At 59.8% G+C, this 56,585-nt stretch carries 55 protein-coding genes and 3 pseudogenes (1 of these 58 running past the window's edge); 37 read left to right on the top strand and 21 right to left on the bottom strand.

Going from position 1 to position 56,585, the window contains the following annotated elements; translation table 11 throughout:
• Positions 1-73: 73 nt before the first annotated feature.
• The 7 genes and pseudogenes from AC0QTX_RS18520 to AC0QTX_RS18550 all read left to right on the top strand — a co-directional run.
• A pseudogene (locus AC0QTX_RS18520) lies at positions 74-318 on the top strand (DDE-type integrase/transposase/recombinase); the annotation flags it as partial.
• A 563-nt stretch (positions 319-881) separates the two neighbouring features.
• Positions 882-1,757 (top strand): annotated as a pseudogene (locus AC0QTX_RS18525) (AraC family transcriptional regulator); the annotation flags it as partial.
• 186 nt (positions 1,758-1,943) lie between these two features.
• Positions 1,944-3,020, top strand: a complete 1,077-nt coding sequence (locus tag AC0QTX_RS18530; RefSeq protein WP_474605292.1) for an ABC transporter substrate-binding protein — start codon at positions 1,944-1,946, stop codon at positions 3,018-3,020.
• Between the two features lie 80 nt (positions 3,021-3,100).
• Positions 3,101-3,925: an ATP-binding cassette domain-containing protein gene (locus AC0QTX_RS18535; protein ID WP_474605293.1), complete on the top strand. Its 825-nt coding sequence runs from the start codon at positions 3,101-3,103 to the stop codon at positions 3,923-3,925.
• A gap of 35 nt (positions 3,926-3,960) precedes the next feature.
• The gene (locus AC0QTX_RS18540; protein ID WP_474605348.1) at positions 3,961-5,181 is read left to right on the top strand and encodes a sugar ABC transporter permease; all 1,221 of its coding nucleotides are present in this window, start codon (positions 3,961-3,963) and stop codon (positions 5,179-5,181) included.
• A gap of 26 nt (positions 5,182-5,207) precedes the next feature.
• A complete protein-coding gene (locus AC0QTX_RS18545) occupies positions 5,208-5,936 on the top strand; it encodes an SDR family oxidoreductase (protein WP_474605294.1) in 729 nt (242 codons plus the stop codon).
• Positions 5,937-6,001: 65 nt separating this feature from the next.
• On the top strand, positions 6,002-7,609 hold the full coding sequence (locus tag AC0QTX_RS18550; protein WP_474605295.1) for an FGGY-family carbohydrate kinase: 1,608 nt from the start codon (positions 6,002-6,004) through the stop codon (positions 7,607-7,609).
• A gap of 321 nt (positions 7,610-7,930) precedes the next feature.
• Here the strand turns inward: AC0QTX_RS18550 and AC0QTX_RS18555 are convergent, their stop codons facing one another.
• The 5 genes from AC0QTX_RS18555 to AC0QTX_RS18575 all read right to left on the bottom strand — a co-directional run bounded on the left by AC0QTX_RS18555 (position 7,931) and on the right by AC0QTX_RS18575 (position 13,325).
• On the bottom strand, positions 7,931-8,674 hold the full coding sequence (locus tag AC0QTX_RS18555) for a glycerophosphodiester phosphodiesterase family protein (RefSeq protein ID WP_474605296.1): 744 nt from the start codon (positions 8,672-8,674) through the stop codon (positions 7,931-7,933).
• 9 nt (positions 8,675-8,683) lie between these two features.
• The gene (locus AC0QTX_RS18560) at positions 8,684-9,604 is read right to left on the bottom strand and encodes an ABC transporter permease subunit (RefSeq protein ID WP_474605297.1); all 921 of its coding nucleotides are present in this window, start codon (positions 9,602-9,604) and stop codon (positions 8,684-8,686) included.
• A gap of 2 nt (positions 9,605-9,606) precedes the next feature.
• The gene (locus tag AC0QTX_RS18565; RefSeq protein ID WP_474605298.1) at positions 9,607-10,518 is read right to left on the bottom strand and encodes an ABC transporter permease subunit; all 912 of its coding nucleotides are present in this window, start codon (positions 10,516-10,518) and stop codon (positions 9,607-9,609) included.
• A 69-nt stretch (positions 10,519-10,587) separates the two neighbouring features.
• A complete protein-coding gene (locus tag AC0QTX_RS18570) occupies positions 10,588-11,910 on the bottom strand; it encodes an extracellular solute-binding protein (RefSeq protein ID WP_474605299.1) in 1,323 nt (440 codons plus the stop codon).
• 35 nt (positions 11,911-11,945) lie between these two features.
• Positions 11,946-13,325 carry a sn-glycerol-1-phosphate dehydrogenase gene (locus AC0QTX_RS18575; RefSeq protein WP_474605300.1) on the bottom strand — a complete coding sequence of 460 codons (1,380 nt, stop codon included), beginning with the start codon at positions 13,323-13,325 and terminating at the stop codon, positions 11,946-11,948.
• A gap of 270 nt (positions 13,326-13,595) precedes the next feature.
• Between AC0QTX_RS18575 and AC0QTX_RS18580 the strand changes: the two genes are divergently transcribed.
• From AC0QTX_RS18580 to AC0QTX_RS18595, 4 genes are all read left to right on the top strand, one after another.
• Complete coding sequence (locus AC0QTX_RS18580) at positions 13,596-14,597, top strand: sugar-binding transcriptional regulator (RefSeq protein ID WP_474605301.1); 1,002 nt, start codon at positions 13,596-13,598, stop codon at positions 14,595-14,597.
• Positions 14,598-15,169: 572 nt separating this feature from the next.
• Entirely contained in the window at positions 15,170-15,403 is a 234-nt protein-coding gene (locus tag AC0QTX_RS18585) for a hypothetical protein (RefSeq protein ID WP_474605302.1), read from the top strand.
• A 156-nt stretch (positions 15,404-15,559) separates the two neighbouring features.
• A complete protein-coding gene (locus AC0QTX_RS18590; RefSeq protein ID WP_474605303.1) occupies positions 15,560-15,781 on the top strand; it encodes a hypothetical protein in 222 nt (73 codons plus the stop codon).
• 95 nt (positions 15,782-15,876) lie between these two features.
• Positions 15,877-16,095, top strand: coding sequence for a hypothetical protein (locus tag AC0QTX_RS18595; protein WP_474605304.1), 219 nt, complete (start codon positions 15,877-15,879; stop codon positions 16,093-16,095).
• Between the two features lie 343 nt (positions 16,096-16,438).
• Here the strand turns inward: AC0QTX_RS18595 and AC0QTX_RS18600 are convergent, their stop codons facing one another.
• The 6 genes from AC0QTX_RS18600 to AC0QTX_RS18625 all read right to left on the bottom strand — a co-directional run bounded on the left by AC0QTX_RS18600 (position 16,439) and on the right by AC0QTX_RS18625 (position 20,501).
• Positions 16,439-17,365, bottom strand: a complete 927-nt coding sequence (locus AC0QTX_RS18600; protein WP_474605305.1) for an aminoglycoside phosphotransferase family protein — start codon at positions 17,363-17,365, stop codon at positions 16,439-16,441.
• Positions 17,366-17,387: 22 nt separating this feature from the next.
• Positions 17,388-17,675: a toxin-antitoxin system YwqK family antitoxin gene (locus AC0QTX_RS18605; RefSeq protein WP_474605306.1), complete on the bottom strand. Its 288-nt coding sequence runs from the start codon at positions 17,673-17,675 to the stop codon at positions 17,388-17,390.
• 105 nt (positions 17,676-17,780) lie between these two features.
• Positions 17,781-18,146 (bottom strand): nuclear transport factor 2 family protein, encoded by a 366-nt coding sequence (locus tag AC0QTX_RS18610; protein WP_474605307.1) that lies wholly within the window; start codon positions 18,144-18,146, stop codon positions 17,781-17,783.
• A gap of 79 nt (positions 18,147-18,225) precedes the next feature.
• Entirely contained in the window at positions 18,226-18,681 is a 456-nt protein-coding gene (locus tag AC0QTX_RS18615) for a nuclear transport factor 2 family protein (protein ID WP_474605308.1), read from the bottom strand.
• 185 nt (positions 18,682-18,866) lie between these two features.
• Positions 18,867-19,457 (bottom strand): LysE family translocator, encoded by a 591-nt coding sequence (locus AC0QTX_RS18620; protein WP_474605309.1) that lies wholly within the window; start codon positions 19,455-19,457, stop codon positions 18,867-18,869.
• A gap of 354 nt (positions 19,458-19,811) precedes the next feature.
• Positions 19,812-20,501: a glutathione S-transferase family protein gene (locus AC0QTX_RS18625; protein ID WP_474605310.1), complete on the bottom strand. Its 690-nt coding sequence runs from the start codon at positions 20,499-20,501 to the stop codon at positions 19,812-19,814.
• Positions 20,502-20,665: 164 nt separating this feature from the next.
• On the opposite strand from AC0QTX_RS18625, the gene AC0QTX_RS18630 reads away from it, so the two are divergent.
• On the top strand, positions 20,666-21,364 hold the full coding sequence (locus AC0QTX_RS18630) for an IS6 family transposase (protein ID WP_474605349.1): 699 nt from the start codon (positions 20,666-20,668) through the stop codon (positions 21,362-21,364).
• 314 nt (positions 21,365-21,678) lie between these two features.
• Here AC0QTX_RS18630 and AC0QTX_RS18635 read toward each other — a convergent pair whose 3' ends face one another.
• From AC0QTX_RS18635 to AC0QTX_RS18645, 3 genes are all read right to left on the bottom strand, one after another.
• Positions 21,679-22,863 (bottom strand): metallophosphoesterase, encoded by a 1,185-nt coding sequence (locus AC0QTX_RS18635; protein WP_474605311.1) that lies wholly within the window; start codon positions 22,861-22,863, stop codon positions 21,679-21,681.
• 687 nt (positions 22,864-23,550) lie between these two features.
• Positions 23,551-24,258, bottom strand: coding sequence for a DUF6064 family protein (locus tag AC0QTX_RS18640; RefSeq protein ID WP_474605312.1), 708 nt, complete (start codon positions 24,256-24,258; stop codon positions 23,551-23,553).
• Positions 24,258-25,190 carry an aldo/keto reductase gene (locus AC0QTX_RS18645; RefSeq protein ID WP_474605313.1) on the bottom strand — a complete coding sequence of 311 codons (933 nt, stop codon included), beginning with the start codon at positions 25,188-25,190 and terminating at the stop codon, positions 24,258-24,260. The genes AC0QTX_RS18640 and AC0QTX_RS18645 overlap by 1 nt, the downstream gene beginning before the upstream one ends.
• 219 nt (positions 25,191-25,409) lie before the next feature.
• Between AC0QTX_RS18645 and AC0QTX_RS18650 the strand changes: the two genes are divergently transcribed.
• From AC0QTX_RS18650 to AC0QTX_RS18660, 3 genes are all read left to right on the top strand, one after another.
• Entirely contained in the window at positions 25,410-25,982 is a 573-nt protein-coding gene (locus AC0QTX_RS18650) for a L,D-transpeptidase (RefSeq protein ID WP_474605314.1), read from the top strand.
• A 197-nt stretch (positions 25,983-26,179) separates the two neighbouring features.
• Positions 26,180-26,536 (top strand): lysozyme inhibitor LprI family protein, encoded by a 357-nt coding sequence (locus AC0QTX_RS18655; RefSeq protein WP_474605315.1) that lies wholly within the window; start codon positions 26,180-26,182, stop codon positions 26,534-26,536.
• A 102-nt stretch (positions 26,537-26,638) separates the two neighbouring features.
• Complete coding sequence (locus AC0QTX_RS18660; protein ID WP_474605316.1) at positions 26,639-26,863, top strand: hypothetical protein; 225 nt, start codon at positions 26,639-26,641, stop codon at positions 26,861-26,863.
• 188 nt (positions 26,864-27,051) lie between these two features.
• Here the strand turns inward: AC0QTX_RS18660 and AC0QTX_RS18665 are convergent, their stop codons facing one another.
• From AC0QTX_RS18665 to AC0QTX_RS18680, 4 genes are all read right to left on the bottom strand, one after another.
• Positions 27,052-27,450, bottom strand: a complete 399-nt coding sequence (locus AC0QTX_RS18665) for a M15 family metallopeptidase (protein ID WP_474605317.1) — start codon at positions 27,448-27,450, stop codon at positions 27,052-27,054.
• Between the two features lie 365 nt (positions 27,451-27,815).
• Positions 27,816-28,085 carry a hypothetical protein gene (locus tag AC0QTX_RS18670; RefSeq protein WP_474605318.1) on the bottom strand — a complete coding sequence of 90 codons (270 nt, stop codon included), beginning with the start codon at positions 28,083-28,085 and terminating at the stop codon, positions 27,816-27,818.
• Between the two features lie 227 nt (positions 28,086-28,312).
• Complete coding sequence (locus AC0QTX_RS18675) at positions 28,313-28,459, bottom strand: hypothetical protein (protein WP_474605319.1); 147 nt, start codon at positions 28,457-28,459, stop codon at positions 28,313-28,315.
• A gap of 132 nt (positions 28,460-28,591) precedes the next feature.
• Entirely contained in the window at positions 28,592-28,831 is a 240-nt protein-coding gene (locus AC0QTX_RS18680; RefSeq protein ID WP_474605320.1) for a hypothetical protein, read from the bottom strand.
• A gap of 176 nt (positions 28,832-29,007) precedes the next feature.
• On the opposite strand from AC0QTX_RS18680, the gene AC0QTX_RS18685 reads away from it, so the two are divergent.
• Both AC0QTX_RS18685 and AC0QTX_RS18690 read left to right on the top strand, forming a co-directional pair.
• Positions 29,008-29,766, top strand: coding sequence for a bestrophin-like domain (locus AC0QTX_RS18685; protein ID WP_474605321.1), 759 nt, complete (start codon positions 29,008-29,010; stop codon positions 29,764-29,766).
• 176 nt (positions 29,767-29,942) lie between these two features.
• Positions 29,943-31,178 carry an alpha/beta hydrolase gene (locus tag AC0QTX_RS18690; protein ID WP_474605322.1) on the top strand — a complete coding sequence of 412 codons (1,236 nt, stop codon included), beginning with the start codon at positions 29,943-29,945 and terminating at the stop codon, positions 31,176-31,178.
• A gap of 78 nt (positions 31,179-31,256) precedes the next feature.
• On the opposite strand, the gene AC0QTX_RS18695 is transcribed toward AC0QTX_RS18690, so the two are convergent.
• Positions 31,257-32,297 carry a hypothetical protein gene (locus AC0QTX_RS18695; RefSeq protein ID WP_474605323.1) on the bottom strand — a complete coding sequence of 347 codons (1,041 nt, stop codon included), beginning with the start codon at positions 32,295-32,297 and terminating at the stop codon, positions 31,257-31,259.
• 971 nt (positions 32,298-33,268) lie between these two features.
• Here AC0QTX_RS18695 and AC0QTX_RS18700 point away from each other — a divergent pair.
• The 5 genes and pseudogenes from AC0QTX_RS18700 to AC0QTX_RS18720 form a co-directional block, all read left to right on the top strand.
• Positions 33,269-33,406, top strand: a pseudogene (locus tag AC0QTX_RS18700) (IS6 family transposase); the annotation flags it as partial.
• A gap of 194 nt (positions 33,407-33,600) precedes the next feature.
• A complete protein-coding gene (locus AC0QTX_RS18705) occupies positions 33,601-34,131 on the top strand; it encodes a transposase (protein ID WP_474605324.1) in 531 nt (176 codons plus the stop codon).
• Positions 34,132-34,391: 260 nt separating this feature from the next.
• The gene (locus tag AC0QTX_RS18710; protein ID WP_474605325.1) at positions 34,392-35,552 is read left to right on the top strand and encodes an MFS transporter; all 1,161 of its coding nucleotides are present in this window, start codon (positions 34,392-34,394) and stop codon (positions 35,550-35,552) included.
• Between the two features lie 399 nt (positions 35,553-35,951).
• A complete protein-coding gene (locus tag AC0QTX_RS18715; protein ID WP_474605326.1) occupies positions 35,952-36,503 on the top strand; it encodes a recombinase family protein in 552 nt (183 codons plus the stop codon).
• Positions 36,504-37,103: 600 nt separating this feature from the next.
• Positions 37,104-37,814, top strand: coding sequence for a hypothetical protein (locus tag AC0QTX_RS18720; RefSeq protein ID WP_474605327.1), 711 nt, complete (start codon positions 37,104-37,106; stop codon positions 37,812-37,814).
• Between the two features lie 40 nt (positions 37,815-37,854).
• Here AC0QTX_RS18720 and AC0QTX_RS18725 read toward each other — a convergent pair whose 3' ends face one another.
• Positions 37,855-39,003 carry a competence protein CoiA gene (locus tag AC0QTX_RS18725; RefSeq protein WP_474605328.1) on the bottom strand — a complete coding sequence of 383 codons (1,149 nt, stop codon included), beginning with the start codon at positions 39,001-39,003 and terminating at the stop codon, positions 37,855-37,857.
• 105 nt (positions 39,004-39,108) lie between these two features.
• Between AC0QTX_RS18725 and AC0QTX_RS18730 the strand changes: the two genes are divergently transcribed.
• From AC0QTX_RS18730 to AC0QTX_RS18745, 4 genes are all read left to right on the top strand, one after another.
• A complete protein-coding gene (locus AC0QTX_RS18730) occupies positions 39,109-39,867 on the top strand; it encodes a hypothetical protein (RefSeq protein ID WP_474605329.1) in 759 nt (252 codons plus the stop codon).
• 197 nt (positions 39,868-40,064) lie between these two features.
• Positions 40,065-40,772, top strand: a complete 708-nt coding sequence (locus tag AC0QTX_RS18735) for a DUF4747 family protein (RefSeq protein ID WP_474605330.1) — start codon at positions 40,065-40,067, stop codon at positions 40,770-40,772.
• Positions 40,763-40,975, top strand: coding sequence for a DUF4747 family protein (locus tag AC0QTX_RS18740; protein WP_474605331.1), 213 nt, complete (start codon positions 40,763-40,765; stop codon positions 40,973-40,975). Before AC0QTX_RS18735 ends, AC0QTX_RS18740 begins: the two co-directional genes overlap by 10 nt.
• Positions 40,976-40,982: 7 nt before the next feature.
• Positions 40,983-41,648: a hypothetical protein gene (locus AC0QTX_RS18745; RefSeq protein ID WP_474605332.1), complete on the top strand. Its 666-nt coding sequence runs from the start codon at positions 40,983-40,985 to the stop codon at positions 41,646-41,648.
• Positions 41,649-41,788: 140 nt separating this feature from the next.
• On the opposite strand, the gene AC0QTX_RS18750 is transcribed toward AC0QTX_RS18745, so the two are convergent.
• Positions 41,789-42,964 carry a hypothetical protein gene (locus tag AC0QTX_RS18750; protein WP_474605333.1) on the bottom strand — a complete coding sequence of 392 codons (1,176 nt, stop codon included), beginning with the start codon at positions 42,962-42,964 and terminating at the stop codon, positions 41,789-41,791.
• Positions 42,965-44,014: 1,050 nt separating this feature from the next.
• Here AC0QTX_RS18750 and AC0QTX_RS18755 point away from each other — a divergent pair.
• From AC0QTX_RS18755 to AC0QTX_RS18805, 11 genes are all read left to right on the top strand, one after another.
• Positions 44,015-45,859 (top strand): PHA/PHB synthase family protein, encoded by a 1,845-nt coding sequence (locus AC0QTX_RS18755; RefSeq protein ID WP_474605334.1) that lies wholly within the window; start codon positions 44,015-44,017, stop codon positions 45,857-45,859.
• A gap of 310 nt (positions 45,860-46,169) precedes the next feature.
• Entirely contained in the window at positions 46,170-47,267 is a 1,098-nt protein-coding gene (locus tag AC0QTX_RS18760) for a phasin family protein (RefSeq protein WP_474605335.1), read from the top strand.
• A gap of 121 nt (positions 47,268-47,388) precedes the next feature.
• Positions 47,389-47,628: a DUF6489 family protein gene (locus tag AC0QTX_RS18765; protein ID WP_474605336.1), complete on the top strand. Its 240-nt coding sequence runs from the start codon at positions 47,389-47,391 to the stop codon at positions 47,626-47,628.
• A gap of 1,477 nt (positions 47,629-49,105) precedes the next feature.
• Positions 49,106-50,101: a Bug family tripartite tricarboxylate transporter substrate binding protein gene (locus tag AC0QTX_RS18770; RefSeq protein ID WP_474605337.1), complete on the top strand. Its 996-nt coding sequence runs from the start codon at positions 49,106-49,108 to the stop codon at positions 50,099-50,101.
• Positions 50,102-50,120: 19 nt separating this feature from the next.
• Entirely contained in the window at positions 50,121-51,209 is a 1,089-nt protein-coding gene (locus tag AC0QTX_RS18775) for an Ldh family oxidoreductase (protein ID WP_474605338.1), read from the top strand.
• A gap of 5 nt (positions 51,210-51,214) precedes the next feature.
• The gene (locus tag AC0QTX_RS18780) at positions 51,215-52,042 is read left to right on the top strand and encodes a sugar phosphate isomerase/epimerase family protein (RefSeq protein ID WP_474605339.1); all 828 of its coding nucleotides are present in this window, start codon (positions 51,215-51,217) and stop codon (positions 52,040-52,042) included.
• A complete protein-coding gene (locus AC0QTX_RS18785) occupies positions 52,039-53,472 on the top strand; it encodes a hypothetical protein (RefSeq protein ID WP_474605340.1) in 1,434 nt (477 codons plus the stop codon). Before AC0QTX_RS18780 ends, AC0QTX_RS18785 begins: the two co-directional genes overlap by 4 nt.
• 1 nt (position 53,473) lies before the next feature.
• Positions 53,474-54,511 (top strand): Gfo/Idh/MocA family protein, encoded by a 1,038-nt coding sequence (locus AC0QTX_RS18790; RefSeq protein ID WP_474605341.1) that lies wholly within the window; start codon positions 53,474-53,476, stop codon positions 54,509-54,511.
• Positions 54,508-54,990, top strand: coding sequence for a tripartite tricarboxylate transporter TctB family protein (locus tag AC0QTX_RS18795; RefSeq protein ID WP_474605342.1), 483 nt, complete (start codon positions 54,508-54,510; stop codon positions 54,988-54,990). Before AC0QTX_RS18790 ends, AC0QTX_RS18795 begins: the two co-directional genes overlap by 4 nt.
• On the top strand, positions 54,990-56,489 hold the full coding sequence (locus AC0QTX_RS18800) for a tripartite tricarboxylate transporter permease (RefSeq protein WP_474605343.1): 1,500 nt from the start codon (positions 54,990-54,992) through the stop codon (positions 56,487-56,489). The genes AC0QTX_RS18795 and AC0QTX_RS18800 overlap by 1 nt, the downstream gene beginning before the upstream one ends.
• Positions 56,486-56,585, top strand: partial view of an NAD(P)-dependent oxidoreductase gene (locus AC0QTX_RS18805; RefSeq protein WP_474605344.1) — the 5' end (the start) only. Its footprint extends 899 nt past the window's final position; the window shows 100 of its 999 coding nt (coding positions 1-100); its start codon is at positions 56,486-56,488; its stop codon lies beyond the right edge, outside the window. The genes AC0QTX_RS18800 and AC0QTX_RS18805 overlap by 4 nt, the downstream gene beginning before the upstream one ends.

The following is a 56,585-nucleotide window of genomic DNA, read 5'->3' on the forward strand; positions in this document are numbered from 1 at the left end:
CGCATGCCCCAGCCTTGCATGTACACGGCTCAAAGGGAATCCTCAATCGGACTCTTCTGTCAGGCGGAAACCACTAGATGAGATCATCCAGACCAGCTGCAATACTAAGACAACCACACTAAGACAACCACGCGCCTGATGAAGTGGCAGGGCAGCCCGCCTAAGCGGCTGATCACTGATAAGCTCAGATCTTACGATGTCGCCCGTCGTCAGGCTATGCCGTCGGTAGAACACCGCTCGCGCAAGGGGCTCAACAACCGCACGGAAAACTCTCATCTGCCTCTGCACCGACAAGATTGGGCGATGCAGAGCTTTCGCCGACGATCACGTCAACGGCGAGTACTGCTCTGTACTCGTCAATGAAAAAACTCGCACCGAGGGAAATGAACGACTTGGGTCGTGCAGAAGCTGAGCTTGACGGGCAGCCTACGGCTATACTCAGCTAATGTGGCATCCCCGAGCATCCAAATATGACATCTCCTTTTGAAGGCCCGCTCCAGCTTGGTGCGTGGCCCTCGCGCTTCGTTCTCAGAGGTGCCACTTACCTGCCATCATGAGCATATCGCTCAGTTTCTAAGTCGCCGCGCTTGAGCACTACAGGTTGCTTAGATCCATAATACTTCAATCGGGTGTTGAATTTGTTTCAGCTGGAGGATGAGTGCCTGGCGATCTGTAGGCTGGCACAGTTGGGTCGGACGGCATCCATTTTCATAGGAAACCTCGCTCCTGAACGTCAAAAAAGTATTGGAGCAAGCCTAGATTCGTGTTGGCACGTGTCGGCGCCGGAGATTACCGTCAGATGTAGCGAGAGCCGACATACAGTCGGCCGATTGGGAGCGAGGGTCACTGCGGGCATCCGTATCGGCCTGGAGGAAACGGACATGGAGCCGGATCTCGAAGTCGTTCAGATAAGGCCTGGCGAGTCATTCGCCGCTTGGTCGCACGGCTACCCCTACCGCACAGTGCGCTGGCACTTCCATCCCGAATACGAACTGCATCAGGTCGTTGCCACTAAGGGCCGCTACTTCGTCGGTGACTTCATCGGCGCGTTCAATCCTGGCAACCTGGTGCTGACCGGACCGAACCTTCCGCACAACTGGGTGAGCGACGTTCCGAAGGACGCAATCGTTCCCTTACGCTGCCGCATCATCCAGTTCAGCGAGGGTTTCATCAGCGGTGCCATGACGGCATTGCCTGAGCTCGCGGTCTTAGCGCCGGTTTTGGAATCCTCTCGGCGCGGCGTTCTCTTTAGCGACGAAGTTAGCCGCGAGATTTCGCCTCTGATGGCCGAAGTGATGGATGCGCAGGGTGTGCGACGCATCGAATTGTTGATGACGATCGCCGGATTGTTGAGTCAGGCGAAAGGAACGCGACTACTAGCCAGCGCCAGCTACCTGCCTGACCCTTCCGGCTACATGTCGGCAGGAATCAACAAAGCGCTCGCCTATATTCGCGAGAACCTGACACGGCCGTTCAGCGAGGCTGATCTTGCGGCGATTGCCGGGCAGTCGACGAGCGGGTTCTCACGTGCGTTTCGCCAGCACACCGGCATGTCCTTGGTGCAATACGTGAAACGTTTGCGCATTAATCTCGCTTGCCAAGTTTTGATGAGTGACGAGCAGGCCTCGATCACCAGTATCTGCTACGAGGTCGGCTACAATAATTTGTCCAATTTCAACAGGCAGTTTCTGGCTGAGAAGGGCATGACACCCTCTCAGTTCCGGCGTCTGCTGCTCGACAACATTAACTCGGCCAAGATCAGACACGGAGGCACCAGGAGACAGCACACCAGCCATCGAGAGAACAGCCCGGCCGTACAAGGAGGCCTTCGACCAGAAGCACCCTGCTGAGGGCGCGCCAGGAGGCGGCATGTTCTATCAGAGACTATCGACGAGACAGGCAGTCTGCCAACCCTATAACAACGACCTTTGGGAGAGAAACGAATGATCAAGTCTTCATGGAAACTCGGCGGCCCTACAGCGCTAACTCTGTTCCTGCTCGCCGGAACCGGTGTTGCCATGGCTCAGAATGCAAAAGTGTCCAACGCCACAGTTGCTTTTCTGATGCCCGACCAAGCGTCCACGCGCTACGAAGAGCATGATTTTCCCGGCTTCAAGGCCGAGATGGGAAAGCTCTGCCCGACCTGTAAGGTCATCTATCAGAACGCCGACGCGAGCGCGTCACGCCAGCAGCAGCAGTTCAACTCTGCAGTTTCGCAGGGTGCGAAGGTGATCGTGCTCGACCCAGTGGACTCCGCCGCTGCCACTTCGCTAGTCAAGCAGGCGCAGAGCCAGGGCATCAAGGTGATCGCCTATGACCGCCCAATCCCCGATGCGACCGCGGATTTCTACGTCTCCTTTGACAACCAAGCCATTGGCAGGTCCATCGCAGAATCGCTGGTACAGCACCTGAAGAAATCGAATGTAACCGCCGCCAGCGGCACAGGCGTTCTGCAGATCAACGGCTCACCGACCGATGCGGCTGCGGGCCTGATCAAGAAGGGCATTCACGAGGGTCTCGACAACAGCGGCTATCCGATCTTGGCCGAGTACGACACGCCCGAATGGGCGCCTCCAAAAGCTCAGCAATGGGCCAGCGGCCAGATCACCCGTTTCAACAAGAACATTCTTGGTGTCGTGGCGGCCAATGACGGCACGGCCGGCGGCGCCATTGCCGCGTTCAAGGCCGCTGGCATGAATCCGGTCCCACCGGTCACCGGCAATGATGCAACGATCGCGGCCCTTCAGCTCATCATCGCTGGCGACCAGTATAACACGATTTCCAAGCCGAGCGAGATCGTGGCAGCGGCCGCCGCCAACGTCGCTGTCCAGCTTTTAGCTGGCGAAACGCCAAAGGCTGAGACGACGCTCTTCAATACGCCCTCCAAGCTCTTCGTCCCTGCCGTGGTTACGGCTGAGAACCTGAAGGCGGAGATCATCGATAAGAAGATCAATACCGCCGACCAGCTCTGCTCTGGCCGTTATGCCGAAGGCTGCAAGAAGCTGGGCATCATCCAATAACTCGCAAACTCCGTCCGGCGGTTTCGGCGGCCGGACGTCACTTAAGGCGTCCTCCCGACGCTTCAAGGATCATGGAAGCGATGGACAGAACCCAAGGGCAACACGACGAGCGCGAACTCGTGCTCAGCCTGCATGCCATTTCGAAGAATTTCGGTGCCGTATCGGCTTTGACGGATATCAATCTGGACGTGCACGCGGGCGAGGTCGTGGCGCTCGTTGGCGACAACGGAGCCGGCAAGTCGACGCTGGTCAAGATCCTTGCTGGCGTTCATGCTCCGAGTTCGGGCTCGATCACCTTCCGCGGCAAGCCGGTGACGCTTGCCGACCCAGCCACCGCACTCGAACTTGGCATTGCCACGGTGTTTCAGGATCTCGCGCTGTGCGAAAACCTTGATGTGGTCGCCAATATCTTTCTCGGGCGGGAACTCAGCCCTTACCGGCTCGATGAAGTGTCCATGGAGTTGAGGGCCTGGACCTTGCTCAATGAATTGTCTGCCCGCCTCCCCAGCGTACGCGAGCCGGTGGCCTCCCTTTCCGGCGGGCAGCGCCAGACTGTCGCCATTGCGCGCTCCCTGCTGCTCGAACCCAAGCTCATCCTCCTTGATGAGCCCACCGCCGCCCTCGGCGTCGCCCAGACCGCTGAGGTGCTCGACCTGATCGAGCGCGTGCGAGACCGCGGGCTCGGGGTGATCATGATCAGCCACAACATGGAGGACGTGCGCGCCGTCGCAGATCGCATCGTCGTGCTCCGGCTTGGTCGGAACAATGGTGCCTTTGAACCTGACGCTTCCAATCAGGATCTCGTCAGCGCAATCACCGGCGCGAGCACAAATGCTGTATCGCGCCGGATTAGCCGGCGTCAGGCGCAAAGTGGACACACCCCAGCACCGGAGGGACGCCGTTGACCAAGACCGCGGAGCAGAGTGTACAGGCGGCGCCAATGCTCGACCGCCGAGACGAGCGAGTGAAGCATGCACAAGGGATTGGCGGCTCGATTCACGCCTTCCTGGACAGGGTCCGGGCGGGCGATCTCGGCTCGCTCCCGGTCGTGGTCGGTCTTGCGATTATCTGGACCGTTTTCCAGAGCCTCAATCCGGTCTTCCTGGCCCCCAACAATCTCGTTAACCTCCTGTTCGACAGCGCGACCGTCGGCGTGATCGCGCTTGGTATCGTCTGCATTCTGATCGTCGGAGAAATCGATCTGTCGGTGGGGTCGGTCAGCGGCTTCGCCTCCGCGGCGGTTGGCGTGCTGTGGGTAAACCAGGGCTGGCCGGTCGCAGCGGCCATCCTCGCTGCAGTCGCTTTCGGTGCCCTGATCGGCGCGGTCTACGCTGTCCTGTTCAACCGCTTCGGCATGCCGAGCTTCGTCGCCACCCTTGCTGGCCTTTTGTCGATCCTCGGCCTCCAGCTCTATCTCCTCGGCTCAACCGGCTCGATCAATCTCCCTTACGGCTCGCCACTGGTCGATTTCGGGCAATTGCTCGTTATCCCCGACCCGGTGTCGTACGCGCTCGCTGCCCTCCCTGGAATCGTGATGTTCGTGCTGGGCTATCGCACAGCGACGCGCCGCCGCAACGCCGGGCTGTCGGCCCAGCCGATGGCAAGCCTGCTGCTGCGATCCGTCGTCATCACCTTCGTGCTGGAACTCATCGTCTACTATCTTAATCTCGACCGCGGCATCCCATGGATGTTCGGCCTGTTCGTCGGGCTGGTCGTGGCGTTGAACTATGCGCTGACGCGGACCAAATGGGGCCGCCAGATGCTGGCCGTGGGCGGCAACCGCGAGGCCGCTCGCCGCGCTGGCATCAATGTCCGCTTCATCTATCTGAGCGCGTTTATGCTCTGCTCCGGGCTTGCCGCGGTCGGTGGTATTCTCTCAGCCGCGCGTCTGGCTTCCGCGAGCCAGCAGGCGGGAACTGGCGATGTCAACCTGAACGCCATTGCCGCAGCCGTCATCGGTGGAACCAGCCTTTTTGGAGGACGAGGCAACGCCTATTCGGCCCTGCTCGGCATTATCGTCATTCAGTCAATCGCCAGTGGCTTAACGCTGCTCGATCTCTCCTCATCACTTCGGTACATGATCACCGGTGCGGTGCTTGCCATTGCAGTCATTGTCGACTCGTTGGCACGCCGCTCGCGCGCCTCCCATGGCCGGGCCTGAACCAACCAAGCAAAAAAGGGAAAGCTATGGGCGAGAAGTTGTCCGGGAAAGTTGCAGCAATCACCGGAGCCGCCTCAGGCATTGGTCTCGAGTGCTCCAGAACTCTGCTGTCCGAGGGCGCTCGCGTGGTGCTGATCGACCGCGACGAGAAAGCCTTGGAAACCGTGTGCGCGGATCTCGGGCCCCAGGCCATTCCCCTGCGCCTCGATGTGACGGATCCGACCAGCGTGTCCCACATGATGCCCCAGATCCTCGAACGGACGGGGCAGCTCGATATCTTCCACGCCAATGCGGGATCTTATATCGGCGGTGAGATCCTGAAGGGCGATCCCGATGCCTGGGACCGCATGCTGGATCTCAACGTCAACGCCACATTCCGGTCAATTCATGCTGTGCTGCCTCATATGGTGGAACGCAAGATCGGAGATATCGTCGTAACGAGCTCCATCGCTGGTCTGGTCCCCGTAGTTTGGGAGCCGGTCTACACGGCTTCTAAGCACGCCGTGCAGGCCTTCGTGCATACGGTGCGGCGGCAGGTTGCCCCGCATGGGCTGCGCGTCGGCGCGGTTGCGCCTGGCCCTGTGGTCACAGCCCTCATCAAGGATTGGCCCAAGGAAAAGCTTGATGCGGAGTTGGCCGCGGGTGGCCTGATGCAGCCCGTTGAAGTGGCCGAGGCCGTCCTATTCATGCTGACGAGACCGCGAAACGTCACAATTCGCGACCTGGTCATCCTGCCGCAGAGCAATGATCTTTAAGGCTTATCGGATGCGCGGCGAGCGTCGCTATCATCTCTCTGGTATCATTTGGACAATTGACTGCCATGGCAAACCACTTTCTCGGCATCGACGTTGGCACCGGCAGCGCGCGAGCCGGTGTTTTCGACGAGCGCGGAGCTCTGCTGGCTTCGGCCAAGGCCAACATCGTGCTGTGGCACGAGGCTGGCGGCATCGTGGAGCAGTCGAGCAATGATATCTGGCGCGCCGTCTGCGCATGCGTGCGCGAGGCCGCGCGCCATGCTGGTATTCCTCCGAAGTCTGTTGCAGGCGTCGGCTTCGATGCGACCTGCTCTCTTGTCGTATTGGGACCGGACGGTGAGCCTTTGCCCGTCGGCCCGTCCGGCAATCACGAGCGCAACATCATCGTCTGGATGGATCATCGTGCGACGGAACAGGCGCGACGGATCAACAGCACAGGCGAAACCGTCCTGAACTACGTCGGCGGCGCCATCTCCCCCGAGATGGAAACACCCAAGCTACTCTGGCTGGCCGAGAACATGCCGGAGACTTTTGCGGTGGCATGGCAGTTCATGGACCTGGCCGATTTTCTGACTTGGAGGGCCACAGGAAACCTCGCGCGCTCCGCCTGCACCGTAACGTGCAAATGGACCTACATGGCGCATGAGAACCGCTGGGATGCAGGCTACTTCAGAGCCGTAGGGCTTGGCATTCTGGCCGATGAAGGCTTCCGCCGCATCGGCACTGAAGTCGTCCCGGGCGGAACCCGGCTCGGCGGCCTGACCCCTCAGGCGGCAGACGACATGGGCCTGGAGCCCGGAACACCTGTCGCGGCCGGTCTGATTGATGCTCATGCTGGTGGCGTAGGAACGGTTGGCGCACGTGGCGATGCCGGCAGTATCCTCACCCGCATGGCCTATGTATTCGGCACCTCCGCCTGCACGATGTCAACGACGGCGGAGCCCACTTTCGTCCAGGGTGTATGGGGTCCCTACCACTCGGCCATGGTACCCGGCCTCTGGCTCAATGAAGGCGGCCAATCGGCAGCCGGTGCGGCTCTCGATCATCTGGTGCGGATGCATCCCGCTTCGAAAGAAGTGGAGGCAATCGCCCGGGACAATGGCGTGAGCCTCAGCCAGTGGCTGTCGTCGGAGGCGGAGAAACGCGGCGGAGCGCCGGCAGCCCCCGATCTCGTGGGAGGCCTGCATGTCGTTCCCGAATTCCTAGGAAATCGGGCTCCGTTCGCTGATCCGGATGCGCGTGGCCTGATCGCTGGACTTGGCATGGAGGCGGGTCTCGATAGCCTCGTGGCGCTCTACCTGGGCGGCCTCTGCGGACTGGGCTATGGGGCCCGGCAGATCTTGCAGGCGCAGCATGTGAAGGGCATCGCGATCGACACGATTGTCGTCAGCGGCGGAGCGGGCCAAAGCCCGCTTGTGCGGCAGATCCTTGCCGATAGCACGGGCAAGCTCGTTGCAGCCACGACCTCCCAAGAGCCTGTGCTCCTTGGTTCAGCGATCCTCGGCGCCGTCGCCTCGGGGCAGTATTCAGATCTCGCACAGGCCATGCTGTCAATGTCGGAGATGGGCGAGATCTATCGTCCGAGTCCGGCATTACTTGACTGGCATCAAAAGCGGTTCAAGGCATTCGAAATGCTTCAGCAGACCGCGAGAGCCATCCGGTCCATGACCTGAGGAGCCTAGGGGCTGGCGGAACCGTCATGCGTCGCACCTAAGCATCCCATAGCAGGGCCGATAATGTCCGGGCGTCACGCCGTCCACCTGAATCTGCCGGAGGCGACCGAATGCTTCCGCCATGGCGGCTCGGAGCCTGCGATGCGTCTCTGACCCGACATGGAACCTGTCCACCGGGCTGACCTCAATGAGCGATCCTGCATCAAGGAACGCTACTTCCCATGCCTGGGCAGCGCAGGAAGGTGAAGCGACACCTCGCGCACGCCGCTGAAATCGAACCCATCGTAACCAAGCCCCTCGGTGACAATCCTCATCACGATCTCAGGTCGCGATATCGTGTCTGGCTCGCAATGCCAGATCGGGGCGATCGGTTGTGATCTGACGGACGGGTTGGCTCAACCAGTGCTGAAGATCCGCATCATCGTTCGGGACCCAGGCGCCGATCCGCTCCGCCCCGAACGCCTCGGAGAATCGCTCCAGGGTATGGATTAGCAGAGACTTTTCAACCGCTACGTAGATGCCGGGAATTGCCCTGAGACGATCAATTGCTCGATCCAGCCCTCCCAGCATTTCGGAGGAACGCCGGTCAATGGAAGCGAGCACCGGAACTGCCGGATCGAGCTCCCGAACGATCTCGAGCACCTCCAACATGAAGCAAGTCAGGATCGATCTTTTCTCAAGTCCATGGCGGCAAATGGCTTCCAGAACCTTGGCTTCCATACCGGCATAGGCGCTTCCCATCGAGTCGGTCTTCAACTCGATATGAAGTTCGAGCGAACTGTCGCCGAGTACTTCAAGAACCTGGTCGAGGCTCGGGACCCCCTCCGTGCTGTCGCGCAGCGTCGTCACCTGGAGTTCGGCTAACGTCCGAGCCCCCACTGGTCCCGATCCTGCCGTCGTCCGCTCGAGTGTCGGATCGTGAATGACCGCGAGTTGTCCATCTGACGTCATATGCACGTCGAACTCTACCCCCTCGATGCCTAACTTGGTGAGCCTCCGGAAGCCTTCCAAGCTGTTCTCAGGCCACAGATTCCGTGCCCCGCGATGACCGATGATCATGACCATGAGACCGCCCTATTTGCTGCTATCCACGAGGCCACGCACGAACCACCGCTGCATGACGAGAACCACCAGAACAGGCGGGAGCATAGCAAGGAGCGCACCGCTCATCGCCACGTTCCAGGCTGGCTCCGTGTCAGAGCGCGGGATGAGGTGCTTCACTCCTATGACGGCTGTGGCCATATCCTTGTCGGTCGTAAAGAGCAACGGCCAGAGATACTGGTTCCAGCCGTAGAGGAACAGGATGATCGACAAGGCGATGATGTTGGAGCGCGAGAGCGGCAGCAGGATGGTCCAGAAGAAGCGAATGGCCGAAGCGCCGTCGAGCCGCGCCGCCTCAAGAAGCTCTTCGGGAACAGTGAGGAAGAACTGCCGGAACAGAAATGTGGCGGATGCCGAGGCGATCAACGGCAGGATGAGCCCCTGATAGGTGTTCAACATATTCCATTCGAGTGCGATTTCGATCCGGTTGCCAGAGATCCACTCCCAATGCTTCTGTATGTTAAGGAGGTCGATCAGCCACTGGATCGGCAGGGCCGCATTCGCCACCGCCTCGTAAGTCGGGACGATCCGCACCTCCACGGGCAGCATCAGCGACATGAAGATCAACCAGAAGGCAAGCATGCGGAACCGGAACCGAAAATAAGTGATGGCGAAGGCGGACAGGAGCGAGATCGCCACCTTTCCGATCGTAATTCCCAACGCGACGATGAGCGAGTTCACGAGGAGCTGACCAAAGTCAACCTTCGTCCAGGCGGTCGCCAAGTTCTCCAGGAAATGACCGCCTGGGAGCCACGGCATTGGGACCTGCTGCACCTCCTCCATCGTCAGGGACCCTGCGATGAAAGCGAAGTAGAGCGGCATGCATACGAGGATGATCCCGCCGATCAGGAGCAGGTGGCAGATCGCTGTGAGAATGGGGGAACGTTCAACCATGGTCAGATGCTGTAGTTGACCTTACGTTCAATGTACTTGAACTGTAGCAGGGTTAGGAGAAGCGCGAAGGTCATCAGCAGGACAGATTGGGCGGCCGATGATCCGAGATCGAGATTGATGAAGCCGTCCTGATAGACCTTGTAGACCAGAATGTTCGTCGCTCCTGCCGGGCCGCCGCGGGTGACCGCGTCGATGATGGCGAAGGTCTCGAAGAATCCGTAGACGAAGTTCATGGTTGTAAGAAAGAAGAGCGTCGGCCCGAGCAGCGGCAGCGCGATTTGGAAGAAACGCTTGATCGGCCCCGCGCCATCGACGGCGGCGGCCTCCATCAGGGATCTCGGCACGGCGAGCAGGCCTGCAACGAGGAAGATGTAGTCATAGCAGATGTGCTTCCAAGACGCCGCGAGGACCACGAGCAGCATCGCGTCATGACCGTTACGGTTCGGATCCCATGCGATGCCCAGCGACTTGATGAAGAATGCGACAGGTCCAACCGTCGGATTGAACAGGAACGCCCACATGACACCTGCGATGACAGGCGCGATCGCATACGGCAGAAGAATCACGCCTTTGTAGGCGGACTGGAAGCGCACCACCCGGTCCGTCGCGAAAGCCAGGACGAGCGCCACAACGATCGTCACCAAGTTCTGGGCAAGCGTGAACCAGATCGTCACCCAAATGGAGTTGCGGTAGGTCTCGCTCGCGAAAAGGGCCGTGAAGTTGTCAAACCAGACGAAGTGGACCGTTGCACCGAAAGGATCCGCCAGGAGGAAGGCCTGCATTAGCGCCCGAATAGACGGAATGAAGAAGAAGAACAGGAGGATGAGGAGCTGCGGCAGGAGTAGCAGGGCCGGAAGGCCGGTGGTTTGAAAGTGGGCGTGCTTGAGGCCGGGTTCGTGAGTGGTTGCGACCACGTCAAATCTCCGCTCGAAAGACAGTGAGGCGGCATGGGCTGCGATCCCAGCCCATGCCGCCTCGTTGCATCAGTACTTGCCCTTATTGAGACGCTCGTACTGGCGGAGGATTTCGTTACCCCGCTTCACGGCGTCATCCATGGCTTGCTGTGCGTCCTTTTTGCCGGCGAATAGGGCCTCGACCTCCTCGCGCTGGGCGAACATGGCCTGCGTGAAGTTGCCGAAGTGGAAACCAAGCGAGTTCTCCGTCGGTGTACCGCGGTTGAGCTGCTGAACGGCGATCTCGCGGGTCGGGCTCTGCTTATAGTAGCCCTCGGCCTTTGCCATCTCGTAGGCCCTATTGGTGAGCGGAACATATCCTGTCACCTTGTGCCACCAGAGCTGTGTCTCGGGCTTCGCGAGGAAGTCGAAAAAGGCTGCGATCGCTTTCTCCTCCTCGGGCTTGTGGCCTTTGATCACCCACAAGGCAGCGCCCCCAATGGTGCTGTTCCTGGGCTGGCGCCCCTCCTCCCACGGCAGGAAGGTGGCACTCCACGCGATCTTGGCGGTGCGCTCAATGCCGCTATGCGCCGCCGTCGAGGCGAAATAGGTGGCGCATTTCCCGGAGGTGAAGAGCTGCTCTGGGCTGAACCCTTGGCCAGCGATCTGCAACACGCCGTCGTCGAGCCACTTCTTCAGGCGCGACACCTGCGGCACAACGAGTGTCTTGTTATAGACGAACTCGGTGTCGAGGCCGTCATAGCCGTTTGCCTTGGTGGCGTAAGGCTGATCGTTGATGGCGCTGTAGTTCTCGATAAGGCTCCAATGGTAGTCCGTTGCAAGTGCCGTGCCGCATTCGGCAGCGCCCGATGCCTTAATGGCGTAGAGCTGCTTCTCGAACTCGCCCCATGTCTCCGCCGGCTTGTCGAGCCCGACCTTCTGGAACTGGTCCTTGTTGTAGAACAGGATTGGCGAGGAGGAGTTAAAGGGCATGGCGGCGAGCCTGCCCTTGTAGGAGTAGAAACCGGCGACGGGTTTGATGAGGTCAGCCCACTCTACCTTGTGGCCGGTCTTGTCCATGAGATCCTGAACTGGGACAATGGCGTCCGAGAGCAGCATCGTCATGAAGCCGCGCTCATAGATCTGAACGATGTGAGGCGGGCGCTTGGCGCGATAAGCTGCGATGGTGCCGTTGATCACCTCGTCGTAATTGCCCTTGTTGATTGCTGTGACCTTGTACTGGTCATGGGTCTCGTTGAACTTCTTGACTAATTCGTCCACCCGCTCGCCGAGGACTCCGCTCATGGCATGCCACCATTGCACCTCGACGGGCGCGGCCCAGGCCGCAGTCCCTGACATGATGAGCGCCAGCGCCCCGGTGGCGACGCGTGGTATCGTCGAAGAAACTTTCATGGTGTTTTCCTCCCTTTCGATCCTTGCCCCTGGTCTCAGGCCGTTGCGGCGCGCTGCCCCTGCCCCTTTGAGCGCCGTCCCCAGAAGCCATCATCCGCCATGAGGGCGGCGATGCCCCTGTCGAGCCATCCGAGATCGTCGAGAAGATCCAGGATGGTGAAGCGCCGGCGGATGAGCCGCGCACGGCGATAGTCTGCGGCCAGCTTCGTCAGCGGCACGCCAAGATCGGCTGGATGCGCCGGCGCTCCAGCTTCTTGAAGCCAGCCTTCCATGGTGCCCGGCAGAATGCAGGACTGTCGCAATTCCTCGCGTAGCGCGGGCCAGTTCGCCGCGAGCGCTGCGAGGCGCTCGCTCCGACGTGCCGCCCGCTCCAGCTTCGCGCGCATCTCGGTGCGTGCGCTGTCGGCGATCTGCGGATCCGCGAAAGCTGCTGTAATCTCGGCCTGAACCTGCTCGGATGAGGACGCTGCGCCGATGGTCTGCGCGATCACGCGCTCGTTGATGTCCTGCGAAAGGAACCACTCGTAGAGAGCCAGGATCGCAACCGTCCCGATCCCCACGCAGGCCCCGTGGGCAGCAGGCTCGCCTTGGTAGGTCAGGCGCTCCATTTCCCAGACATGGGAGATGAGATGTTCAGCGCCGCTCGCCGGGCGCGAATTGCCGTGGGCCTGCATGGCGAAACCAGAGACGAGGAGGCCGTTGACGAGATCGCCCAAGGCGGCTGGATCGCCTTGACCAACCTCCCTGGACCGGGACAACCAGCCTCGGACGTTATCCTGCACCAGCGCGAAGGGCTTCGGATTGATGGCCTCCTCGCCAAGAACGTCAGCCATCTTCCAGTCGGCACCGGCGACAATCTTGCCGGCAAGATCGCCGTAGCCCCAGCCTGCCATGCGGGTCGGGGCCCGCGCGATCACGTTCAGGTCGGCAACAATGCCGACGGGGGGTGCGCAGTCCAGCGTGCGCTTGAATCCGGCGTCGAGCAGCGCGGCGCCAGAGGCGGCGTATCCGTCCATGGAGGCCGCCGTCGCAACACAGACGTAAGGCATACCCGCGAGCGTAGCCGCATATTTCGTGAGATCGTTGATGACGCCTGACCCGACCGCAACGGGAAGCGCTGCCCGCTCCCTGAGCACGCCAGCAAGGTCCCGCGCGATGCTAGCCTGGGGCTTCACGCGAGGCGCGGCTTCGAGGACGACCGGCGGGGCAGCGGAAAAGCCGGCTTGTTCCAGAATTGCGAGTGCATCGCTGCCCGCAGCCTCCATGGTGTTCCGATCGGCGACAAGCAACGGCCGCTGGCTTCCAGTGGCTCGTATGGCGTCTGGCAGAGCTGCTAGAGCCGATGGAGCGACGAACACGAGGCGCGTCGTCGCCTTCTGTACCGCTTCATCGAGCACCTGCGCCTGATCTGTCATCGATCCCTCACTAGCGATACATTTGAATAACGTGTATTACATTTGTATGACGCTGCCAATGGAATTTCTCCTGGCATCCCCCCTGTTCTAACCAGAGGATTTAACGGATGATGGTTCCGATATCTTGTTCTACCCCGGCGAGTGTCTTGGTATGATCGAAGTACATTCCGACAAAGGGCTCGGTCAGATCTTCTGCGGCGGACGCGTGGCTAGGAGGGGCTGCGCACCTGCTCGTTGCTTGCATTGGACGAACACCCGAGCCTTGGTCCAATGCTGAACACGGCAGATAATTCACTCGAGGCCCGGATCGCTTGGCTCTACTTCATGGAAGGCATGACGCAGGCGGACATCGCGCAAAAGCTCGGCATAACGAGGCTTCGGGTGAACCGGATGCTCGTGGAAGCCCGCACAAGTGGTCTCGTCAGCATTACGCTCAACTCGCGGTTCACCACCTGCGTTGAGCTCGAGCAGCTCCTCATTCGTGAGTTCGACCTGAAGGGTGCCGTCATAATTCCAACACCCGAGGATCCCGATCTCGTGCCGGTCCTGCTCGGGCAAGCGGCAGGCGAGTACCTTTCGAATTTTCTCGAGACGAACGATGTGAAGGGCCTCGGATTGGGTTGGGGCGCAACCCTGCGCGAGACTATCCGCAATACGCGCCCAGGCCGGTATCCGGATTTGTGCATCAATTCGATGATGGGCGGTCTGACGCATGGACTGGAACTCAATACGTTTGAGACTGCGAGCAGTCTCGCTAACCGCCTGAATGCCGAATGTGAGTATCTGGCTGCGCCCATCTACGCGGGAAGCCCCGAGTCCCGAGACATCATATTGGCGCAGGACGTGTTTCGCGAGGCGTTCGAGCGGATTTCAGGCAATGACGTTGCGCTGCTCAGCATCGGCGATCTTTCGCTCCGCTCCCTGCTGATCCGCTACGGCGTTCCGCGAGACGTGAGCACTGATGAGTTGGTCAGGCTCGGTGCAGTCGGAGATATCTTGGGGCAGTTCTACGATGCTAACGGTCGGCTCCTCGACCATCCATTGAACCTTCGTGCGATCGCGTTGCCGCTTAGCGAACTCTCACGCATTCCGACCGTCGTTCTCGCCTCCGGTGGTCAGAACAAGATCCCTGCCATCGCGGCAGCCCTCAAGGCCCGGTTCGGCTCAGTGATTATCTGCGACGAGGACACTGCCAGGGCTGCCCGTGACCTTGCTCTTGCTGGCGAAGTGGCCATGAAGCCGCGGACGAGGAGACACCGCAGCCGCCAATAAGCAGCTGCTACGATCCGTGTCAGCCGCTTGCATAGGCACCAGCACCTCGGCGGCTTTGTTTCATTAACCTGAAAAGGGCAAAGCGAATCCTGTCGAACGGCTCACCCCGGCCAAAAGACCGAAGAGCTGGTTGACGGGACGGATTTCGCCTATCGCGCCGGGCTGTGTCAGGAGGTAGAGCCCACAGCGGATCATGCGCATGACCTCGAAGCCTTTGATAAAGGCGGAGACTGTTCTCATCCTTCAGGTGCTAGTCTTTGCCCCTAAGCATATCACTTAACGGGCGAGTGAGAAGATTGTCCGCAAATTTCAGAATGCCCTTCGCTGAACCTGAGTAGATGCTCTGAATAGCGAATGGATAGCGGGACGCCGCTGTCATCAAAATACGCTACAGGGCCGAAGCTAAGGTTTCGGCGTGATGCACATGGGGGCAGCTCTGATCCTCACTGCTCCCGGTCGAGGACGAGAACCCGTTTTAATTTCTGGTTCCTATTCCCATAGCGTTTGGCTCCCAGGAACAGCCTAAGCTCCAGCGCCATTTTGAATTGGGGCAGCGGCAGGTCACCATCGACTTGGGTCCCCAAGATGTCGTGAATGCCATAGCGGCACTCCTCAATGATTGCCTCGATCTTGGACAGCCGGCTGTCGGAAGAGTCGTCGGCCTCAAGCGCGCAGCGCGGGCTGAACCGATCGAGGAGCTGTTCTGGGCCGACGGCTGGAAGCGGTACCTGGACGGCTTCGCCGAACTCGCGGCGATCACGCGGGAACGTGAGATGGAAGCCGATGGCATGGCCCTAATGGCGTGAGCGGATCCCAGGCCGAACGAACGCCTTCGGTCCGAAGGCGTTCACGGGATTAACGGTTTTTTCCTCGCATTCCACAGACCAAGAACGAAACACGAACAAATTCCTGGCGAGCGGGTCCGGGAATCAGTAACCTCGCTGCTCTCGAGGGAGGTGACGATGACCGATCAGGTTCAGACCGCTTGCGACACGGACCGGGTGGAGGCCAAGGTCTCGGCCGTTATCGAAGCGTGCGGCGGTGACCTGAGAGCCGCCATCAAAGCCCTCCTCGTCGAGCAGGATATCTTGGAGCAGCGGATCGCGCGCTTGGTATCGGCGCTGTCGTATGGCTACGTCCGGGGAAGTACAGGTGCCGCCCGTCCTGTCCCCGCCCGTCCATGATGCTTTCGGCGTTGCCGCGACCAACCCAAACTCTTGCGCAACCCGGAGGCTCCACTCCCATGCTACACGGTCATTCGAGAAAGTCCCGCCGTCTCATGACACCGGAAATCGCCGATAGGCTCTTGGAGTTCCTGCGGCCGACCCGCCATCTTCTCACGCGAACGCTGACCGACATCCCGATTGGCAGCCAGGAGTACCGACAGATCGACCGTGTGGTGCAGGAGATCGACGCTCTGGCCAGGATCCTGATCGGGGATGCGACCTATTACTATCGCGAGGACCATCCGACGGATCCGCGGCGCCCCGATCAATAGACGAAGCCAGGACGCGAGAAGGCACGCCATCGAGAGGGAGCTTGCCTACCTACAAACACGTCCATGACAGGATCGAGCGTGGGATCACCGAAGGGCACTTCCGGCCGGACACGGCCGCCGCGGCCTTGGTCCGCCATTTCGGAGCGGTCATCCAGGGCATGTCAGTCCAGGCTTGCGATGGCGCGAGGAGGAGCTCGCATCGCTTGCCGCCATCGCCAGTGCGGAGGTGGATCTAGCCATCGGACGTCCGGCTGAATTCAGGGCATGGGAGTCTCAGATCACCCGCGAGGAGCATTGGCAGGCTGATCCGGCCAACTGCCAGATCAGGCGGTTGGCCGACACTTCAGACGTCCGGATCGTCGAGCAGGCGGGAGAGCGTATTTCGACCTAGGGCGCTCGTCCCGGGATTGGTGCGCTCGTAGTACCAGACCAGCCCCATCGCCTGCTGGAACGCCCATGCCGCGCCGCGCTTCCACTCGACGTCTCCCGATCCGAGATGGCTCCGCACAATCTCCCTCCGGTCTCGGTCAAGAAGATGCCACGCAGCCACGAGGTCCAACGCCGGATCGGCAGGTCCGAAGCCGCCGGCATCGAGCACACCCACAAGACGCTCGCCATGCACAAGAAGGTTTGCTGGAATGAGATCCCGATGGCTCATGACCTCAGTTCCGGATGGCGGCAGCTCCCGCAGCCGGGCCCACATGCGACGCAGGCGAGCCACGTCGAGCAGTCCCTCGCAGTTCCTGAAGCAGACTTCCATCCAGTCATCGTGATCGGGAAGGTTGCCGCCCCTGCCCCGTCCGTCGAAGCGGCGACCCTGAGTGTCCGCGGCCCGCAACGCTGCGATCAGGTTCGCGATGTCGAGGGCAAACGGCGTGGATGCCGCAAGCCCGTTTGGCGTTGCAACCTCGCCCTCGATCCAGCTCTGCACCACCCATGGCATTGGGTAGACTGTGCCGGGTTGGCCAAGCCCCAATGGTCGAGGAGTTGCAAACGGGGAATGCCTCGCGAACTCCGTCATGGCCGCCACTTCCCTGCGAAGCATCTCGGCGCACTCGACCGGCTTCATGGCGCGCAAAGGGAACCTTGCGGCGTCACTCGATCCAATCCGGAAGATTGCGTTGTCGGTACCGGTGGTGTGGAGTCGCTCGATCGGCTCATGGCGATACACCGGGAACTGATCGACGATCATCCCGCGAACGATGTCGGCATCAATGGGAACCTGGTCGTCGTGCATCATGGTATGGAAGAGGGGCGCAGAGCTATTCATTCCGAGTCATCGCACTCAAGGATCACCGCTTTCGCGTGACCTTATACGCTCGGCCGGACTTGTCGTAGGTGGTCCATTCCCCAACCTGCTTTCCGTCGTCGAAATATCCCGATCTCAACTTCGTTCCGTCTTTCCTGAACCATTCCCAGTAGCCTGTCGGGACATCATCGATGGTCTGCCCTCGGGCCCACAGGCTCCCATCCTTGTGGTAGTGAAGATGCTCCCTGGCCCCGGGTGGCTTCGCAGTCATCTTGAGAACCTTTGCAGGTGACGGGTACGTCGCGGCCCAATAGACACGAGACATGGTCATGTTGGGCGACGTCGCCTACCAATATCATATTTGGGCGTCTCGCTGTTCTAGCGACCTAACAATCGGCAGGGTTGGGATCCTGCCGATGTCAGGCATCGCATTGTCTCAAGCGGCGGTCGGCACTTGGTCGAGAAAGCCAACGACCTTGGTGAGGCGGCCGTTCTCGAGTGTTGCGAAGTCGGTACCCTTGATCGGACCGTCCCCGCCTTCGGGGCCGAGCTGCCAGGAGAAGCGCACCTGGTCGCCGTAGCCGTCGGGCTGTCCCACGAGGGCAAAGCGGAAGTCCGGGAACTGGCCGTGCACGCCTGCGATGAGAGCATCGATCTGGTCGTGGCCCTGCCCCTGCATGAGGGGGTCAAGGTAGGTGCCAGCGTCGCTCCAGAGGTCCGCGAGCATGGCTTTGCGGCGGCCCTGGTCGGTCTCGTTCCAGAGAGCGATGTAGCGATTGGCGATGGTTGCAGCGTCAGTCATGGGACGTCTCCTAGCGGTGGGGTGGATCGATTGACGGTTAGAATGCGGATGGCTTTTCGGATGGCGAGTGCGTGCGCCCTCAGGGGGTGCACGCTTGGGCGATCGAGAGGCTGTTCTCGTAGAGGCGATGCCGGGTGATACGGCCGTTCTCCACGGTGAGGTGCAGCGCGAACGGACCCTCGAAGGACTTCCCGGTCGCATGGACGGTGCCCGACAGGTGCCCCATCAGGACGGCGTCGGTGCCGTCGACCAGGAAGGTATCGACCGAGGCTCTCGCGTCCTCGGGCACGGTATGCTCCATCAGTTCCGTGAACAGGGCTGCGCATTCGGCAGGGGTGGAACGCGGGCGGATCCACGGGGCGGCCGGGTTGTCGGCGAGCACCCAGTCGACCTCGTCGGCGAACAGCGCGATGAGCCGCTCGGTGTCCCCGGCCAGCCGGGCGGCGAGGAAATCCTGCACGACGGACCGGGTGGTCTCGGCGACAGAATTTTCGGCGGTCGGCCTCTCCGTGGTGGCGGTGGACATGACAGTCATGGTGCACTCCTTGCTGCTGCGCCCAGTGAGCGTCGATAGGCTTGATACTGACGGGGAAGGGGAAGGCGGTCGATTACCTCAGGGGTAAGGAGTGGCTGACCTCTGAAGATCAGCCGCAGCCCTGGGCGGCGCAGGGCGTTGCTCGCCTCTGTCGCGAATCCTGGCTGATTAACGTGGTAACCTCCTCATGAAAGCGCTTCGCTCAGGAGCAACATGGCGCAGAGGACTACGACCCCACCAATGAGACGATCAAACGCTCTTTGGTGGTTTGGTCTCACTAATGCGTCTTTCAGGCTCGTACCCGCGAATGCCCAGGCGAACAGCGAAGCGCTGGTCACTGTTGCGATGGTGATCGCAAGGCCCAAGATCGGCTTGAATCCCGAGACGGCAACGTGAGATCCATCAGCCATAGAGGCAACCGCGCCAGATACGAGCAGCCAGGCTTTGGGATTGACCAATTGAAACAACGCGACGGTGCTAGTGGTGCTCGGCAGCTGCCCACGCCATCGTGATGCCCCCTCCCCAGCACGGAGGATCATCACACCTCCCACCCAGAGGAGATAGGCACTTCCAGACAGCGCTAATAGCGTTGAAATTCTCGGGTCAATGATCAGTAATGCCGTCACTCCAGTCGAGACGATCCCGAGTAGGATTAGAGATCCCGTTACGACACCTGCAATCGCAGGAAGTGCTCCTCGGATTCCACCATCCATAGCCGCGCCTAGGACAATCAAATTGTTCGGACCCGGCGTTATGGATGCGGCGAAGATCAGCATTCCGACTGAGATGAGCATAGGCATCTAAATTGGCCTCAATGTTGATGGTTCGATTTCCGCCGTCCCCCCACACCGCAGGGTAACCAGCGCCGGTCCTATGCGCTCGCGACCATGGGGCGCGAACCAATCCATCTCGGGCGCAACAGCTACAATTCCGTATGGATTGTTCTTGTTGTCGTTGACGTATGCGCCCGCACGAATGGCATTGAAGTCGACGGTTCGTGATACGCCAGCCCACCCGTAGAGATCCCGGGCATAAGCCCAGAGGTGCGGTTGATCGACAAGCCGGCGCCGCGCGCAGCGGAACAGTATGTGGTAGACGGCATCAAATCTCACCAAGCTGGGGAACAGACGCTAGTCGCTCTCCGTGATGACAGATCCATGGAGATAACGTCGTGTCGCCAGCCGTTGCTCAAGGACGTCCAGAGTCTTGAACACGTCTGTCACAGCTTCGTCGTAAGCGTCCTGATGTTCGGCAAAACCGGCACGGTAGACGGCGTTCGACAGGCCATTGTAAATCTGCAGGTTCACGGCCTCGATCTCGGCCGCCAGATCAGCAGGTCTCAAGGTGTAATCGATGGCCCCGGCGTTCGGGACAGCATCGAACGCACGCATGATCTTCGCCGAATCGTTGCTGACGATACGCTGATCCTTCATGTCCCATAGGACCGGGACGGTGACGCGACCGGAATAGGAAGGATCGCTCAGCGTATAAAGCTCATGGAGATGCACAATGGAGCGATCGCTGCCAGGAACTCGCCACGGCCGGCCGAAGTTCACGGCATAACCTTCGACCCGAGGCCCTCCAGCCAGTTGCAAAGCAATGAAGCGCTCTAAGCCTTTGATCTGGCGGACCATGATCGCGCGATGCGACCAAGGGCAACTCATCGACGCGATCAGATGGTAGCGGCCTGGCTCTAAGCGGATGCTCTCGATGATGTCCGGTCCCAGGTCCGCCGCAAAACGGCTGGGTGGGCGCTTGTAAGCGCCCCCTTCAACAACCCGGTCAACGTCGCTCCAGCATCCTTCAATCAACATGCCCATGGGTGTCTCCGCTGGTCAGAGATCGATTCTTATCAGGCCTACTCGACCTCGGCTGGTGACTTCTCAGGCAGATTTGGTAATAGGAGGTCACCATGGATCTGTCGCAACTCTTTCTTTCCGAGCGCTGGGCTATGGCCTGCACTGGCGGAAGAGGACGAGGCAGGATGTTCAAGGGCAGGCAATTTGATCAATCAGTAATCCTGCTCTGTGTGCGGTGGTACTTGGCGTACAATCTCAGCCTGCGAAATCTCGAGGAGATGATGGCTGAGCGCGGCATCGCGGTCGACCATGCCACAGTTGGTCGCTGGGTAGTCCGTTACTCACCCGAGCTTCTCGGGCGGTTCAATCAGCGAAAGCGGCCTGTCACCAAAAGATGGCACGTGGACGAAACGTATATTAAGGTGCGCGGGCGTTGGACGTATCTTTACCGCGCCATCGATAGCAACGGCGACACGGTCGAGTTCTGGTTCAGCGAGCGGCGAAATCTAATGGCTGCCAAGCGGTTCCTGCGCAAGGCCCTTAAGCGGCATGGCCGACCTGAGAGGATTGTCATCGACGGCAGCCAGACGAACCGTGAAGCGATCCTGTCCTGCGATACGACAAACCGGCTGCAGGACCGATCACGACGGAAACTCAAGCCGATACGGATACGGCAAAGTGCCTACCTGAACAATCTCATTGAGCAGGATCATCGGGCCATCAAGCGGCGCGTTCGCTCGATGATGGGGTTCAAGTCCCTGAGCAGCGCTCGCGCGATTCTGGGCGGGATTGAGATGGTTCACATGATGCGAAAAGGACAGGCGAAATACGCCTGCGCTCAACAACCGTCGCTCGCTGAGCAGTTCGAGCGGCTCGCCGCATAAGCGTCCGCAGCCCGTTATAGTATCTCTCTGTCTCTCACCAGAACTTGCGACAGAACCGCCGACCGATGATGCCTTCTTCGACCTGTTTGCGGAACTCCGAGCCGACCGACTGATCCCCTGATCCTTCAGGCCATCGTGTGGCAATCGCTACCGAATGCCGGGTGGAAGAACGACATCCAAGGTCCGCAGTGGGTCAGGTAGTGAAATTCGGTCACTGGTAGGAACGTCCGACGTTCCTGTCTAAAGCAGAAGTTCGGCCACGTCCGGAATGTACCTTAGCTGCCATTCCGCCGAGTGGCTTTGTCATCGTGAATTCAGCCTGCAGTGGCCGGAGCAAGCGCGCGCTCCGAACTCGCCGGCGCATGGGCGGGCGGACCATCCTGCTGTGACGCGCGTCGCAGGGTGATGCGGGTCAGTTCGGAGGAACGCCCGAGCCTCAAGGCAAAGCCGGGCCAGAGTGCGGTGCCGTTGTTGACGTAGAGCGTCATGGCGCCGACCTGGTACCGGCCCGAGACGAAGCCGTTGTTGGCGCGCGCGACCAGCCGGTCCAGTCCTGGGATCATGCCACCGTGAGTATGCCCGGAGAGTTGCAGCGCCACGCCGCGTGCAGCCGCCTGGACCGCGTTCCTCGGCTGATGGTCGAGCAGGATGATCGGCGTTTCGGACGGTGCACCCTCAAGAGCGGCCGACAGGTCCGGTGCCGGATGGAAGGATCGAGGCGCCGACAGGTCGGTGACGCCGGCCAGCACGAGCGATCCGCCATGACGGTTCAGGACTGTATGATCGTTGGCGAGCGCCTGCATCCCCATGCTGGCATACTGGCGCATCCATTCCTCATAGTCGAAGAAATACTCATGGTTGCCGGGAATGACCCAAACGCCGTCCTTCGCACGCAGGTCGCGCAGAGGCTCCACGTCGGCACGCCGCGCGCCGAATGAGCCGTCGATCAGATCGCCGGTGACTACGATCAGATCAACCCCGAGCGCATTGGAGCGCTCCACCACCGCTTGGGTCCACTCCTTTGGGAACAGGCGACTGATGTGCAGGTCGGTCAGTTGCAGAAGCCTGTAGCCGTCGAACTGAGGCGGCAGGCCCGGGATGCCAATCTCAAGATCCTTGAGGGGTGGCACACGCGTCGCCTGGTACACGCCGACGGCCGAGAGCAGCATGGCCGCCGTAGCGGCCATGTAGCGCACGCCGTCCGGTATGGCTCCGCCGCCCCGGACCAGCCGCACGATCAAGGCGGTCGCGTCGAGGGCGATCTGCATCGCCGCCAGCAGCGCGATTGCCCCGAACGCCCAGTTGAACATCAGCACGAGAGCACGGGGAAACTCGGGCGAGAAGACCGAGCCGGACGAGAGGCGGCTCCAAAGATGGTATTGCGATGCTACGAGCACGGCGATGGCAAGGGCGATCTTCCCGCCCGGTGCCCACGGAAGCGGCCACACGAACCGCGCCAGCACATAGAGGGCGGGCAGTGCAAAAGTCAGGTGGAACATGAACGCCCTTGGATCGAGGAGATAGTGACCGGAACGGTCAGGTGGAGGTCCGATTACCTAGAACGGTCGACGGGGTCGGCACAGAGCCTGTCGCGTAGTCCCTAAAGATCCGCCGCAGGATTGGGTGCTCGGCGCGGCGCTGTCACCTCACGATGTCGAGACCCGTTCCTAGCCACCTCTGCTTCAGAACTCCGGCGCCATCGCTCCTGAGCGCATCGAAACAGTGGCCGAGCTTCTTCACCGGTTGCATGTGGATCACCCGGAAGGGCTGGAACTCTGGCCTGAGGCAGGCGATGGCGGCCTGCTGATCATCTACGGCGCGCTCCCCCGGAGAAAGCCGGCCCTGACAAGCTCACGGTGGGGGCTGACGTAATTTGCCCAAAGCAAGCCGAAGACGGTCGAAGTTGGACGCAGCGTCTGGCTACCTATTGGCTACCTGGGAGAAAACAGCTCAAAGGGCAAATGCCGGCAACCCTTTGATATTGTTGGTGAGCGCGCTGGGACTCGAACCCAGGACCCTCTGATTAAAAGTCAGAGGCTCCGCCTGCAACGCGGCAGCGGATGTTATCTATTATGCTGATCCCGATAGATCGAGCATGGACGCTCTGCGTAGTAATCGTCCGGCGAGAACTGCATCCATCGGGCTGACGACGCCCCCACGGTACAAACTGCTTCGATATGCTCCCGTTATTGGCTTGAGCGCTGATCGGCCTGCCCTCTGCCCTGCTCTCGCACAGACAACACCCGATAAACAGCCAATCCAAGAGCACCAAGGGCTGCCACAGGCATGACCCATGCATCCGGCGAACCCATGGTCCAAAGGGTTGCGCCGCCGATCCCGCACCAGATGAGCGGAATGATCATGAGCCCCCACGGGGGCCGCTCGTCCACGGTCAGCAGGATGCCAAGCGTGGCAAGCACAGTGGGATCAGGCGTGACACCAAAGATCGCGGCCTGCCTCCAATCGCGGCCGACAAGCGGGCTAATCAATGGCTGCGCCACTAGCGCAAACACAAATAGCCCCATTCCAGTCCGGCTGGTCCAATCCCTGTACGGCCGAAACGAGAGCCGATGGCGAACGATCCCTGTCCAGATCAGCAGCACTGCCTCGATGACAAAGCCGATGGCGAAGTAGCGCGCTGCCCAGTTAATCGTGTCGTAGTGCTCCACAAGGTAAGCCCAGGCCGTCCAAAGCCAGCCGGCTGCAAGGATCACCATCACCACTCCCTGGCGGTCCCTTCCGCGATACAGCCGCCACAGGATGACAAGTCCGAGCAGCAACGCTGGAATCTGCGCCGGCCAGATCGCCCGGTTGTAGAGCTCGAACAGTCGGTAATAAGTGCGGGCCGAAAACAGCAGGAAATCCGATGGAGTGTAGGACAGCCAATCCCCCATCAGAGGCTCTTGACATAAGCGATCATGCGGGCCCGCATCGCGGCATCCGGCAACGGTCCGGTGGCAGCCGCCATGTTCTCGCGCACATGATCCACCCGGGTGGTGGCCGGAATGGCGCAGGTCACGGCCGGGTGTGAGACGATGAACTTCAGAACAAACTGCGCCCAGCTCCGTGCATCGACCTCAGCCGTCCAAGCCGGGAGTGGATGGCGTTCCAGGCGATCAAGCAGGCTACCCTGCTGGAATGGCCGGTTCACGATCACCCCGATGGCGCGCTCTGCAGCCAGGGGCAGAATGCGGTCTTCCACCTCACGATCAAGGATGTTGTAGGTCACCTGGATGAAATCGAGCGGATGTTGATGCATCACGCGCTCGAACTCTCGGTGCCGGCGTCCTTCCGAGGTCGTGATCCCGACATAGCGCACCTCGCCAGCCGCCTTCATGGCAAGCAGGGTTCTGAGATGCGCCTCCCAGGACAGGAGATTGTGGACCTGCAGCAGGTCAAAGCGGGGAACCCTCCAGTAGCGGCGTGACTCCTCTGTTTGACTTCGACCGGATGAGCCAGACGAGGTCCAGACCTTGTCGGCCGAGAACAGGTGGGATGGGTGGCCGAGCTTCTGCAGGCCATAGCCGACCACTTCCTGGGATGAGCCGTACATGGGAGAGGAGTCGATCAAGCGCCCGCCGGCTTCGAAGAATGCCCGCATGACCTGGGCACAGCTATCCCGTGCTTCTCTGTCGTTGCCGACGTTGAACGTGATCCAGGTGCCGAGCCCGATCAGGGGCAGGGCCTCGCCAGTCGAGGGAATAGGTCTGGTGAGAACCGGACTCGGCAGTGCGGCACCGGTCAGGGGCCACAACATCGCCGTGGCACTGGTCGCCACGAAAGCGCGGAGGAGACTGCGGCGGCTGAGGGGGAGTGATGGCTGCATCAATAGTTCTCCCGACCCAATCGGTCAGAGGTTGCTGTACTCAGGCGGCTGCGGGCATCACGAGCCTTGAATCTTTATGTTCATGACAACGTGCGCGTACCGTCACGGTGCCCAGAATCGGTGGGCACCGCCTGCTTGGAGTTGGAACCTTAGCCGTTCTTGACCGTCATCTCTATGCGGTGCCTTATCCCGGACCGGCACAACCCCGGAGGCCGATCGATGCGTAGAACCATCTCATTCGTGCTTGCACTGCTCGGCGGCATTGTTCTAGCCAGTCCTGCGGTGGCTGAGGTGTTGATCGTGGTCGATAAGACAACCCAGCGCATGACCGTGTCCGTCAACGGGCAGCAGCGCTATTCCTGGCCCGTGTCGACGGGCACGGCCGATTACTCCACGCCGATTGGCACCTTCACGCCGTCACGACTGGCCAAGGTGCATTATTCGCGGGAATGGGACAACGCGCCCATGCCGCATTCGATCTTCTTCACCGATGCGGGCCATGCCATTCATGGCAGCCGTGCCATATCCCACCTCGGCACACCGGCCTCGCATGGCTGCGTGCGGCTGGCGCCCAGGCACGCGAGCATTCTGTTCGATCTCGTCAGGGTGGAAGGGCCTGGGAACACGCGGGTCGAGATCACCGGGATGGATCCGATCGGCACCGGGCTGGCGGGCGGTAATGGTGCAGGAGGTGACTACAGCCGCCTGACCAGCTTCGACCCGCTGTCCGTCGGCATCATGGCCGGCGATAGCGCACAGCGCTCACAATCTGCAATCAGCAGGAATCCGTGAGGCGGCCAGCCGGCTGGAACAGCACGGCGGCGATGCCGGACGGGTGCGACACGCCAGATGCTCCGGCTGCGGACATTCTCGGGCATGACCCAAGCCCCCACCGTCTGTTAACCCTGCTTCACAACAGATCCACATGACCGGGAGCCTCGGCTGGCTGGAGGGGTTTGCTCAGCAATCAGGTTCTCGAGGATGATCCCATGATCAGGAACGCTCTTTGCCTCACAGGCCTCGCTGCCCTGTTGATGAGCGCGGCATGGCAGCCTGCCGGGGCTGCCAGCTTCGACTGCGCCAAAGCCGAGGCTGCCGACGAAAAGGCCATTTGTGCCGATCGGCAGCTGAACGACCAGGATGTCGAGATGGCCGTCCTCTACACCCAGCTCAAGCCATTGCTTGGGATGGGCGCCCGCGGCGACATGGAGGACGAGCAGGCGGCCTGGCTCAAGCGTCGTGCGGCCTGTGGCGCCGACCGGGCCTGCTTGAGCAAAGCCTATCAGGAGCGCATCCAGCAGCTGAGAGGCGGTTTTGAGGCTCTCACCAAGCGTGGTCCTTCCTGACGGCGGCTATTGATCAATGTCCGAGCAGGATCGTGCTCATCACCGTCCGGTCACACTCGGTCGGCACGATCCTCTTCACTGCTTAGGAATAGGAGATCCTCAATGACCACGCCGCGGTTTACGGAGGAGGAGATCACGGCACGAGCCCGGCAGCTCGCTGATGAGCAGGGACCTGGCTGGGAAGCGATCACGGCTGAGGAGCAGGTTGGCAAGAACACCGCCGAGTTCCGCTACTGGCGGGAGTTGGCTCTCAAAGAGCTTGAAGCCGAAGAGCCGACGGTTCTGGAGGTCGAGGCCAGTGTGCCCAAGACAGTGGGGCTCGACTAGCTTCGTCGAATTGCCCCAGCCGACGGGCACTCAAGGGGTAGCCGCCGAGTTGCGCCAGGCTCGCAGCCCTGCACGGTCGTGGCCAGAACGGCCTTGGCTGCCTTGCGGATCTGCCCGTCATACCGGCGCCGACAGGCGATGCTCCTGCTGTGTTGGCGCACCAAGCGGCCGCCAGACACCCGCTTCGATCAGGGCGACACGAGTTCGAAGTGCGAGCGGTCCCTGTTCTTGAAGCCATGGAAGTGGCCTCCCCAGCGAATCGCCACAGAACTCGCCATGGCGGCCCTCTTCATTGCGGCTGCAATCCGGTTCTGAGCTTCCGGATCAAAGTGGACGTGCCCTTCGTGGTCGAGCGGCCACAAGTCCACCGCCCGGCCTGAGCGGTGCGGGCTATCCAGCGCCTTGGACCAGCCCCAGGCAACCGCCAGACGCTGCAGCCTGCCGTCGCGCCGACCCGAGCCGATCACGAAGCGCAGGCCGGGATTGTCGGCCTGAGCCTTCCGCACCACCTTGGCGAGCGCCGGATCGAGGGCCTTGAGGTTGGACATATGGTTTTGCACCGGGTCCGGGTTCCACGTGCGGAACATCGCAAGTTGATCCCGCCTGAGCTCATCCTTGACAGGGATTCTGCCATAGACGCCGCCTTGGCCATATTGCGGGTGCTCGGGAGCACCCAGCGATGTCTGTGGGTCCGCGGCAGTTTCGGCGTGAACACCAGCATGCAGACAGCCCCCGAAGAGTGCGATGCCGAGCATCCAGAGGCGGAGAGAGCGTACACTTAGAGGCATGGTGGCTTGAACGATTGAAAGCCGATGGTGTCAGAGGAAGACGCAACTGTCCAGTTTCTGCACTCGGGTGACGGTGTGCGGGATCTGAGGACAGTCAGGAGGAAGATCTGCAGGTTTCTATGCCGCTGCTCGCCAGCGGTCCTGTGCCCTCTCCTTTAAGATCCCTACTCCACCTCATCGAGCACCTTGCGGACAGCTGCCAGCGAGAGGCCGAAGTGCTTGGCGACCTTGGTGGGGGCTACTCCGGCCAGAAGAGCGGCCCGAACTGCCTTGCGCTGCCCCTCCTGCAACGGAGAGGAGGTCTTGCCGGATCTTGAGAGCTTGGTCTGCTTTGCGGGTCTTGGAGCAAGCCGATCCAGGGACGCTCTGGCCTGTCCCGCCGCCGCTTCCAGCTCCGGGTGGTTGCCCCGGCCCTTCTCCAGTCGGCGCTGCACTTCCTCGGCGAGTTAGCCCAACTGCTGGGCCAGTTGAACATCGGACAGGCTGACCAGCCTTGGCGGGTTAGCCAGAACAGCAGCCGGTTCAGCCGAGGGCGTGGGAATGGTGAGCGTGACCTCGAACAGGTCAGGCGTGCGCGGTGAAGAACCCTCGTGCGGCATAGAGCATATGGGGATCAGGCGCGGCTTCCCCAAGGTTCAGGAACTCGCCCGGCTGCCGGCTTCTAGCGCGGTCCTGGCTCCTGAAGCGAAATCCCTGCCGGCACCTTGAGCGTCCCCTCCTCTCCCACGGGATCGATGAAGCGGCTGCTCCTCGGGATCACGAGCCCTTCCCCGATCTTCGGCAGCTTGGACAGGGTCCTGCACGCCACAGCCGACCTGCCTCCTAGCGAGGTTTCGGTGCCGGTCAGCCACGCCGCAGGCTGTCCTGGTCCTTGGAGGCTCCCCTCAATCCGCAGGCTCTGATCCGGAAACACCCAGGTGAAGCGCTGGCCCGTCTGTTTCTACTTGCCCGGCCACTCCCCTGGCTTTGTGCGGGAAGCATCGAAGATGTAGGGGCTCACCTCGCCGTTTTCGAACTCGCCGCCTCCGACACCACCGCCGGGGTAGAAGGTGATCACGAACTGCGACTGATCGCTTGAGCGGGTACACTGCCAGAGGGAGCCGGCAAGGCTCATGCCGTCGGCGCTGGCTGTTGGTGATGCCAGGACAATCCCGATCACGGCGAGCAGGAGGCGTCTCATGGTGCTGTCTCCGATCCGACTGGGTCGGATCAGCACGTCAGACCGCCGTTTGTTACCAAACTTTGTCTGCCTATCTCCGCCCGTTAATGTGAGGCCCCCTCCTCAAGGCAACGGGATTGACCCGCCTTGGAGAATGCACTGGGATTAGCGCCTCCGAGGCGCTCGCGGACCCTGCCATGAATCCGGTGCTCATCAGCCTTTTCACGTTCTTGGCCGTGGCCTGCGGGGCCCTGATCGGGTTCGGGCTGGCCCGCAGGCTTCCTGAGACCCACCTCAGCAGCGATGTGCGGACGGCTGTGTCGGTGGCAATGGCCATCGTCGGAACACTGACTGCCCTCGTGATCGGCCTGATGATCAGCACAGCCAGCACGGCCTTCAGCGCCAGGGAGAATGCGGTCCAGACGCTGGCCATGGACATTGTCAAGCTTGACAGGGTGCTGCGACGCTACGGCCCGGATACGGACGGCACCCGCGACCTCGTGCGCCAGTATGCTGCCATGAAAGCCGACGAACTGTCGCGCCGTGGTGAGGATGCCACACCATCGGAGGCCGCACTTGCGATGCTCGAGGCCATCGATGACCAGGTGACGCAATTGCAACCCACGGACGACCGTGGACGCCGGATCAGGGCGCAGGCAACTCAGTTGCTCGAGGCTATCTCAGAGGCGCGCTGGCTGCTTGCGGAGAAGGCCGTCATCACGATCCCGCCGCCCTTCCTGATCCTGGTGATCCTCTGGCTGTCGCTTCTGTTTGCTAGCTTCGGGTTATTTGCGCCCCGCAACACGACAGTGGTGGTCTTCCACATCCTCGGTGCGGCTGCCATCTCCGGAGGGATCCTGATGATCCTCGAACTCGGCACACCGACGCAGGGACTGGTCCGCGTGCCGATTGCTCACTTGGTGGCTGCGGCCGAGCAGCTCAAAGCAGCTAAGTAAGCGATAGTGAATCATCGCTCTCGTAACCGGATATTGGACGATGACTTGGGATCAACACGCATCAGTACCACTCGGCCCTTACTGAGCGCTGATCATAAAGCGGCAGCCCTTGCCCGCACTGGATATGGGCCGTACAGAACAATGACCGCTGGAACGACAGCAGGAAGCGACGGACCATGGCACTCCAAGATCACCGTTGCGTTCGTTCTCTGATCGTGGTCGCTCTCCTTCTCGGCCTGAACGCATGTGCAAGTCCGCGGGGCACCCTTGTGCCTGTGGCGGAGAGCGCGCCGGGCACCAGCAAGGTCGATATGCTGGTCGCCACCACCCGAATGCCGGCGAACGATCCTGAAGAGTTCTTCTCTGGCAACCGCGGTTCCGAGCTATCCTTTGCCGAGTTTACGGTGTCGATCCCGCCTGAGGCCAACCGCAAGCAAGGCGAGGTGCAGTGGCCGCGCAGCGTACCCGGCGACCCCGCCACCGATTTCGTGACGCTCAAGGCCGACATCATCGACAGGACGCAGGCTGCGACCTGGTTCCGCCGGACTGTTCGGCAGGTGCCCCAGCGGCGTGTGCTGGTGTTCATCCACGGCTTCAACAACCGCTTTGACGATGCAGTCTTCCGGTTCGCCCAGATCGTGCACGACGCGGGAACACCTGTGGTCCCGGTACTGTTCACCTGGCCGTCGCGCGGCAGCGTGCTGGCCTACGGGTATGATCGCGAGAGCAACACCTATTCTCGTAATGCGCTTGAGACCACGCTGCGGACGTTGGCCAGCGATCCCTCTGTCGGCGAGATCTCGATCCTCGCCCACTCAATGGGCAACTGGGTGACGCTGGAGGCGCTGCGTCAGATGGCGATCCGGGATCGGCGCGTCGCCCCGAAAATCCGGAACGTGCTGCTCGCCGCACCTGACGTGGATGTCGACCTGTTCCGCGAGGCGATCATGGACATGGGTAAGGAGCGCCCCGGCTTCACCCTCTTCGTGTCGCAGGATGACCGGGCATTGGCCGTCTCGCGCCGCCTCTGGGGCGATGCTGTGCGGCTTGGGGCTATCGATCCTGAGCAGGAGCCGTACCGCAGCGAGATGGAGCAGGCCGGGATCACCGTACTCAATCTGTCGAAGCTCCGTTCCGGCGATCCCCTGAACCACAGCAAGTACGCGGAGAGCCCTGAGGTCGTCCGGATCATCGGGCGGGAACTCGCTGAGGGCCAGACGCTGACCGATTCCCGCGTTGGTGTCGGCGACCGGATCATCCAGGTGACAACGGGTGCGGCGGCGGCAGTCGGGACGGCCGCGGGGTTGGCCGTGTCCGCTCCCGTTGCGATTGTTGATCCCCGCACGCGGCAGAACTTCCAGGGCCATGTGGAGAACTTCGGGCAGACCGTAAGCGGTGCCGTTTCCCCCTGAGGCTACTGCGCCAAACGTGCGCTTGTTGCCCAACGAGGAGCGGCGGTGTTTCTGGGCGGCACCAAAGGTGCAGCTCCCTCATTGCCAGAACGGCATGCTGACTTTCGGGTCAGCAGGAAACTTGGCGTTCATTAGCGGCTCCGCAGACGTGAACAGCAGCCGTCTGCGGAACGCCGGGGGCGTCTCGACGATCTGGATGTCGCGCGCCAGCGCCTCATCGGGCCAGAAGGACGGCGTCTGCCCGCCCATGAAGGGCACGTCCTGCGTCCACGCTGGGACCTCAAGATCCCAGCGCTGGGCCAAGTGCTCGCCGACCGCTCCGAGCCACGCATCATTCCTTGGATCTCCGGTCGGGATGGGAACTGGATCGAGCATGGCCTGCTGGGCCGCCTTGTCCTTCTCCAGATAGAAGGCCTCGCCGAACTCGCCCGAGGCCAGCCCAAAACAATCACCATCCTCCCTGGCCAACGCAGCGACGTCAGCCAGGGACTTCGGCTTCGCGTTCAGCGCCACTCCGCAGCCGAAGCGATCTAGCGCATACTCGAACTGGGACAGCCTTCTCCCAAGGATACGGGCGAGGTCGCCATCCTCCCTCTCTTTCCTCTCGAGGTAAGGCGCAACGAGGCACTTCAGCCGCCGTGCGCTCCTGATGCCGGCCTGAGCCGCAATGCGGATGACGGGTTCCAGGTCGTCGTAGCCGATGTCGTCCTTCAGGCGGAGCGAGGCCAATAACGTCATCGGGACCAACAAACTGGCCGGTGCGGAGAGAACACGCAGTCCGGGGCGCTCCCAGGACGGGTACATTCCGGTAGGGAACCCGGCCGGCCCGGACGGCCCGTGACCGAACACCGCCTGCAGGACATCCTCCACCCAGTCACTGGGGAGCCCGATGCTGCGGCCAGCGCCCACCACAGCTTGCCGGACAATCCCGGATCTTCCCTCGAGGGAGATGTCGGCCTTGATGCGGGTGCCGTCATCGGCCCAGCTATAGCGCACAAGGATTGCGCTTCGGCCATGGATCATGATCTCGCCGATGACCCGGTGACCTCGAAGCTCCTCCCCGGCAAGATCCAGTGCCTTGCGGACGAGGGCTGGGTAGATGTGAGCGGAAGCGGTCATCGCCGAGGTCCCGGTGGTGCCTTGCCCGACTGGAAGGTAGAGCGCAGTGCCCCGCAGGCCATGCTGGGAACTGCAATGCCGTCGTCGACTCACATGTGAATCCCTGCCGCTCCCATGCAATGCGGTCAGAAACTACGAATGCGTAAGTGGGGCAGTTTGGTGGGCGAGGGATTCCGCCGGGGCGGCATTCATGATTCAATCCATGGATGACGGGACCACCCTCTGATGTCGCCAAGCCCCTGTCCCAGAAGGCCCTGCGCCTGCTGGTCTCGGAATTGGCCGGCACGCTTGATCGCGTGGAGCAGGAACTCTCGGATCTGCGGATCCACAATCAGGCTCTGCAGCAGGAGGTCGAGCAGCTCCGCCTCGACAACAGCAACCTGCGCCTCGACAACCAGGCCTTGAAGGACGAGATCGCAAGGCTCAAGCACCTGCCGCCACGACCGCCGTTCAAACCGTCCGGAATGGAGAAAGCCACCCAGCCAAAGCCTGCCGGTCCGGGCCGGCGCCCTGGCCGTGGCGCCAAACGGGATCGGGTGACGCGTGAGGTCACGCTGCAGGTCGAGGTGCCGGCAGGCTCGCGCTTTAAGGGCTTCAAGTCGGTGGTGCGGCGGGATCTCGTGCTGATCGCCGAGGTCGTGCGCTACAAGCGGGAACGCTGGCTCACACCAGAGAGCCAGACCATCATCGCGCCGCTGCCGGAAGGGATCGCGGGCGGGTTCGGTCCCGGCGTGCGGCGGTTCTGCCTCGCCCTGCACAAACAGGGCCAGGTGACCACCGAGCGCCTCACCGATCTGCTGAACAGCATCGGCCTGGCGATCTCCAAGCGGGAGGTGGTGCGCCTGCTCACCACCGATCTGGAGGCGTTCGAACAGGAAGACCTCGCTATCCTGAAAGCAGGCCGGTTCTGTCGCAACAATTTGTTTCAGAGTTTCGGCTACTCCTCCCTGGGTTCGGGGGCGGAGGACGCAGTGTTCAAGGGCAGGCATTTCGATCGATCCGTGATCCTGCTCTGCGTGCGGTGGTATTTGGCCTATAATCTCAGCCTGCGGGATCTCGAGGAGATGATGGCCGAGCGCGGCATCTCCGTTGACCATGCGACGGTGCACGACCTGTGAGGAAATCCCCTGGGAGCTCCGACGTGCTACAATAGCCGGAGCCTTTCCAGGGAGGTCGGGTAATGGACCCTGTCGATCCGCAGGCCTCAACTGAGACGGTTCAATCGTCCTGTTCCCGCTCAAACCCATCACGGCTAAAGCGCGTTCGGCTGGTGCACGTTGATCGCCGGCAGCTGTGCTGGACCATGCTCGATGTCGAACGGCTGGTCGACGAGGACCATCCTGTTCGGGCGATCTGGGAACTGGTGGGCCAGCTTGATCTGTCAGCCTTTGTAGACCGGATCGGTTCGCTTGAAGGTGGAGCCGGGCGGCCTGCCTACGATCCGCGGCTTTTGGTGAGCTTATGGATCTACGCCTACAGCCGCGGCATTGGCTCGGCGCGAGAGGTGGAGCGTCGCTGCGAGCACGATCCGGGCTTTCGCTGGCTGACGGGGCTGCTCATCATCAATCACCATACTCTGTCCGACTTTCGTCTGGCCCACCATGACGCGTTGGACGGGGTGTTCACGCAGGTGCTCGGGATCTTGAGTGCGGAGGGGCTGATTGCCCTGCAGACCGTCATGCATGACGGCACGAAGATCACCGCGCAGGCAGGACCGAGCTCTGTGGTTGCGGCTTCGTCGATAGTCCGCAAAGCTCTGCGGGCCGATCAGCCCTCCCCCGTACTGGCGCGCACGTCATCCCGTCGTCGGCCAGGACGATCTGACCGGGTATAGACCCGGCGCGCGAAAGGTTGACTGCAATCTAGCGTGGGCCTGGGCCGATCCAGTGCAGTTCGTTGCGCATTCGGCGCAGGGTCCTCCGTGCTGAAGTACTTCGTGTACGGACTCGCCAGCTTCGATCTCTTGCACCGCCGGGTGCTCCTAGCAGCGTAATCCACGCAAAGTGTGGAGTGCCGCGCAGTCGGAGGAAGGGCAACCCCACCATGCTCAGCCGGACTGGACAGCCGCCGCCGCGCATGTAACGGCTCAGACCCATGTTGTTGTTCATCCTCTCCCTGTGTGGGTTCTCGGGTGCACTTGCGACCCGGCTCCTCGACCCGCTCATCACAACCATCGCCTCGGATTTCGCCACGTCAGTGGGCGTCGTGGCTATCCTGTCCTCGGCATTTGCGCTGCCCTTCGGTCTCAGCCAGCCGTTTCTCGGCCCAACAGGGGACGCATTCGGCAAGGCTTTGGTGGTCAAGGTGGCCGTGGCGAGCCTGGCCCTGTGCCTCCTCGCTTCCGCCCTGGCGCCCGACCTGACGGTGCTGTTCATCACCCGGGTTCTCGGTGGCATAGCGGCGGGTGGGATCATGCCGGTGTGTATGGCGATGATCGGGGACAGCTTCCCGCTTGCTGTCCGGCAGGTGGCGATGAGCCGCTACATTGGAGCGACGCTGATTGGGCAGATCGTTGGTGTCAGTGTTGGGGGAATGATCGCCGAATGGATCGGCTGGCGCGGCGTTTTCGGGTGTGCCGCCGTTCTGACCGCGATCGCCGCTGGAGCGGCAATGATGCTGCTGCCCAAGCCGAATGGTCGAAGGGCAGCGCCGCCGAGCCTTGCGGAAGCCGTTGACCGGTATCGCATGGTCCTGCGTAACCCTCGATCCTTCGTGTGCTTTTCGATCGTCTTTCTGGAAGGACTCGCGATCTATGGCATCATGCCTTTTATTGGTGAACTTCTGCGCTCGCGCGGAGCCGGTGGATTGCGAGAGGCTGGATTTGTGATCGGCGGCCTTGGGATCGGCGGCCTTCTGTATGCCTTTGCTGTGCCCCTCATCCTGAGGTTCGCGAAGCGGCCTGCGATGATGGTCGCCGGCGGTAGCATTGCCGCCGTGGCGCTGGCGACCGTCGGACTGGACGTGAGCTGGGCCACGCAGATGGCGTCGATGGCGGTGCTCGGGTTCGGCTTCTTCCTGCTGCACAATTCAGTGCAGACCGAGGTTACGGAACTGGCGCCCAGCGCGAGGGCATCGGCATTCTCCCTGCACGCCTTCAGCTTCTTCATGGGACAAGCGATCGGACCGATAGCGTATGGGGCAGCGCTGCCGATCCTCGGGGCGGCAGCAAGTTCCACCGGAGGCGCTGTGATCCTAGCCGTTACGGGTATGGCAGCCAGCAAGCTCCTCGGATCTCCTCTGGGCCGTCCGACTTAGGAGGGACCAGGGTGCCGAAGCTTTCCCAGGCCCGAAAGTCAATGCTACGCGCGAGCCCGAAGGGTGACCGGGCCACCGGCCACCAGCCAAACTCCGATGTTGTCATGGTGGCAATTGCGTCTCGCCTGCTCGCGGAGCAGTTCTCTAACTTAAAAAGCGGGTACAGCAATCATAACTCGCTTTAGCCCGCAGTGGGTCAGGTACAGCCTTTAAGCGTGGCCGTGTGAACGTCCGCTTTGAACTAGGAAGCTGTCCTACTCTGCAGGGCTATCGTTCCATTGGACCTTGCCCATTCAGAACGTTCCACGGCCACAGCACGATCGTTCCAAATGAGTTCACATTGACCAATGGAACGGTCAAGCTTAGCATGTCAAAGAGTTCAATGGAACGGAGGCGGCTGTGCTGGTAGGTTACGCGAGAACAAACACCTTGGAGCAAGAGGCTGGATTAGAAGCGCAGATCCGAGATCTCAAGGAGCTAGGATGCGAGAAGATCTTCCAAGAACAGACAAGCTCCATCGGACCCCGCAAGGCTCTTGAGGCTGCCATGGAGTTCTCTAGGGTGGGCGACACTCTGGTAGTTACAAAGCTTGATCGTCTAGCCCGTAGCGTCATCCACCTTGGCTCAATCCTCCAAACACTTGAGGCCAAGAGAATTGCCCTCCGCATCATCAGTCTGGGCGTGGACACCGCGACCCCTACCGGCAAGCTACTCCTAACGGTAATGGGCGGCATCGCTCAGTTTGAGCGCGAGATGATGCTTGAGCGGCAGCGGGAGGGCATTGCCAAGGCAAAGAAGGAAGGGAAGTACAAGGGTAGGAAGCCAACAGTTCGCGAGAAGGCTGATCAGATCAAAGCTTTACACGCAGAAGGATTGAGCATGGGACAGATCGCCAGTCGCCTTGGCATTGGCAAAGGCTCAGTCCACCGTTTGCTGAATCCTGTTTCTTAGGCTTCCCGGCTTTGTGTTGGTGCAATGAGCAGCCCACATTACCTAGCGAAAACAGGCTGACATTCGGAGGCAACAATGGCTGATGAGAGTATCCCAGAACGGAAACGCTCCCGACGGTGGCGCTCACGTTTTCGGAAGCGAGGCGGCCGGTCAACGGAAGCAAACATCGGCGATCGTATCGATTGGAAAGCGCCGTTCCTGGACGTAGTCCTCGCCGTCGAACTTCCATTTTGGGTGATGGTCAACAATTGCACTGTGAAGGTAGAGTGTGAAGGGTGCGAGTTCCCGATCGAAATCCGTGATGATCTTTTCGAACTCCACGTTGGTGAATATCGCGACTCTAGGGAAACTGTCGTTTATCAAGGACCTTTGAAGGATCCTCATACGCTTCCTAACCATGTTCAGAAACTTCTTAGCACGAACCAGGAGCTCAGCTCTCTGTGGCGAAAGTGTAAGACCGTTCTAAGAATCCATACCCGGTGCAATGAACACGTTTGGAACTCAGCAGGTATAGAACCATCATCTACTTACAACTTGTACCTTGCGGCTCTATGCGGAGCACACCTCGCTGTTGTGAACCACCTTCTGCGAAGGTACAGGATGGCAACTTATGACTATTTTCCCTTTGAAGTTGCGCCGTGGGACGTACCTCGCTGGTTGATAGAGCGTGGTGGCGAGTGTGTACCCTGCTTGCTCGTGCCCTACCGTCATTGGGATATGAAACCACTAATGCATTTCGCAAAAGGTTCCGAACCAACGCTGTACAAGTTGATTTCTGGCACAGATTTGCAAGCACAAATCTCTGCCGTCCCGACATCAGGCGAGTTAGAACTCCTAGACGCTATGAATCTTATGGAGCGTGGCGATTATTCAGGTGCGGTAAGAAGAATCACTACGGCCATAGAGGTCGTTCTTGAAGCCGCTGTTTTTAGATTAATTGAGGCAGCTGAAGGAGCGGAAGCTGCGAGAAGCTATTTGAAGAAAGCGAACTTTCCATCTCGCTTGGAAAGGTACGGCACAATCAGTGGTCGTCCTATCGATGATCGGCTTAAAGCTGAACTAACTGAGACCCGCCGGCTCCGGCATCGCATTGTCCACGAAGGCTTCAGGATCCATCTCTCTGACCGGGGCCGCGCACAGAGGTCTGTTGATACAGGAAGATGGATATTCAATTGGATCGAAGATAATCAAGAGCGTCACAAAGTGAGAGAGCATCGGATCGGATTGCGATCTATCGGCCGTGACATTGCATCCTCCATCTTCTCGGCAAAGATCACACCTGATGGCGCGACGGTGGAACAGCTTCCTTGAATTCCCCGGCATCGCTGGATAGCAGCCGTCGGATCTACAATTAGCAAGTTGACCTGTGCGCCTCATCTCCAGGCGATGTTGGCATTATCCACCAGCCAGGGAGATGACCTGTCGCCTTCCTCAGTCTGTTAGGCTCATCCCCTATCAACCATTCAAGGCTGCGCTGCATGGCATTACGCCATGGGTCTGTGAGCTGAGTCTTAAAACTGTAGATCTCCTCCTGCTTATCCCAAACTTCACCTCCGTAGGATTCACCGAATAGGCGGTCGCACCGAACACACCCGTTGCTCAAGTAGGACCGCTCCTGTGACTTGCTGAAACGGATCTTGATCTTGCCAACCCCAAGGCTGATTGGGAGCTGCTCAAGGAGTTGCTGAAGCACTTCGGGATGTTCCCCAAGGATAGATAGCGGGAGATAGTACTCCTCTCCGTTGAACACGATATTGATATTGGTGAGAATGCGTGAGGGTGCACGGCAGGACGGGTGCCAGCAGTCCAAGAGACCGCCTCGCACAGAAACGGTCGCCTCGCCACTAGGACCAAACCGCAAGCGCTTGCTGAATGCGGCATCCAATAGCTGTCTGATAGGAACTGACTGGTGCCACCGGTTTGGGTGCTCACGATCCCGGCTATTCATATGAGCATGGTACGGAATGAGCGCCGAAAATCCCTGCTCCAAGCTCCCCCCAATGCACACAGCGGGAAGATCCCTTGTTACCGGAAATCCAGGTTGACGCAGTAGCCAAAGACCACGTACGCCCGATTGGGCATATCGCTCCTGCCTCTCCAATGTCTCCACGTCTGTTTGACTGGACCATTGGACTTCTATCGCTACCTTGTGGCCTCCTCTTTGCGCAAAAACGTCAGCTCTCCAGACTTCACCAGTCGGAGTGGCGCCAGCTACTTCGGTTTCGGCTGTCCAGCCGTTGGATCGGGCTGCGAGAACTGCCATCACCTTTAGGTAGAGGTGCTCCTCGGTCTCTATGGCCGCCGTGCATGTTCCTAGTGCCTTATGGGCGAAGAAATGTGTGCCGAGCCGTGACCGCTTGAGCGTTACCTGCGAATGGCAACACGGCATTCTGAGGTGTCGCCTTCTCCGATTTTCACGCTCAAGAGCCTCCCACTCATCATTGCCCAAATCGAAAGCGTGAATACTTCCGCCATCTGGATCAACGCACCGTAGAGGCATCTTCAGCTCACTTAGCCATTCAGGACTTCAAGTTCTCTTTAGAACCGTACATAAAGAGGATAAAGGTATGCAACCTTTTCTAAGCAGAGAGCGGGGGCACTCCAAATGAACACTGACGGATGGAACGTATCAGATTGGGAGAGAGCAAGAGCAAGCTACGCCTATCCACCAGCCTATTTGTGTCGGACATCAGAAGGGGCGGCACCTTCACTAACGTTTGGCAGTCTCGCCTTTACTGAAGATCACTCTCTTATTGCGTCTGGGGGTAGAGATACTCTTGATCAGATCCACTCCGCACTTCTGTGGTCAGATAATTCGGCGGATATAATCCATGGTGTATTGTCAGTCGTTTATTGGGGCAACTACGCCAGTGCCGATCCAGAGCGGCCACCAAATCCATTCGCCCTTGCGCGAACAAGATGGATGGTAGAGGGCAGAGTTGGGAAAGCGAAACCTTCTCTCACCAAATTGGAAGCTGCCTTGCGAGAGGGACGCGACTACCTGAAGTCTGATCGGTTGGATGCCGCTCTCAAAGCGATCATGAATATCGACAACCTTGGAATGTCGTTCGCTTCGAAAGTCCTAATGTTCCTCAATCCTTGCCAAGCAGTTGTTTACGACAAGAGGATTGCTGAGAAAATCTCGCGCTTTGCCCAGACTAGCGGCAACTGGGGGTTCGCAGTGGCAAGGATCAGCGGCTCCTATACAAGGCCGAAAGGAACCGCGTACGCAGGATGGTGCAGATATTGCCTTGAGAAGGCAGAGGAGCTGAATGCGGCAGGATCAACCTTGAACTCTCCCACCGGTTCGAAGCTCCCTTGGAAAGCGGTTGATGTAGAGCGCTCCATCTTTGCTTTGTTATAACAATGGTAGCAACTTGTACCACTCTGGCAACCTGCCACGGCACTGCGCGGCCATCACTTAACCTCACGTCGCACGAGTTACCATCCTACATTCAATTTCGAATTTTCCACTTGCTGAAGGTCGGAATTGCGCAGAAGGCTTAGCGGCTGCATAAAGCTTTTTAATCCTATAAATAAGGGCAGCTTTTGGGGGCTATTTTGTTACGCGAAAGATATATCACAGTCGGCGCGATCAATGTTGTCACGCATCCTCACAGCCAAGTTGGATACGCTCGGCTACTCTCTGACGCCTTCGCTCTGAAGCTTACGGTGGCTGCTTATGGTGAACAGCGAATGCTGATGAGCCATATCGACCACAGCCGTCAGGAGAAAGGACTTATCCTTGGAACCATCGCGCGTTTCACTGAGATTTCGCCTGATCTTCCTTGGTTCAATTCCGACAAGATGAACGTTGCCGACGAAGATGAAGTTAAGACGATCAATATTCCAGAAAGTTTGAAGCCGAATTATGTAGCATTTCATTTCTGCTTCGACCTCAAGAGCCATACACTCGTGTTCGAACAGAAGTCTGGGAAGCTCATCGTAAGTCCACGCGTTATGAGCCGTTACATAGACAGGTTAATGTCTGATCCACGACTGGTGAAGAAGTATGGACCTGTCGAAACTACGCTGATTTCGGACAGAGCAGCACTTCCAGAGATCATTAATATTCCAAGACTCCGTCAACTACGGATATTTATCCAACGTCCTAACCCCGATGATTGGGGTGATTACGATAGCTTCTTGGAAGAGCATCTCAAGGAGCAGGCAGCCACTAGTCTAGAAGTGACGTACAAGACTGATCGCAACGAAGCACTCAGACCCAACGAAGCCACATTGCGTCCAACGAAGCCACATTGCGTATAGCAGGATCGGCCACCCGGAACGGCAAGGTAGAGGCGGAAGGTTATGATGCGAACGGTGTCCGTATAACACGTTCTACAGACGAGCATCCCCTTCTTACAACATATGCCTTTGAGGGAGACGGGAACCCTAGCCAGGCAGTGTTTATAAGTGCGGCACATGAACTTTTGGACCGTGCAAACCGCCCTAGACAAAAGCGAGGCTGAAGCATCCATGAAGAAGATGGTCGCCCGTTATAGGGATGTGTTCGGTGTTCTGAATGCCTATCGGCTTGCTTATGGGGGCGTTGGTGAGGTCTTCCGATCTCCCTACTTTCACCTTGCCATCCTGCTGACTGGCATGACCTGGTCGGTCTGGAGCAGTCCCGGCTGGTGGGATCAGCCGATTGCTGTTTTGCCTAACTTGATTGGCTTCACATTGGGTGGATACGCCATGCTCATGGCGTTCGGAGACGACAACTTCAAAAAGATGCTGACCGGGATCGGCAATGGCACGAAGGTCAGCGCCTTCATGGCGATCAGCGCCACTTTCGTTCACTTCATCGTAATTCAGATAGCGGCGCTACTAGTTGGGATCGTTGCCAGAGCACGTATCCTCTCTTCTGCTCCTTCGGGATTACGTGAATACATCAACGCTGTCCTTCCGGAACAATCCCTGACCCGTGAGATATTCGTCACTGTGTGCTGGGGACTGGGATACTGTCTATTCCTCTATGCTATTGCTTTGACCTTAGCCGCAACTCTTGGAATCTTCCGAGTGTCTCGCTGGTTTGAACAAACAGCACAGGCAGAGAAACGTCGCTCAGCAAACTCGAATACCGTGCCAGTGCAACATCAATCCAACGCATCTGACACAATCCACACTCCGCCATCTCGGTAGCTAACTCATTCATAGACAATGTCATCGTAATGAATTCTTCAGACCAGAGTGCAATTGATCCCTGTAAACAGCCTCAATGAATCTAAGCCATTGCTTTCATAGAAGACTAATTGGACCCTGACTCCGCTGTTAAGGGAGGTTCAAACGTCCTCGATTTCACATGACTCCGAAAAAGAATCGAGAAATTCCGGCTTCAAAAACTGAAGGAAGCCCTTTGCTGCGCTGAGTTGCCTTCTGAGTTCCTCGAAAGAGATGTATCTGCACATCTCCGACATGGGAGGTGATAGCCTCGCGAAGGTCGGTCGGTTGACCTCAGCCAGCACCTTATTGCGCCTTTCATCGGGAGCAACGATGTACAAGGGGATGTTGAGGTTAGGCTGCATTGTAATGAGATCAGACATTCGGAGAAGACCGGAAAAGATGGATGTGGTGCTCTCGATCTCAAAGGCTGCTTGGATCGAATTTCCTTTCAGCCAAATCACATCAATCAACTCAATCGTCTTCGTAGTCGCCTCATCGAACTGGAGAGGAAGTGACTGTTTGAGTTTTGGTAATGAAGTGAACGCATACCCATTGTACACCTTGCCCTTGTCGTTCTTCGCAACCCAGACATCCAAGCCCATGTCGTTTCCGAGCTTCAGCAGAAGCCATTGAATCTCAGTGTGAGCGCTGGCTTCTTTCGGCTCTACGGAAGTTGCGGCTTCACCAACATCCTGCTCCGCTGTAGCCGGAGGGGCAACAGACTTAGACTCCTTGTACGGAGCTTCAGCGTCCTTAAACTCTTCGTCGTCAGGGACGGTGACGGCTCCAAGCTTGGACATTTTGAGAATTGGCGGCACCTTTCTGAGCTTGGATGCATCGAAAGGCCTTTCAACCGGGTGAGCCATTGCATCCTGCACGGCTTTGGCTACGGCCTCTCCATCTGCCACACTCCACCGGTAAGGGGACCCTCGAAAGCGGCTAGTCCACGCATGAGGGCTCTTCAAGTTTTGGAAGATCGAGAGCCTATCCCGCATATCAACCACTGGGATACCATGGAGCGGGTCCAGCTGTGCTATTAATTTGACAGGAACTCGGACCGGGAAATCCGCAACGCTCCAAATTGGCGAACTGTCTTTGAAGGCTGGTCCTGTCACTTCTAGTAGTCCAATCCAGCGCGACACTCCGGTGAGATAGCAGAGCAAAATGTCTCCCGGTTTCATGCTCTGCGCCGTCTTCCATCGGTTCTCACGGAAGCCAGAGATTGTGGCACCAGCGGCCAGAAACTCCCCCCATGTTTCATGGGTGAATAGGTCCAGCCAGTAAGTAGGTTGCATATTGTAGGACTCAGAAGTGGATTGGGACCAGAGCCTCATTGCTCCCAAAGATGCCCTTACAGTCAAGCTACGAAGGAGATCATGCCTGTTCGTATGTTCTATGAGCCTGCGCAAGGCGCATTGTCGGCATCGACAATGAGGCTCAAAGGGCATCATTTCAGGTAGCAAATCACTTAATATCGCTATCAAGGACATGCGGCGCGGTCAGCAACCTCATATCAAGGCTGTTCAACTGTCGCTAATCAGTGTCGCTAATGTCGCTAAACACTCACCTAAGGCTCTGATTATAATAGGTGGTGGGCCTGGCAGGACTCGAACCCATAACCAGACTCGTTGGAGCAGTCTGCTCAAACCATCCAGCTACGGGCTAGGCGGAATTAGGAAACGAAGGAGCCCTGCTGGGCATTCCCTGGAGGGGGGTTGGACGAATCCTGAGGAGCTTGGCTCCGACCACCTAAAAAGCGGTTGCACGGTTGCAGATGAATAAAGAGGGAGTACGCCCCCTCGGGCTCCACAGAAACGGGATGACACAGCGTCGTTGGATCGAAGCTCTGCCGCAGCACGGTTGGCAGCTATAGGGGTGCTAGGCTGCTCGAAGCTTTTCTCAACGTGCCGGTAAGTTATTGAGAGGATTGGTGAGCACGCTGGGGTTCGAACCCAGCACTCATTGATCGAAAGCCAAAGGGGCTCGATCCTCTGCATCGCCTTCTCGACAATAGCGCTTCTCGGCCAGTTCACGCTCATTGCTAGGTAGTGTCATGCGAGTATCCAGGTGTCCCTGTTTCTCATCATCACGATTTCCGGTGCCGTTTGAACTCGTTCCGCGGCTCATCCGTTTTCGCCTAGTTCACCCTACCAAACCTCGCTAGCAGAACAGTCAGCATCTTCTAGATGCTAATCCGAAGCAGAGATTTGCCTGAGAGCACCATCCATAAAATCTCGGAGGAACCTATGACGGGTCAGGATAACGAGAAAATCCAAGCTCAAACGGATGGGAACATGCCTGGGCCTGATGTGATGCTGAGACTCTGGGCCTCATGGATGGACCAGATGTCCGCTCCAGCAAAGGCCTTGGCTGATCCAGGCACGGCGTGGTGGCAGATGACGGCGGGCAACCCCACTTTAAGCCTGATCAACGGAGGCATCGATCAGCTCCAGAGCAGCCTGTCACAGGATCCCACACTCCGCGCCATCGACCAGATGTGGAACGCCAATCCTCTGCGAGAGGTGGTGCCCGTGGATTGGGCCGAGATCGCCCAGGCTTTGCGCATCGTCTGGCTGCGCTCGCTGCGAAAGCCCAGCGCAGCTCTGGCTGTAGCGGATCTCAATCAGGATCTGTGGCGCTCCGCCGTCGACGCGTGGCAGGAGGCCGGACAGCGCTGGCTCGGCATGGCAGGTGCGGCGCCGGCGAATGGATCATCATCTGCCGCAACAGACAAGCGCTTCGCTGCTCCCGAGTGGCACGCTAATCCTGTCTATCGCACGCTTCAGCAGATCTACCTGCTCGCGTCCGACTGGCTCCTGCAACAGGGTGATGTGGAGGACATGGACGAGGCCGAGCAGCAGCGCATCAACTTCCATCTGCGGCAGTTCGTGGACGCCATGAGCCCCGCTCTGATTCTGTTGTCGAACCCTGTTGCTCTGCGAAAGGCTATCGAGACCGGGGGGGCCAGTATTGCAGCCGGGGCCGCCAACCTAGCCGCCGATCTCCAGGCCGGGCGGCTCAGCATGGTCGACACGGGAGCGTTCGCGCCAGGCAGGAACCTCGCTCTTACCCCAGGCAAGGTGGTCCACCGCAATCGCCTGATGGAGCTGATCCAGTATACACCCACAACCAAGAAGGCTCACAAGACACCACTGCTGATCCTGCCGCCCTGGATCAACAAGTACTACATCCTCGACATGCAGCCGAAGAACAGCCTGGTACGTTACTTGGTTGAGCAAGGGTTCACGGTCTTCCTGATCTCCTGGAAAAACCCGGACATGTCCATGGATGAGATCGGTATCGAGGACTACATGGACCTCGGTCCGCTCGAAGCCAGCGACGTGGTCCGGGAGATCACCGGCAGTCCCACGCTGAACGCCATGGGCTACTGCATCGGCGGGACGCTGTTGACGATGACCTTGGCTGTCCTTGCCGCCAAGGGTGACAAGCGGTTCAACTCGGCCAGCTTCATGGTCTCCCTGCAGGACTTCTCGCGGGTAGGCGACACAGCCGTCTTCATGGACGAGCCAGGGGTCGACCTGATTGAGCAGCAGATGATGGAGCGCGGCTATCTCGACAGCCGTGAGATGTCCAACATGTTCAACCTGCTGCGGTCGAATGATCTGATCTGGGCCAATGTAGTCAACAACTACCTGATGGGCAGCAAGCCGCCGGCTTTTGACCTGCTGTACTGGAACAGCGACGGCACCCGGATGGCCCGCGCTGCCCACAGCTGGTACCTGCGCAACACCTATGTTGAGAACAACCTGATCGAGCCGGGCAAGATCACGCTCAGGGGCGAGGCGCTTGATCTCAGCCGCATTCGCCAAGACACCTATGCGGTTGGGGCGGAGAAGGACCACATTGTGCCCTGGGACGCAGCTTGGCGCATCACACAGCTGTTTGGCGGTGAGGTGCGGTTTGTCCGCGCCTCCAGCGGCCATATTGCCGGCATCATCAATCCTCCCGGAGGCAGGGGTGCCTACTGGACCCGAGAGACTGGAGAGGCAGCAGCGAGCAGCCCCGAGCAGTGGCTGCAGAGCGCCAGCCGCCATGAGGGCAGCTGGTGGCCGGACTGGACGGCTTGGCTTTCTACCCGGTCGGGCCGAAAGGGCGCACCGCCACCGATGGGCGGCGGGAAGCATCAACCTCTGCCGGATGCGCCCGGCACTTATGTCATGGAAAAGTAGAGCGGCGGAGGTAAACTCTACAAAGGCATTTACAGTTTATAAGTGACAGAGTTTGATCCATTAGCTCACCAAGCCTACTGTTTGCTGGGCTAAGAAATATTCTGGAACTATTCACTAGAGCATCCGTTGACCTATGCTGCAGTGCAGCATACTATCTTGTTTGCTCTGTTGTGCGAGTTATTCCACAGAGCGCGAGCCGCCGGGCCAAGCGTTGTATTATGCGCCCATCCAATCCAGTTGCCGATGCGATTACCGGCTCAGCGCCGAAACGTGCGCGAGCCCCACGCATTTGCCAATCACGTGAGGGACTATGACAACGATCCGCCAACTGATTCAGACCAGCCCAGCCCGCGCCAACGAGCTCTTCGCCAAGCTCGTTGATACCTCCGAAAACGCCGTGAAGACCCGTGAGAGGCTGTTTGCTGATCTCAAGCAAGAGCTGGAGTTGCTCGCAAGCCTTGAGGAGCAGCACCTGTTTCCAGTGCTGCGCAAGCACAAGGATCTGAAGGACCTCGTGCGTGAGGCTCTCAATGACAACAAGGCAACCCGCAAGCTTCTGACAGAGCTTGATAACACGCCAAAAGAGAGCGAGGAGTTCGCCACACGGGTGGCTGAGCTCAGGCGGGTGTTCCAGCAGCATGTGCGGGATGACAAAAAAGAACTTCTTCCAGCTGTTCTGAAGGCTCTGAGTGATGAGGAAGCGGATGCCGTAGTCGAGCGGATCGAAGCCGGAAAGGCTGAGGTCGAGGAGGCGAAGCGGGCAGAAGCTGAGGAGCGCCGCGCTGAAGCCCGTCACGAGCGCGAAAAGGCTGAGGCCGAACAGGCCAGGATTGAAGCCGCTGAGCGTGCGGAGGCGGAGGAGCGTCGTGCAACAGCCCGCCGGGAGCGCGAGGAAGCCAAGCGTGTGCAGCAGGCAGCTGAGACGGCTGTGAACACCGCCTGGGCGGCTCCGAGGACCGCCCAACAGGCTGCGAAGGCAGCACAGGAGGTGGCACAAAGCGGCCTCAGTACTGTCGGTGAAGTCGCACAGCGCACGACCGATCAGGTCACGGAGGTGATCGGTGCAGCCCGCCAGCGTACGCAGCAGCTAACCGAGCGTGCGACGCAGAACCTTCAGGCGGTCACCCGATCCAGTGCCATCCTCGCTCGAGGTGTCCAGCAGGCTTCAGGCGATTGCCTGGAGATGATCCAAGAAAGGGTACAGAAGAATCTGGATGGCATGAATGCACTGGTTCGCTGTAGGAGTCTGCCGGAATTTCTTGAAGTGCAAAGCTCGCTTTTCCGGGACAATCTGGAGCTGACCGTCACCAACAGCCGCCGGATAGCCGAGCTATCCACCCGAGTTGCCGAGACTGCGGCTCGGACTGCTACGCCTGAGACCAATCCGAGCGCCAGTCGCGCCGCGTAGCCTGGCCTGGATAACCTTAGAGACGCGCCCCTGGTCTAGAGCCGGGGGCGTTTGAATATTCAGGCCTGGTACGACACTAAAGATCGGCTGCCTATCGCTTGATGCTGGAGCAGGATGTCAGATGAAGATTACCATGGACGTTGAGTGTACGCCTGAGGAGGCACGAGCCTTTCTCGGGCTGCCGGATGTGAAGCCAATGCAAGAGCAGCTCATGCGAGAGGTGCAGGACCGCATGACCGCGAACATCCGGGCCATGGAGCCTGAAGCCATGCTGAGAACTTGGCTGCCCGCCACCCTGAAAGGGTTCGAGCAGATGCAGGAGATCTTCATGGCCCAAATGACAGGCACAAAACGGGAGTAGGTGAAGCAAAGTGCTGAACTGTCAACTTTGAGCCTTCATTGCTGAGAAGATCCCGGCTTCACCGGAGCTCGCGTCCGAGGGCGGACCGTCGCTCGACCCGATCCTTGGCAGCAAGATAGTAGGTCCAAACGAGGGCGTTATACCCCGCTCTGATGATCACCACGTCCTAGCTTGGTTCTTGTGCGTCGCACAAATTTATCGCAGGCTGCTTGGCTCGAAAGCGTTTCCGTATGCGCCACTCCCACCTCAACCAGCAGCAATCGCTGAGGAAAGGAAGAACCACATGGGCCAGAGGTTCTGTCCACAGTGTTCCTGCGACGCAGCGTCCGTTCTGAGCTTTGCCACGGATGATCTTAACTTCGCGGCTGCTGTTCAGTGCCACGTCTGCGGCTTCGAACAGCCCACCGACCGTGGCTTTGAGGACGAGCAGACCGCCCGCGAGGCCGCAATCCACGCCTGGTTTGAGGGAACCGAGCCTTTCCCCTCACCCTCTCGTGTGTGACTTCAGCGCTAATCTCCTGTCACCGGGATGCTGATGTGCAGCCCCCACAGCTCGCGCTTGAGAGCCTCTGGGTAACCTGGCGGCAGGTCTGACCCAAACATCTGGCGAACTGCGCCGGGTCTCAGCTCATGACCGATCCTCGCCATTATTAGGCAGAACCGCCCCAGCACGAGGAACCGTTGCACAACAACGAAGGGGGCAGAGCCTCTCCGCTCAAAAACTCAGATGAGCCCTTACCGAAGGTCGTGGTAGCTATACGGTTGCTAGTCTGATCTAGACTTGTCTCAATGTGCCGGTAAGTCATTGAGGACTATGGTGAGCGCGCTGGGATTCGAACCCAGGACCCTCTGATTAAAAGTCAGAGGGTCTGTCCTGCCTCCCATTCGTCGTGCAGCATCTCCCGGAGCCTCCTGACAATATCGGGACATATCACTTATCCAGCTGCCGAAGCGAAATTCCGCCCGACACCTTGAGTTCGTCCTCCTCGTCTTTAAGATCATTGAAGAGGCTGTCCCGCGGAATGACCAGTCCCTCACCGATCCGTGGGAGCTTGGTCAAACTCACGCACGAGATCGAAGATCTAACACCTAATGTGGTCTCAAGGCCGCTCAGTCGAGTCTGAGACCGCCTTAGGGCCCCGATGGTGCCCGCGATCCGCGTGTGTTGATCAGGAAAGCTCCATAGAGAGCGCCGGTCACTCTGCTGCCAGCATCCAGGCCACTCGCTTTCTATGACGCGCGAACTGTCGAAGAAGTAGGGGCTGACCTCCTCATCCTGCAGCTCGCCACCGCCCACCCCTCTGCAGGAATAGAAGGCGATCACAAACCGAGACTACCACCGCGAGATAGATCATTTCGGCCTAGCAGACATAGTCAAAAGGTTTTTGAAACCAGGGCGGATTGGAAAGTAAAGGTGTTCGGGGGCCGCCTGGAGAAGGTAATCCGAACCCGACGCGGATCCTTATGGGAGGAAAACATGACGACTCTGAAACCCACGCGCCGGGGTTTTCTCACCGCCAGCGCCACCATGGCGGGCATTCTTGCTGCTCCGAGTATTCTGCGGGCCCAGAACTGGCCTTCGCGCCCGATCACCATTGTCTGCGGCTTTTCCCCTGGTGGGACGACCGATGCACTCGCGCGTCTGGTTGCCGCCAGCCTGAGCGCACGGCTGGGCCAACCTGTCGTGGTAGAAAACCGCACTGGGGCAGCCGGAGCGATCGGGATGACCGCAGTTGCGCGCGCCCGTCCAGATGGCAATACACTGCTGTTCTCTGCTGTCGGACAACTGACGGTTGTACCACATGTGTCGAGCAATCTTGCGATTGATCCGCGTACGGCTTTCGAGCATATCTCGCTACTGGCCGAGGGCGACTTCATCCTGAACGCCAGCACCGGATCGGGCATCAACAGCATTGAGGAACTGATTACGGCGGCAAAGGCCAAACCGGGCAGCCTTCTTTATGGCACCTCGGGCGCTGGCGGCAATCTGCACCTCTTTACCGAGGCCGTGTTCCAAGCTGCCGGGATTAAGTTGCGCGGGGTCCATTACTCAGGAGGGTCGACCCTGATGCCCGACCTGCTCAACAATCAGGTTCAGGTATCGCTCAACTCCTATCCACTCACAGCACCCTATATCCAGGCTGGTCAGCTGAAGCCGCTGCTCATCGTCGGGCGTCAGCGCAATGCCGACCTTCCCAACGTCCCCACCGGTTCAGAAGTCGGTTATGAAAGCCTGTCATCCTGCGTGGACTGGTTCGGGCTTCACGCCCCCGCAGGAACCCCGCGCGAGATCGTCAATGAGCTGGCCGCCGGCGTCAAAGCGGCTTCGCAGGAACAGACGATGATCGATCGGCTGAAACAAGGTGGTCTGCGTAATATTGCCAGCACTCCCGAAGAGTTCACCGCGCGCATCAAGTCGGACTACGCCCTGTTCGGTCAGATTGCGGAAAGTGCCGGCATGAAAGCCAGCTGACCCCTGAACAGACACCGATATGAACATCTCGATGAGTCAACGCTTTGCTGTGGACGAGCTTCACGGTTTTGCAGTCAAGGCCCTCGCGGCGGCCGGGCTCCTGCCCGGCCATGCCGCGACGGTTGCCGATGCGCTTGTCCAAGCGGACTGCCGCGGCACCGTTTCTCATGGTTTGATCCGGCTACCGTTCCTGATCGGCCGGTTAACTGATGGCGGAGCCAACAAACGGCCTGAGCTGCGCATCATCACCGAGGCACCGGCTATGGCGGTGCTGGATGCGGATGCTGCCCTTGGCCCGATTGCCGCAGCCGAAGGGATGAGGCTGGCCATCGCCAAAGCGCGCGAAGCCGGTGTCGGTGTCACCACGGTCAGGAACAGCGATTTCATCGGCACCTGCGCCCATTCCGCCATGCTGGCACTTGATGCAGGCATGATTGGAATGACCTGGACCAATGGGCATCCGGGCATGGCCCCCTGGGGTGGCCGGGTCAATGGCATTGGCAATAATCCACTGGCCTTCGCCATTCCTGGCGGCAGTGGCGCACCGGTGGTTCTCGATATCGCCATGAGCGTCGTTGCAGGTGGCAAGGTGCGCCATGCGGCCAAGATTGGACGCGAGATTCCCGAAGGCTGGATTGTCGACGCGGAAGGGCGGGACACGCGCCGCCCGGAGGATTTTCCCGCGGGCGGGGCGCTGCTGGCGCTTGGCCACAAGGGGTATGGTCTGGCCGTGGTTGGCGAGGTTTTAGGAGGAATTCTGGCCGGGGCTGCGATCCTTGGCGGCATCCCACAATGGTTCACCGCCACTGACAAACCTGTCGGCAACGGTCACTTCCATATGGCACTGGACCTAACCCGCTTCACCCCTCCAGATCAGTTCGCCCAGCGTATGGACGAGATGCGCGAGATGCTGCGCTGCGTTGCCCGCCGCCCCGGTGTCGAGGAGATCCTTCTGCCGGGGGAAGCCGCCGAGCGGCGCGAGAAAACCCATCGCGCGCAAGGGATCAACATGCCCGAAGCGGTGGTGGCTGATCTGATTCAACTGTCCCGAAAGTTCGGGCTGGAGGCGCCGGAGGCGCTCGGCCCCTCGGTCAACCAGGAGCCATGACGCCCATGCGCAAGACCATCGCCCATCTGACTCTTGGTACCACGCCGGACAAGGCCATTGCCGCTGCGGCAAAGGCCGGCTTCGAAGGTGTTGGCATTCGCATTTGTGGCCGCTTTGTCGGCGACCAGTCATTTCAAAACATCATCGGAGATCAGACCGAGATCAGGCGCCTGTGCCGCTTGTGCGAGGATTCGGGCATTGCGATCTCCAATATCTCGGCCTTTCAGTTTTATCCCGGGCTGACCGAAGACCATCTAAAATCTGTGGTCGAAACCGCTGCCGACCTGCAGGCTGATACGCTGGTCGTCAATATCTTCATGACGGATCGCGCTGAGGCCCTTGCCCTGTTTGCCGCCTATGATGCCCTTGCCACTTCAGCAGGAATGCGCCTTGTGCTCGAGTTCCTGCCCTACAGTGCGATCCGCACTCTTCAGAATGCGCGGCAGTTCATCACCGAAAGCGGGGCAACGTCGGCACGCCTCTTGCTGGATGCGCTGCATCTGGAACGCTCGGGTGGGACCGTTGCTGAAGTGGCCGCCCTTCCCAGTGAGGAGCTCGGCTTCTGGCAAATCTGCGACGCCCGCAAGCGCCCCGAAGGTGTGATCCCCGACGAGGTGCTGATGCAGGAAGCGCGAACCGCGCGCCTGCCTCTCGGCCAGGGGGATTTGCCGCTGGCCGAATTGCTGGCCGCCGTGCCGGCAGAACTGGAAATCGAATATGAAGTCGCTGATGCCAGCATCCGGCACTTACCCGAGGAAGATCGCGCAATTGCCGCCATGATTGATCTGCAACGGTTTCTTGAGACCGTCGCAAGCAACACGGCGGCAAGATGAACAGCACTTCGATCTTAGAGCAGCGGCTGGCTGACCATTGGGTCGATGTGCTGGAACGCTCGGGTGCAGGCTGCGTGGTCATGCCGGCAAGCGGAGTCGCCGAGTCGCTGCGAACAGCCATTGCGCGCCTTGGTAAACGTGGCAAATGCCGTCGTCTCCTGTGCTTGGATGACCGCCACGCGGCTGCCCTTGCCCGGGGCTATGCGGCAGCCACAGGCAAGGTCGCGCTTGCCATTGTCGGTCCCGGGACTGGTGCTCAGATCGCGAAGGATATCCAGCTGGCACTGCGCGATCAGTTACCGCTCGTCATCCTCCTTGTCGACTGCCAGCCCGACATTCCGGACAGCGTCGATATCTACGATTCCAGCGGCGGTGCCGATGCGGTCGAGCTTCTGGCTTATGCCATTGCGCGAGCAAGGTTTCCTGCCATGCGACCGGTCTGCATTCGGATCCGATCGGGTCTTATTGAAGCGCCGGTCCAGCTGCGCCCCCACCACGATAAGATTGAGCGCGCTGTGAGCTTCGCCGCTCATGAAAAATCTGATCCCCTTGCTGATGAGGTCGTGCAGGCGATCGCTGAAGCCGAGCGCACCTTAGTCCTTATCGGGAAGGTCAGCGGGAGTGCGAGCGCGCGCGCAGAGTTGCAGGCCTTCATCACGGCATTAGGGGCGGCTGTCATTATCGACCCGCTTCGGCAGGATGCTGTGCTGCAGACCTTACCCCCGGCGCGACTCCTGCCTGACCTGATCGAAGAGGCCGAATTGATCATCAGTCTCAATTCGACCCGGCTTGCCGAACTTCTGGATATGACCAGGAGTCCCGCTGGGGGAATGATCGTGCATGTCTCGCCGGATCTGCCTGAGCCTGCGCCCAGCGCCAATGGCCATCTCGTGCCAAGCGTGGATATCCATCTGCGCACGAGCCCTGAGCTGGCGGTCTCAAAACTCCTGGCGTTGCTGACAAACGAGGTGACCCTGCCGCACAGCAGCGAAAGCTATCCCCGTCCGGTTGAGATCCGGCGCGATGACGGCACCTTGGACCGTGAGGATGTGACCGAAGCCGGCTGCAAGACCCAGCAGGTCGCCTGTATCAGCCGCGAGACCTTCGTTGCCGCTGCCGCAGGGGCCGCTGCCGCAATTGCGGATGCCGGCCGTACGCCAATCCTGCGGCTGAGTACCGCTGACGTGGTCCCAGAGATTACCGTCCTGTGGACTCTGCAGGAGGCAGGCATCATCACGGTGATACAGCTTGATATGGCATATCCCGTCGCGGACGGCCTGAACATCGCGACCTTGATCCAAAGCTTCGGGCTCAAGGTGCAGTACCCGGAGGACGACCCCAGTCCGTTCAAACATGGCCCGGTGGTGCAGATTGCGAACAGGGAACACTCCGTGTCGAAAAATAAAGAGCCTCACCCAGGGGGGAATTGAGATGAAAGAGACAGCTCTTCGAATTGGCGTGCTGGGCTGTGGCCATATCAGCCGCGATCATCTGGTAGCATGGTCACATTGCACCGACGTTCATGTGGTCGCGGTTTGTGACCCTGTGATCGACCGCGCCAAGGCACAAGCCGAGGCCTTCCGCATTGAACAGGTCTATTCCAATCCAGCCCAGATGATGGCCGAGGCCGGGCTTGACGCGGTTGATATCGTGACGCCGCGTGGAACACACGCGGCAATGATCCGGCTTGCAGCCGACCACGGCTTGGATGCGCTGTGCGAGAAGCCGCTTTGCCCAACACTGGACGAGGCCGAATCTCTGGTCCAGGAAATCGGCGACCGCATCCGGGTCATGGTGAACGAGAACTGGCGGTATCGCGCCTATTTCACCCAGATCCGGGACTGGATCCGCTCGGGCAGGCTTGGCACGGTCACACAGGCGAGAATGGCCTTGTGGCGCTCCAACATGCTGGAACGGTCAGATGGTACTATCCCTTCCCTCAGCCGTCAGCCCTTTGTTGCCAAGGAAGAGCGGCTTCTTGTGGCGGAGTCGCTGATCCACGAGTTGGATACCGTACGCTCCCTCTTCGGGGAGATGAGCGTCGTTGCCGCCCGCCTGTCGCGCTATAGCGATCGGGTGATCGGTGAGGATGCCGCCGCAATTCTGCTTGAGGCTGATGCTGGCCACGCAGTCATCGTTGAGGGGGTGATGACTTCGGCTGGCCATGCCTTCCGTGCGCCGAATCGCCTGGAAATCGCCGGGACCCGTTGTAGCGTGACGCTTGATAACGCGACACTCCGGCTGCATGGCGCTGAGGAGGAGACGATCACCTATGTCGAAGACGAGGTTCGTCAGGGCTGTTTTGATGCCGCGGTCGAGCATTTCGTAACCTGCCTGCGCAGCGGCGCTCCCTTTCGCACCTCAGCCAAAGACCAGCTGGAGACCCTCAAACTGGTTGAGGATGTCTATAGATCCGCAGGGCATCTGCGCCGCCCGGGCCGGACCACGGGGGAGGCGGTTTCAGCATGAACAGATTGCTTCTACGCGAAATCGCCGCGGGCTCCGTGCTCATTCTAGGCGGGCTGGCTTTCAGTTTCAGCGCGCTCAAGTACCAGCTTGGCACATTCAGCGACATGGCGCCCGGGATGTTTCCCTTCATTATCGGTCTACTGATCGCCCTCACCGGCGTGCCGATCATCATCGACGGGCTGACCAATCCAAGACTGAGATCGCATGTCGTCTCTGAGGAAGACTCCTCTGCCGGGGAAGCGGACGGGATGCGGTCGTTCTTACTGGTCATCGGTGCTCTGGCTCTCTTTGGCATCATCATCCAGCCGTTTGGCATGGTGCCCGCCGTCATCGCGCTCGTCCTGCTGATCGGGCTAGCTGAGCAGAATCGCAAACCTCTGCAATCGCTCCTTATTGCGGTGGCGCTTGCCGCACTGGCAACCGCGATCTTCATATTCGGCCTGGGGATGAATATCCCAGCCTTCGCTTGGAGTCTCTGATGCAGGATATTTTCGCCAATCTTGCTCTTGGCCTTGCGACGGCCACAACACCACTCAACCTGCTCTACTGCTTCATCGGTGTTTTCCTTGGCACGTTCGTCGGCGTGCTGCCGGGTATCGGCTCGCTGGCTGCAATCTCGATGCTGATGCCGCTGACCTTTTATGTCCCGCCGGAAACAGCTCTGATCATGCTGGCCGGAATCTATTATGGCACGCAATATGGCGGCTCGACGGCGGCGATCCTGCTGAACCTGCCGGGCACCCCCTCTTCCGCGATCGCCTGCCTGGATGGCTATCCGATGGCCAAACAGGGCCGTGCGGGTATCGCGCTGGCCATGACCACCCTTGCCTCGTTCGTTGGTGCAACATTCGGCATTCTGGTACTGATGCTCTTTGCCCAGGCGCTGGCCCGCGTAGGGATGTCCTTCGCTGCCGCCGATTATTTCTCGCTTATGCTGCTAGGGCTTGTCGCCTCGTCAACTCTGGCCGCAGGCTCTCCGATCAAAGGCGTCGCCATGATGCTGGTCGGAGTGGCTCTGGGCCAGATCGGGACAGACGTGCAGACGGGCGTGGCGCGCTTCACCTTCGGATCGCTGTCTCTATCAGACGGCATCAATCTGGTGGCGTTGTCCATGGGCCTTTTCGGCGTGTCTGAAGTCATCACGACCATGGCTGGCAGGGCACATGGCGGGAGCGTCCACAAGGTGACGCTTCGCTCGCTGATCCCAACCCGGAAGGATGTTCGCAACTCGATCAACCCGACAGCGCGCGGCACCATTCTGGGTTCTTTGATTGGCGCGTTGCCGGGGACGGGGACGAATATCGCCTCGTTCATGGCCTATGTTGTCGAGAAGCGTGTTTCAAAGCATCCCTCGAAATTCGGCACCGGCGCAATCGAGGGCGTCGTCGCACCTGAAGCGGCGAATAACGCTGCCGCACAGACGGCCTTCGTTCCGACCATGACCCTTGGCATCCCGGGTGACGCGGTGATGGCGCTGCTGCTTGGCATGCTGATCATGCATGGCATCCAACCCGGTCCGCGCTTGATCGAGACCCAGCCCGGGCTGTTCTGGGGGCTGATCGTCAGCTTCTGGATCGGGAATATCATGCTCGTGATCCTCAACCTGCCGCTAATTGGGATCTGGGTGCGCATGCTCTCGGTTCCGCGCCAGATTCTGATGCCCGCGATCCTGATGTTCATGAGCATCGGCGTCTACAGCGTGAACTTCAATGTCTTCGACATCTGGGTCATGCTCGGCTTCGGCGCAATTGGCTATTTCATGATCAGCTTCGGCTTCGAGGCGGCACCGCTGATCCTCGGCTTCATCCTTGGCCCGCTGATGGAGCAATATTTGAAGCGTGCATTAGTGATTTCGGGAGGCGATCCGACGGTCTTCATCGAACGCCCGATCAGCGCCGGTCTGCTGATCGTCACATTGCTTCTGCTGGGGCTTACCATCTATGGCTCGACCCGCCGGAAAAGGAAGGCCGCGCAATGACCAGACCCAGGATCTTTCTATCTCATCCTGAAACAGCTCGGTCGTGGTGGTACGGCGAAGTGGCGCTGGCCGCACTGCGGGAACTCGGTGATGTGG

Source organism: Microvirga sp. jy35, from assembly GCF_056148915.1.

Bases quoted from the DNA above. Each gene is read 5' to 3' on its own strand.
- AC0QTX_RS18620 (WP_474605309.1), bottom strand. From the start codon at position 19,457: ATGCTGATCTTCGCCGCATCCATAACGCCGGGTCCGAACAATTTGATT.
- AC0QTX_RS18730 (WP_474605329.1), top strand. From the start codon at position 39,109: ATGAACACTGACGGATGGAACGTATCAGATTGGGAGAGAGCAAGAGCA.
- AC0QTX_RS18580 (WP_474605301.1), top strand. From the start codon at position 13,596: ATGCTGAACACGGCAGATAATTCACTCGAGGCCCGGATCGCTTGGCTC.
- AC0QTX_RS18615 (WP_474605308.1), bottom strand. From the start codon at position 18,681: ATGACTGTCATGTCCACCGCCACCACGGAGAGGCCGACCGCCGAAAAT.
- AC0QTX_RS18575 (WP_474605300.1), bottom strand. From the start codon at position 13,325: ATGACAGATCAGGCGCAGGTGCTCGATGAAGCGGTACAGAAGGCGACG.
- AC0QTX_RS18780 (WP_474605339.1), top strand. From the start codon at position 51,215: ATGCGCAAGACCATCGCCCATCTGACTCTTGGTACCACGCCGGACAAG.
- AC0QTX_RS18725 (WP_474605328.1), bottom strand. From the start codon at position 39,003: ATGCCTCTACGGTGCGTTGATCCAGATGGCGGAAGTATTCACGCTTTC.
- AC0QTX_RS18570 (WP_474605299.1), bottom strand. From the start codon at position 11,910: ATGAAAGTTTCTTCGACGATACCACGCGTCGCCACCGGGGCGCTGGCG.
- AC0QTX_RS18770 (WP_474605337.1), top strand. From the start codon at position 49,106: ATGACGACTCTGAAACCCACGCGCCGGGGTTTTCTCACCGCCAGCGCC.
- AC0QTX_RS18595 (WP_474605304.1), top strand. From the start codon at position 15,877: ATGACACCGGAAATCGCCGATAGGCTCTTGGAGTTCCTGCGGCCGACC.
- AC0QTX_RS18705 (WP_474605324.1), top strand. From the start codon at position 33,601: ATGCTCGATGTCGAACGGCTGGTCGACGAGGACCATCCTGTTCGGGCG.
- AC0QTX_RS18760 (WP_474605335.1), top strand. From the start codon at position 46,170: ATGACAACGATCCGCCAACTGATTCAGACCAGCCCAGCCCGCGCCAAC.
- AC0QTX_RS18530 (WP_474605292.1), top strand. From the start codon at position 1,944: ATGATCAAGTCTTCATGGAAACTCGGCGGCCCTACAGCGCTAACTCTG.
- AC0QTX_RS18750 (WP_474605333.1), bottom strand. From the start codon at position 42,964: ATGCAACCTACTTACTGGCTGGACCTATTCACCCATGAAACATGGGGG.
- AC0QTX_RS18755 (WP_474605334.1), top strand. From the start codon at position 44,015: ATGTCCGCTCCAGCAAAGGCCTTGGCTGATCCAGGCACGGCGTGGTGG.
- AC0QTX_RS18540 (WP_474605348.1), top strand. From the start codon at position 3,961: ATGCTCGACCGCCGAGACGAGCGAGTGAAGCATGCACAAGGGATTGGC.
- AC0QTX_RS18795 (WP_474605342.1), top strand. From the start codon at position 54,508: ATGAACAGATTGCTTCTACGCGAAATCGCCGCGGGCTCCGTGCTCATT.
- AC0QTX_RS18600 (WP_474605305.1), bottom strand. From the start codon at position 17,365: ATGAATAGCTCTGCGCCCCTCTTCCATACCATGATGCACGACGACCAG.
- AC0QTX_RS18665 (WP_474605317.1), bottom strand. From the start codon at position 27,450: ATGTTCCGCACGTGGAACCCGGACCCGGTGCAAAACCATATGTCCAAC.
- AC0QTX_RS18630 (WP_474605349.1), top strand. From the start codon at position 20,666: ATGTTCAAGGGCAGGCAATTTGATCAATCAGTAATCCTGCTCTGTGTG.
- AC0QTX_RS18605 (WP_474605306.1), bottom strand. From the start codon at position 17,675: ATGACCATGTCTCGTGTCTATTGGGCCGCGACGTACCCGTCACCTGCA.
- AC0QTX_RS18765 (WP_474605336.1), top strand. From the start codon at position 47,389: ATGAAGATTACCATGGACGTTGAGTGTACGCCTGAGGAGGCACGAGCC.
- AC0QTX_RS18625 (WP_474605310.1), bottom strand. From the start codon at position 20,501: ATGGGCATGTTGATTGAAGGATGCTGGAGCGACGTTGACCGGGTTGTT.
- AC0QTX_RS18555 (WP_474605296.1), bottom strand. From the start codon at position 8,674: ATGGTCATGATCATCGGTCATCGCGGGGCACGGAATCTGTGGCCTGAG.
- AC0QTX_RS18680 (WP_474605320.1), bottom strand. From the start codon at position 28,831: ATGAGACGCCTCCTGCTCGCCGTGATCGGGATTGTCCTGGCATCACCA.
- AC0QTX_RS18590 (WP_474605303.1), top strand. From the start codon at position 15,560: ATGACCGATCAGGTTCAGACCGCTTGCGACACGGACCGGGTGGAGGCC.
- AC0QTX_RS18695 (WP_474605323.1), bottom strand. From the start codon at position 32,297: ATGACCGCTTCCGCTCACATCTACCCAGCCCTCGTCCGCAAGGCACTG.
- AC0QTX_RS18645 (WP_474605313.1), bottom strand. From the start codon at position 25,190: ATGCAGCCATCACTCCCCCTCAGCCGCCGCAGTCTCCTCCGCGCTTTC.
- AC0QTX_RS18655 (WP_474605315.1), top strand. From the start codon at position 26,180: ATGATCAGGAACGCTCTTTGCCTCACAGGCCTCGCTGCCCTGTTGATG.
- AC0QTX_RS18775 (WP_474605338.1), top strand. From the start codon at position 50,121: ATGAACATCTCGATGAGTCAACGCTTTGCTGTGGACGAGCTTCACGGT.
- AC0QTX_RS18785 (WP_474605340.1), top strand. From the start codon at position 52,039: ATGAACAGCACTTCGATCTTAGAGCAGCGGCTGGCTGACCATTGGGTC.
- AC0QTX_RS18660 (WP_474605316.1), top strand. From the start codon at position 26,639: ATGACCACGCCGCGGTTTACGGAGGAGGAGATCACGGCACGAGCCCGG.
- AC0QTX_RS18635 (WP_474605311.1), bottom strand. From the start codon at position 22,863: ATGTTCCACCTGACTTTTGCACTGCCCGCCCTCTATGTGCTGGCGCGG.
- AC0QTX_RS18745 (WP_474605332.1), top strand. From the start codon at position 40,983: ATGAAGAAGATGGTCGCCCGTTATAGGGATGTGTTCGGTGTTCTGAAT.
- AC0QTX_RS18545 (WP_474605294.1), top strand. From the start codon at position 5,208: ATGGGCGAGAAGTTGTCCGGGAAAGTTGCAGCAATCACCGGAGCCGCC.
- AC0QTX_RS18790 (WP_474605341.1), top strand. From the start codon at position 53,474: ATGAAAGAGACAGCTCTTCGAATTGGCGTGCTGGGCTGTGGCCATATC.
- AC0QTX_RS18690 (WP_474605322.1), top strand. From the start codon at position 29,943: ATGGCACTCCAAGATCACCGTTGCGTTCGTTCTCTGATCGTGGTCGCT.
- AC0QTX_RS18610 (WP_474605307.1), bottom strand. From the start codon at position 18,146: ATGACTGACGCTGCAACCATCGCCAATCGCTACATCGCTCTCTGGAAC.
- AC0QTX_RS18800 (WP_474605343.1), top strand. From the start codon at position 54,990: ATGCAGGATATTTTCGCCAATCTTGCTCTTGGCCTTGCGACGGCCACA.
- AC0QTX_RS18710 (WP_474605325.1), top strand. From the start codon at position 34,392: ATGTTGTTGTTCATCCTCTCCCTGTGTGGGTTCTCGGGTGCACTTGCG.
- AC0QTX_RS18535 (WP_474605293.1), top strand. From the start codon at position 3,101: ATGGACAGAACCCAAGGGCAACACGACGAGCGCGAACTCGTGCTCAGC.
- AC0QTX_RS18720 (WP_474605327.1), top strand. From the start codon at position 37,104: ATGGCAACTTATGACTATTTTCCCTTTGAAGTTGCGCCGTGGGACGTA.
- AC0QTX_RS18685 (WP_474605321.1), top strand. From the start codon at position 29,008: ATGAATCCGGTGCTCATCAGCCTTTTCACGTTCTTGGCCGTGGCCTGC.
- AC0QTX_RS18640 (WP_474605312.1), bottom strand. From the start codon at position 24,258: ATGGGGGATTGGCTGTCCTACACTCCATCGGATTTCCTGCTGTTTTCG.
- AC0QTX_RS18650 (WP_474605314.1), top strand. From the start codon at position 25,410: ATGCGTAGAACCATCTCATTCGTGCTTGCACTGCTCGGCGGCATTGTT.
- AC0QTX_RS18550 (WP_474605295.1), top strand. From the start codon at position 6,002: ATGGCAAACCACTTTCTCGGCATCGACGTTGGCACCGGCAGCGCGCGA.
- AC0QTX_RS18560 (WP_474605297.1), bottom strand. From the start codon at position 9,604: ATGGTTGAACGTTCCCCCATTCTCACAGCGATCTGCCACCTGCTCCTG.